This window comes from Mesorhizobium sp. (genome assembly GCF_004963255.1).
Taxonomy (GTDB): Bacteria; Pseudomonadota; Alphaproteobacteria; order Rhizobiales; family Rhizobiaceae; genus Mesorhizobium.
In genome coordinates, this window is sequence record NZ_SUGA01000042.1 from 1 (window position 1) to 47,810 (window position 47,810).

Genomic DNA, 47,810 nt, shown 5'->3' on the forward strand with positions numbered 1-47,810 from the left:
GACTAGGGGACTAGGGGACTAGGGGACTAGGGGACTAGGGCACGCCCCTCGTTCGCCCTACTGCCCTATTCCCTTACTCCCCTACTCCCTTCTTTTGGTGCAATGCACAAAACGCATTGCGGCCATGCAAAAGCGTCCGTTCATTTCTTGGGCAGGCATGCCTATTTACGCGGCATCGAACGATTTCATCAAACGACTGGAGAAACTGAAATGAACCCGATCCGTGCTTTCCGTAAGTGGCGCATGTACAACGAAACCGTGCGCGAATTGAACAAGCTCAATGCCCGCCAGCTCAGCGACCTCGGCATCAACCGCGCCGACATCGAGCGCATTGCCCGTCAGGCGGTGTAATCAAAAACCAGCCCGGCCACAGGGCCAGGCTGGACAGGCAAGCCAGAGCCGTCGAGACGCTTGCTTCGTTTCCGGTTCCAAGCCCGCTGGACCTCGTCCAGCGGGTTTTGTCTTTTCAGGGCCTGTGAATCAGCCCTTTTCCAAAAACATTGCGAAAATTCGAGGGAGCGTTTATACAGGCCGCGAATTTCCCATTTTGGTGGCTCTAAAACCACCGCCCGCGCGGGAACGCGGGCGAACGAGAAGGATTTTTGACATGGCCAATACGCTGCTGATGCCCAAGGCGACCGCCGTCTGGCTGGTCGACAACACCGCGCTCTCCTTCGAGCAGATCGCGCAGTTCTGCGGGCTGCATCCGCTGGAGGTCAAGGCGATCGCGGACGGCGAGTCGGCGCAGGGCATCAAGGGCATGGACCCGATCATCACCGGCCAGCTGACGCGAGACGAGATCGCGCGCGGCGAGAAGGACACCAACTACCGGCTGAAGCTGTCGGAGCCGAAGGTTCGGGTGCCGGAATCGAAGCGGAAGGGCCCGCGCTACACGCCGCTGTCGAAGCGCCAGGACCGGCCGAACGCCATCCTCTGGCTGGTGCGCAACCACCCCGAGCTCAAGGATGCGCAGATTGCCCGTCTCGTAGGCACCACCAAGTCGACCATCGAGCAGATCCGCGAACGCAAGCACTGGAACTCCGCCAACCTGCAGCCGATGGACCCGGTGACGCTCGGCCTCACCTCGCAGATCGACCTCGACCTCGAGGTCAACCGCGCCTCGCGCGGCCGCGAGCAGCCGCAGCCCGTCGGCGACACGCTGTTGCCCGCCGCCCTCACCGAACGGCTGGTGCCGGCGCCGGAGAAGCCGAAGGACGAGGACCAGGAGCTCGACGCCAACGCCGTGTTCGCCAAGCTCTCGGCGCTGAAGTCGAAGGACAAGGACGAAGGCGACGATCAGGAGTAAGCCTTTCAGGGCACTCAACAAAAAAGCCCGCTTCGAGCGGGCTTTTTTGTTGGACAATGGCTTGGGAGGAAGTCACGTCCGCGCGGCGCGGTCGGGCGCCATGCCGTAATCCTCCGAGCGCTCGACGGCGCGGTAGAAATCGGCGAGCTGCTTGCCGCGCTCAGGCTTGAAGACACGCCCTGCGATGACGACCGAGGCGATGCGATCGATGCGGAAGGCGCGGAAATCGTCGCGCATCTCGCACCAGGCAACCAGGGTCCAGACCTTGCCCCAGAACCACAGGCCGAGCGGCCTGATGTCGCGCGCGGTGCCGCGCCCGGCCTCGTCGGAATAGTCGATGGTCAGCACCTGGCGTTTCTCGACGGCGCGCTCGATCAGGTCGATCGCCTCGCGCGCGGCATCGCTCACCACCCACATCGGCGTGTGGATCTCGGTGCGAGCGATGCGGTCCTTCTCGGTATCGGGAAGCACCGCGCCGATCTTGACCAGCGCCTCGTCGGCGGCCCTTGCCATCGCGGCGCCGCCGAAGGCGCGCACCATGCGGGCGCCGGCAACCAGCGCCACGATCTCGTCACGTGTGAACATCAGCGGCGGAAGGTCGAAGCCTTCCCTCATCATGTAGCCGACGCCCGCTTCGCCGTCGATCGGCACGCCGGTCGACTGCAGGTCGGCTATGTCGCGGTAAATGGTGCGCTCGGAAACCTCGAGCCACGAGCCGAGCTTCTGCGCGGTGACCAGCCGGCCACCCCGCAAATGCTGCACGATCTGGAAAAGCCTGTCGGCGCGGCGCATCGGTTTCTCCCCCGGGGTTTATGGCTTCAGCCCTTCGCGCTTGCACGCGGTCGTCACCAGCATCGATTGGCCTTCGACGACGTCGCCGACCGCGCGCGGCGACGGCTCGATGCCGTTGATGCCTGGCGTGTTCAGCCTGTCGTTCCAGCTTTTCACCATACGCGGATTACTCCGGATCGTCGGATCATGTTCGTTGTTGTCAGGATCGAAGCCGCTCCAAATACCGCATTCCTCCTGACAACATACTGTCAGGAGGGTGCAGCAAGCTACCGGCAAACAAAGGCTTCTTCCCTGAACTCAACATCACTGGCCGCCAATACATCTGGGCGCGGTGTCGCCACAATCCAAGTCGCGGCGGCAAGATTTCAGTTTTCGCGCACGCGGCCGGTGTAAAGGTCCGGCCAACCAATGTCCTTGCGGATATCCGCCGGCAGGGTGTTCAGGAAGCGCTGGGTGCGGATCTCGTTGCGCACGGTGCGGATACGGCCGACATAGTGCTGCACGCTGCGCAGGATGGTAAAACCGTTCATGACCTCACTCCTCTCTTTTCGATGAGAAGAGTATCTCACACCCCTCCTGACAGCAGTCTGTCAGGAGGTTGGCAGGGTGCAGAAGAAGGCGGCACGGTGCACCTTGCAGGGTCCGGATGAAGCCTATTCCTGTCAGGAGGTGCTCGGCCCGGTGGGTCTCAAGAACAGCTTTGACAGCCGCCATCGTTGCTGGTCAAAGGCGGCATGACGAAACTGCTCGCCCTAGTCATCTGCGGCATCATGCTGATCCAGGTCATCAAGCCGCTGGGCTGGCCGGGGCTGAAGCGGCGCGGCGATTTCTGGAAGCTGGCGCTGCTTGCGATGGCCGCGATATCGCTGGCGGCGGTGCTGGGGCACTGGGCTTAAATTCGGCCGACCCGGTTAGGCCGCCTCGTCGCCCAGCACGAAATCCAGCAGATGCTCGGCCCAGGCGCGGTAACCTGCCTCGGAGGCGTGGAAGCCGTCGGACGCGAAGCCGGCCTCGGGATTGGTGATCGGCAGGCGCGAGGCGGGCACGGCGCCGCGTTCGTTGCAGAGGCGCACGCCCATGCGGTTCATTTCGGTGGCGCGGATCTCGAGAATCCTGCCCAGCAGCGGCGGCATTGCCGGCGCGCGGGTGAATTCCAGCACCGGCGACCAGACCACGCGCGCTTCCGGCCATTTGGCGCGCAGCGCGTAGAGCAGCCCGCCGAACTCCCTCTTGAAGCGCGGCACGGAATGGAAGTTCTTGGTGTCGTTGGTGCCGATGGCGAGCACGATATGCGTCCATGGGTCGGCCGACAAATTGGGCAGGACATGGTCGCGGATCTGGCCGGATGTCGCCGAATTGAAGCCGGCGGCGCGCCAGCGCACGGCGCGGCCGCTTCGCTCGGCGATCAGGCCGGCAAGCTGCGCGGCAAGCCCGTGTTCGGATTGCTCGATGCCGACCGATGCTGCCGAGGAATCACCCAGGACCAGCAACGCCACGGGCAGCGCCTTGCCCGGTATTTCGTGCAGGACCGGACCCCGCGCGGGCAGCATGCGCGAGGTGCGGCGGCGCACGCCGAGGCCCTGCCAGACATAGACCGGGAAAGCGAGCCAGGTGAGGAGGGCAAGCAGCCGCTGCATGGCAAATCCGTTGAAAACAGCGGGAGCCTTAGCGCATCTTCAGGCCCAGGTGAACTAGACGATCACGCGCAGCAGTCCGGCCGGTCCTCGTCCTGGTATTCGTCGTGGAGGCGCACCCAATCCATCAGGTTGTGATAGGGGCCGGTCTCGCCGCGGCCTTTCGGCGTCATGTCGAGATAGTGATAGGCGCCGATCAGCGCGTCGCCGCCGCGGGCGCGCGACAGGAAGGTGAGGAAGATGTCGCCATTGCCATCGCGGTAGAAGACGCTGGTGCCGGGCAGGTCTTTCGACCGCAATGGTCGCTTCTCGAAATTGTAGGTGGTGTCGCCGGCCGCGATCTGCTTGTCGGTGAAGGAGACCTGCAGGTCGAAGTTGAAGTCCGACGCATAGGACGACACCCAGTCGAACTTCCAGCCCATGCGCTGCTTGTAAGGCAGGATCTCGGCCAGCGGCGCACGCGAGACGACGACCAGGGATAGGTCGTGGTGCTTGAGGTGCTGGTTGGCGCCGTCGATATGGTCGGCGAGGAACGAGCAGCCTTGGCAACGGTGATCACAACCTGGCGTCATCATGAAATGATAGACAATGAGCTGGCTCTTGCCGGAAAAGAGATCGCCAAGACGCTTCGGTCCCGCTTCGCTCTCGAAGACATATTCCTTGCGCAGCTTGAACCAGGGCAGCTGCCGCCGCTCGGCGGCAATAAGATCGCGGAACTTTGTCAGCTCCTTCTCGCGCTCGAGGTGCCTTCGATGCGCTTCGAACCAGTCCTCACGCGAAACCACGGCATTGCGTTGCATGACCATCTCCTGTCCTCTCCTGCCAAGGACGTTCGACATCGGCTCAACCCGACATAGTCGCCGTTGTTTCGCTGCTCAGGTAGGAATGCGGCCCGCAAAAAACAAAACCCGGGCCGTGGGCCCGGGTTGTCGATGAACGAGATGGATAAACGTCAGGCGGCTTTTTCAAGCGCCGGCTGCCATTTCCCGAGCGCCGCCAGATGGTTCATATGGGCCCGGTGGGTGAAGGCGGCCTGGCCGGCGGCGACGTTCGAGGCCTTGCCGCTCCATGCCTTCTGTGGCGCGGCCTGCAGCGCGCGCCCATAGGAGAAGGTCAGCTTCCACGGATGCGGGCCGATGGCGTTGATGGCGTTGAGGTTGGCGGTCGCCTCCTCGTCCTCCTGGCCGCCGGACAGGAAGGCGATGCCCGGCACCGCCGCCGGCACCACTTCGCGGAACAGTTTTATCGTCTTTTCGGCGATTTCCTCGGGGCTGTCGGTCCTGCCCGACTTCTTGCCGGAGATGACCATGTTGGGCTTCAGGATCGAGCCTTCCAGCACGACACGCGCCGCATAGAGCTCGTCATAGAGCTTGACCAGTGTCGCCTTGGTGACGTCGTAGCAGGTGTCGATCGAATGCGCGCCGTCCATCAGCACTTCCGGCTCGACGATCGGCACGATGCCCGCTTCCTGGCAGAGCGCGGCGTAGCGGGCCAGCGCATGGGTGTTCGAGGCGATCGAGTTGGCCGAGGGAACGCCCTTGCCGGTGTCGATATCGATCACCGCGCGCCATTTGGCGAAACGGGCGCCGAGCTTGTAGTAGTCGGCAAGCCGCTCGCGCAGGCCGTCGAGGCCCTCGGTGATGGTATCGCCTGGAAAGCCGGCGAGAGGCTTGGCGCCGAGGTCGACCTTGATGCCCGGAATGGAACCGGCCGCCTTGATGATGTCGACCAGCGGCGTGCCGTCGGCGGCCTTCTGGCGGATGGTCTCATCATAGAGGATGACGCCGGAGATGTATTTGGACATTGCTTCCTTGGCGCGGAACATCATCTCGCGATAGTCGCGCCGGTTGTCGGCGGTCGACTCGACGCCGATGACGTCGAAACGTTTCTTGATGGTGCCGGAGCTCTCATCGGCGGCCAAAAGGCCTCTGCCGCCGCTCACCATCGCGGTGGCGATATCTTCGAGACGTTCGCTCATGGGTGCTCTCCTACGCTGCGTTTGTTCCGCGCTAGCAGAACATTATCGCCAAAGGAATGACCCCGGAAAGCGCGAATCGATTGAAAGCCGCGCCGGCTTTGCCTTGTCTCGGACTGTTTACCGCTTCAGCACTTCGACGCCGGGCAGCGGCTTGCCTTCCATCCATTCGAGGAAGGCGCCGCCGGCGGTCGAGACATAGGTGAAGTCGTCGGCGACACCGGCATGGTTGAGGGCGGCCACCGTGTCGCCGCCGCCGGCGACCGAGACCAGCTTGCCTGCCTTGGTGCGGGCGGCCGCGTGCTTTGCCGCCGCCACCGTGGCGCGATCGAAGGGCTCTATTTCGAAGGCGCCGAGCGGGCCATTCCACACCAAGGTCGCGGCGCGGTCGATCCAGTCGGTAACGCTCTGCACGGTCTTCGCGCCGACATCGAGGATCATGCCGTCGGCCGGCACGGCCTCGATGGCAACGGTCTGGCTCGCGGCACCCGCCTTGAATTCCTTGGCCACCACGCCGTCGGTGGGCAGGATGATGGCGCAGCCGGCTTCCGCAGCCTCGATCATGATCTGCTTGGCGGTGCCGGCAAGATCGTGCTCGCAAAGCGACTTGCCGACGTCGGTGCCACGCGCGGCAAGGAAGGTGTTGGCCATGCCGCCGCCGATCACCAGCGCGTCGACCTTCTTCACCAGGTTCATCAAAAGGTCGATCTTGGTCGAGACCTTGGCGCCGCCGACAATGGCGACCACCGGCCGTACCGGATTGCCGAGGCCCTTTTCCAGCGCGTCGAGCTCGGCCTGCATGGTGCGGCCGGCATAGGCCGGCAGCCGGTGCGCCAGGCCTTCGGTCGACGCATGCGCGCGATGCGCGGCGGAGAAGGCGTCGTTGACATAGATGTCGCCATTGGCGGCGAGCTTTTCCGTGAAGGCCGGGTCATTCTTCTCCTCGGCCTTGTGGAAGCGGGTATTTTCGAGCAGCAGCACGTCGCCGTCCTTCATGGCGGCAACGCCTTCGGCGGCTTTGTCGCCGATACAGTCGGCGGCGAAGCCGACGGGGCGGCCGAGAACCTCGGCCGCGGCCCTGGCGATCGGCTCCAGCGAGAACTCGGCCGACGGACCCTCCTTGGGGCGGCCGAAATGCGCAAGCAGGATGACCTTTGCGCCTTTCTTCGAGAGCTCGGCGATGGTCGGCGCGATGCGCTCAATGCGGGTGGCGTCAGTCACCTTGCCGTCGGCGACGGGAACGTTGAGGTCGACGCGCACCAGGACGCGCTTGCCGCTGACAGCGCCGATGTCATCGAGTGTCTTGAAGCCGGCCATGATCCGTTCCTTCCTGGTGCGTTGAGGCAATTCCGGACGGAAAACCGCCCACATCTTTCATGGAATTGCTCTAGCGAAAACGCGGGGACCTTACCCGGCAGCGGCGGCGATGCAAGAGCCGCGTTAAAGCGCGCGCGCAAAAATAATGTCGCGATGAGACATCAGCCTTCGCCGGTTGCCTTTTGCTCGCCCGGTGCCGGCGCCACGGGATCGATCGGCACGTCCTCGACCGGCCGCTTTTCCACCGGCCTGCGCCAGTTGCGGATCAGCGCCGTTATGCGGTCGCCGATCTCGCCGGCGCTCATGAACACCGGCACGCGCGCCACCGGCGCGGTCGGCTCGAAGGACAGGCCGAGCCCGGTGATCCGTCCTTTCTCATCGACGTCGCGCACGATCAGCTCGATCGGCCCGATCATCACGCGATCAGCATATTCGGCATGGCCGCCGAGCCGCTCGGTAACGAGCGCCGCGACGGTGAGCTTCTGTTCGGCCTCGGTAAGGCCGGGCCCATAGGCCGCTTCCAGCTCCGCGGCGGAGCGGGCCGGATCGACGGCGAAGGCGCCGAAGAAGTCGGCGTCCTCGGGGTCGACCACGGCGCGGCTGGCGAAAAGCTTGTCGAGCAGGCGCGGATAGCGATCCGGCACGAAGATATAGACCTGGTCGCCGGCGGTGAGACGGCCCATGTCCTGGAAGCGCATCGAGCGGCCATCGCGCAGCACCAGCGAGGGCCTTGCCCAGCGCGGGATGCGCTCGCCGCGCGCCACCGGGCTGCCGGGTGCTACGCGATAGGCAAGCAGTTCGTGATGGGCTGAGCCCGGCAGTTCGAGCTCGACCTTGTCCAGGGGCCCGAGACGGGCCGGCACGATCAGGCCGAGGCGGCGCGCCAGCGGCCCGACCGTCCAGCCTTGCACCACCAGCGACACAAGCACGATGATGAAGGCGGCGTTGAAGATCAGGCGACCATGCTCGAGGCCGCCGAGCAGCGGCGTGATGGCAAGCAGGATCGAAACCGCGCCGCGCAGGCCGACCCAGGACACGAAGGCGACCTCGGGGCGCGGCAGGCGGAACGGGATCAGGCAGAGCCAGACGGCCAAAGGCCGCGCGACGAAGATCAGGAAAAGGCCGAGCAGCACCGCCGGCACCAGGATCGCCGGGAACTGCGAGGGTGTGGCGAACAGGCCGAGGATCAGGAACATGATGATCTGCGCCAGCCACGACATGCCGTCCTGGAAACGCCTCAGGATGGTGACGGCGCGGATGTCGGAATTGCCGGCGATCAGCCCGGCAAGGTAGACGGCGAGGAAGCCTGAGCCGCCGACCGCGCCGGCGGCGGCAAACACCATCAGCGACAGCGTCAGCACGAAGATCGGCAGCAGGCCGTGATCCAGGTTGAGCCGCTCGACCAGACGCACGATGCCGAAGCCGCCGAGGACGCCGATCACGGCGCCGAGCCCCATATTGGCAAGGAAGCCAAGAAAGAGATTGGCAGCCAGCACGTTGGCCTCGGGGTTTGCATGCGCGGCGATGATCTCGACCAGGGTGATGGTGAGGAAGATGGCGATCGGGTCATTGGTGCCGGATTCCACTTCGAGCGTCGATCGCACGCGCTCGCGCAGATGGATCTCGCCGGCGCGGAGCAGGAAGAACACGGCGGCCGCGTCGGTCGAGGCGACGGCGGCGCCGAGCAGCGAGGATTCCAGCCAACTGAGCTTGAGAAAATAGGAAGCGGCGACGGCAAAGATGCCGGTGGTCAGGATGACGCCTATCGTGGCCAGCGACAGTGCCGGCCCGGCCGCTTGCTTCAGCGCGTTGAGCGGGGTGCCGAAACCGGAGTCGAACAGGATGATGGCCAAAGCCAGTGAGCCGGCAAAATAAGCCAGCCGCGCATTGTCGAATTCGATGCCGAGGCCGTCGACGCCGGTGGCAAGCCCAATGCAGAGGAAGAGGAGCAGCAAAGGAGCGCCGAAGCGGAAGGCGATCAAGCTCGAAAACGCGGCGGCAACAATGAGCGCGGTGCCGACCAGCGTCACAAGATAGATCGCATGCTCCATCCGCCAGTGCCCCTCAAGTCCCTCTCATTTGTCGATTTAAGGGAGAGTGGGGCGAAGACATGACCAGTGCAAGGCAACAGCGTGGTTTTTGGCTCGGCCGGCCAATAAAAAACGCCCGGCCGAGCCGGGCGTTTCAAAACTCTGAAGCGAGCCTGGATCAGGCGATGGTCTTGCCGAAGGCGACGGCGGTGTCGCCCATGCGGTTCGAGAAGCCCCATTCATTGTCGTACCAGGACAGGACCGAGACGAAGTTGCCGTCCATGACCTTGGTCTGGTCGAGGGCCACGATCGAGGAGTGCGGATCGTGGTTGAAGTCGATCGAGACGTTCGGGTGATGCGTGACCGAGAGCACGCCCTTCAGCTTGCCCTTGGAGGCGGCGATCAGCGCTTCGTTGATCTCCTGCGGCGTGGTCGAACGCTTGGCGATGAACTTCAAGTCGACGACCGAGACGTTCGGGGTCGGCACGCGGATCGAGATGCCGTCGAGCTTGCCCTTGAGTTCGGGCAGGACCAGGCCGATCGCCTTGGCGGCGCCCGTCGAGGTCGGGATCTGCGACAGCGCCGCGGCGCGGGCGCGGTAGAGATCCTTGTGCATGGTGTCCAGCGTCGGCTGGTCGCCGGTATAGGAGTGGATCGTCGTCATCATGCCCTTCTCGACGCCGACCGTCTCGTGCAGCACGGCCGCCAGCGGAGCCAGGCAGTTGGTGGTGCAGGACGCGTTCGAGATGACGATGTGGTCCTTGGTCAGCTTGTCGTGGTTGATGCCGTAGACCACGGTGAGGTCGGCGCCGTCGGACGGGGCCGAGACGATGACGCGCTTGGCGCCGGCGGCGAGGTGCGCGGCGGCCTTGTCGCGGGCGGTGAAGATGCCCGTGCATTCGAGCGCGATGTCGACGCCGAGCTCCTTCCACGGCAGCTGGGTCGGATCCTTGATCGCGGTGACCTTGAACTTCTCCTTGCCGACCGAGATCTGGTCGCCGTCGACGGTCACCTCATGCGGGAAGCGGCCATGCACGCTGTCGTAGCGAAGCAAATGCGCGTTGGTCTCGACCGGGCCGAGGTCGTTAACGGCGACCACGTCGATATCCTTGCGGCCGGATTCATGGATGGCGCGCAGGATGTTGCGGCCGATACGGCCAAATCCGTTGATGGCAACTCTGACGGTCATTGTTTTCTCCCTAGGGACTGGGGGCGATTGGGTCCGCTGCTTCATAGCGGCCATGAGCCAAAGAATCCAGCCGCAGAAGGTCGAACTTAAATCGATTAGGTTAGTCCAGCATGGCGGAGCCGCGTATTTGCGGCCCCGCGAATTGACGCAGCCGGTCAGCCGTGCAGACGAGTCTCGACCGCTTTCGCCGCGGCCTCGGCGGTGATGCCGAAATGCGGATAGAGCTGCTCGATCGAGCCAGAGGCGCCAAAACCGTGCATGCCGATGAAGATGCCGTCGGTGCCGATCAGGTGATCCCAGCCCTGGCGGATGCCGGCCTCGATCGCGACCTTCACCTTGGCGTTGCCGATGGTCTTCTTGCGGTAGTCATCGCTCTGCAGGTCGAACAGCTCGAAGCAGGGCACCGAGACGACGCGGGTCGGATGGCCGTGGTTTTCGAGCAGGTCGCGCGCGCCGAGCGCGATCTCGACCTCGGAACCGGTGGCGAAGATCGTCACCACCGCCTCGCCGTTTGCCGCGGCGAGCTCATAGGCGCCCTGGCTGGAGAGGTTCTTCGCCGAATGTTCGGTGCGCACGGTCGGCAGGTTCTGACGGGTCAGCGCCAGGGTCGACGGCGTCTTTTCGGATTCGAGCGCGATCTGCCAGCATTCGGCGGTTTCCACCGCGTCGGCCGGGCGGAAGACGTTGTGGTTCGGGATGGCGCGCAATGCCGCCAGATGCTCGACCGGCTGGTGGGTCGGGCCGTCCTCGCCAAGCCCGATCGAGTCATGCGTCATGACGAAGATCGAACGGATGCCCATCAGCGAGGCAAGGCGCATCGACGGACGGGCGTAATCGGAGAAGCACATGAACGTGCCGCCATAGGCGATCAGGCCGCCATGCAGCGTCAGGCCGTTGATTGCCGCCGCCATGCCGTGCTCGCGGATGCCGTAATGGACATAGCGCTGACCGTAATCGTCGGACGTGATGTTCTTGGTCTGGCTGGTCTTGGTGTTGTTGGAGCCGGTCAAGTCGGCCGAGCCGCCGATGGTCTCCGGCACCCCGCCGTTGATGACTTCCAGCGCCATTTCGGAAGATTTGCGGGTGGCGACCTTCGGCTTGTCGGCCGAGAGCTTCTTCTTGTAGTCGGCGATGACAGCGTCGAAGTTGGAGGGCAGCTTGCCGGCAATGCGGCGTTCGAACTCGGCTTTCAGCGCCGGCTCGGCCTTGGCGAGGCGGCCTTCCCAGTCGGCGCGCGCCTTGGCGCCGCCGGCGCCGACGGCGCGCCAGGCGTCGAGGATGTCGGCTGGAATCTCGAAGGGCGGCGACTCCCAGTTGAAGAATTTGCGCGCGCCGGCGATTTCCTCGGCCCCAAGCGGCGAACCGTGCGCCTTGTTGGTGCCGGCCTTGGTCGGGGCGCCGAAGCCGATGGTGGTCTTGCAGGCAATCATCGTCGGCTTATCGGAATGGCGCGCCGCCTCGATGGCATAGGCGATCGCTTCCGGATCGGTGCCGTCGATATGGCTGGCGTTCCAGCCGGAGGCCTGGAAGCGGGCCACCTGGTCGGTGTTGTCGGCCAGCGAGACCGGGCCGTCGATCGAGATGTTGTTGTTGTCCCAGAAGACGATCAGCTTGTTGAGCTTCAGATGCCCCGCCAGCGCGATGGCTTCCTGGGAGACGCCTTCCATCAGGCAGCCATCGCCGGCCAGCACATAGGTGTAGTGGTTGACGAGGTCGTTGCCGAAGGCGGCGTTCATGATGCGCTCGCCGAGCGCGAAGCCGACCGAATTGGCAAGGCCCTGGCCGAGCGGACCGGTGGTGGTCTCGATGCCGGCGGCATGGCCGTATTCGGGATGGCCGGCGGTCTTGGAGCCGAGCTGGCGGAAGTTCTTGATCTGATCGATCGTCATGTCCTCATAGCCGGTGAGGTAGAGGAGCGAATAGAGCAGCATCGAGCCGTGGCCGGCCGACAGGATGAAGCGGTCGCGGTCGGCCCAATGCGGGGCCTTGGCGTCGAATTTCAGGAAACGGCTGAACAGAACCGTGGCGATGTCGGCGCAGCCCATCGGCAGGCCGGGGTGACCGGAATTCGCCTTCTCGACGGCGTCCATGGAAAGGAAACGGATCGCGTTGGCCATCCGATCATGTTGTTCACGCGAGGTCATGCTTCCTCCGGAAGTGGGGTTGGAGCCTGGGGAGAACCCTTGGAAAAGGATGCCGCGACACATAGCAGGCGCGGCCTTTTAGTCAACAAATCGGGATGGATTTTGCCGGGCTTGTGATGGCATCGAGCGCCTTACATTAGCGATAGCGGGGGACAGTCGCGAGAGCTTTGTTGACGCGCCCTTCACCCGGCGCCTAATCTTTCCGAGGTAACGCGTTCTGAATACGCGCGATTCGGTGATGGGCAGGGCATAGGACGAAGGCCATGACCGGGGAAACGACCCTCAAGGAAGTCATCGCCAGGCTGGGCAAGGCCATGGAAGGGCTGGAAAACGCCGTGGCGGCGAAGCTCGAGCACGAGCGTGATTATTCGGAAGCCGAGGCAGAGGTGCAGCGCATGAACGCCGATCGGTCGCGCCTGGCGCAGGAGCTCGACAATTCCGAAGCTCGCGCCGAGCGTCTTGAAGACGCCAACAAGGAAGTGTCGCGGCGGCTTGTGACCGCCATGGAAACCATCCGCGCGGTTCTGGACAGGTAGGGCAATGGCACAGGTCACGGTTTCCATCGACGGCAAGCAGTATCGCATGGCTTGCGACGAGGGCCAGGAAGAGCATCTGATCGACCTTGCCGAGCGCTTCGACCGCTATGTCTCGCATCTGAAGGATTCCTTCGGCGAGATCGGCGACCAGCGGCTTACCGTCATGGCCGGCATCATGGTGATGGACGAACTCTCGGAGCTTACCAAGCGCGTCAAGGGCATGGAGAGCGAAGTGCTGACCTTGCGCAAGACGCGCGACGAGGCGCTGACCAAGGCCGACAAGAGCGACAGCGTGCTGACAACCGCGCTCGGCGCGCTTGCGCAGCGCATGGAAGATCTCGCGGTGACGCTCGCGGTGAAGAAGGCCTGAGCGGCTCCGACACCCGTTCCGACGGAAAATCCTACCGCGAATTGCCGGCGGTCACGCAGAAAATTCGCCTCGCGCAGGCCATGACCATCATCGCGAGCGTTTAATCAGCGTCGTGATGGTGCTACGCTTTTGGAGCCGGCAACGGCCAGCCGCAGGCCGGCTACGGTTTTCAAAAAGGGTAGGGATAGGTCATGAGTCTTCGTATCAACGATGTCGCGCCGGATTTCACGGCCGAGACCACGCAGGGCACCATCAAGTTCCATGACTGGATCGGCGATGGCTGGGCGGTGCTGTTCAGCCATCCGAAGAACTTCACGCCGGTCTGCACGACCGAGCTCGGCACCATGGCCGGTCTCGAGGGCGAGTTCAAAAAGCGCAACGTCAAGATCATCGGCATCTCGGTCGATCCGGTGTCGAGCCACGAGAAGTGGCAGGCCGACATCAAGACCGCCACCGGCCATACGGTGCACTATCCGCTGATCGGCGACAAAGACCTTCACGTCGCCAAGCTCTATGAAATGCTGCCGGCGGGCGCCGGGGAGAGCTCGGAAGGCCGCACGCCGGCGGACAATGCCACGGTGCGGTCGGTCTATGTCATCGGCCCGGACAAGAAGATCAAGCTGGTGCTGACCTATCCGATGACCACGGGGCGCAACTTCGACGAGATCCTGCGCGTCATCGATTCCATCCAACTGACCGCCAAGCACCAGGTAGCGACGCCGGCCAACTGGAAGCAGGGCGACGACGTGATCATCACCGCCGCGGTCTCCAACGAGGATGCGATCAAGCGCTTTGGGGCGTATGAGACGGTGCTGCCTTATCTGAGGAAGACCAAGCAGCCGACGGCCTAGGCGAGCCGATATTCAGGTGATCCCGGCCTGCAAGTGGCGACTTCCTGCGCTTCCGGTGCTCACGTACTTCAAGTACGTTCCGCTCCGGTTCTCGGAAGCCACCATTTTCGGCTCGGGCTGACCTGAATCTCAACCAGCCGAGCCGTCCAAAACAAAAAAGGCAGCGCCGCAGCGCCGCCTTTTTCATTTCGTGCCTTGAGCTTTACGCCGCCGGCTGCGCTTCGATGGTGCGCAGCGCCTGCATCTGGCGCTTGGCGGCGGCCTTGACCGCGTCCTGCACCTTCTCGAAGGCGCGCACCTCGATCTGGCGCACGCGCTCGCGGCTAATGTCGAACTCGGCCGAGAGCTCTTCCAGCGTCAGCGGCTCTTCGGCAAGGCGGCGCGCCTCGAAGATGCGCCGCTCGCGGTCGTTGAGCACCGACAGAGCGCCCGACAGCATGGCGCGCCGGCTTTCCAGCTCGTCCTGCTCGATCAGCATCTCTTCCTGGCTTTCGTGGTCGTCGACAAGCCAGTCCTGCCATTCGCCGGACTCGCCCTCGCTTGCCCGGATCGGGGCGTTGAGCGAGGCGTCGCCCGACAGGCGGCGGTTCATCGACACCACTTCGGCCTCGGAAACGTTGAGACGGGTGGCGATCTCGGCGATCTGGTCGGGCTTCAGGTCGCCATCATCGAGCGCCTGGATCTTGCCCTTCACCTTGCGCAGATTGAAGAACAGACGCTTCTGGTTGGCGGTGGTGCCCATCTTGACCAGGCTCCACGAGCGCAGGATGTATTCCTGGATCGAGGCCTTGATCCACCACATGGCATAGGTGGCGAGCCGGAAACCACGCTCCGGTTCGAATTTCTTCACGGCCTGCATGAGGCCGACATTGCCTTCCGAGATCACCTCGCCGATCGGCAGGCCGTAGCCGCGATAGCCCATGGCAATCTTGGCAACGAGCCGCAAATGGCTGGTGACGAGCTTATGCGCAGCCGTGGTGTCCTGATGCTCGGCGTACCGTTTCGCGAGCATGTACTCTTCCTGCGGCTGAAGCATCGGAAAGCGGCGGATTTCTTCCAGGTAACGGGCGAGACCGCCTTCACCGGAAACAATACTGGGTAATGATTGGGCCATGATAGCGCCCCCTCTCTCTTTGGAGTGGATGCCCCCGAAACGCGGCGGGCACACGCCACGGATGCCAAAGGCTCATCCGCGACAACCTCTATATATAGGAACAAAACCAGAAAAGACAGGCATTTGTTCAACGCTAAACAGTCTGTCACGCTGAAGTGAACAACGCCGGTCAGGTTTTTTGATGGCTGGTTTGGTGGCGGGTCGGTTCAAAGTTTTCGGAAGTCGCCGACGAGTTCCTCCATGTCTCCCGGTATCGGCGCTTCGAACCTCATCGTTAGATGGGTGGTCGGATGCTCGAATTCAAGGAGCCAGGCGTGCAGGGCCTGCCGTGGAAAGGCTTTGACCTTGGTCTTCAAGGGTTCCGGCAGCCGGTTGGCCTTGGTGCGGAAGGCTTGGCCGTAATCCGGATCGCCGACAACCGGATGGCCGATATGGGCCATGTGCACGCGGATCTGGTGGGTGCGGCCGGTCTCCAGCCGGCATTCGACGAGGCTCGCGGTGGCGAAAGCCTGCTGATCCTCGCCGAAGCGCTCGACGACGCTGAAATGGGTGACGGCATGGCGGGCATCGTCGCGGCCCTCGGGAACGACCGCGCGGCGCACGCGGTCGGCGGCTCGGCCGAGATGGGCGTCGATCGTGCCGGTCGGCCGCTGCGGAATGCCCCAGACCAGCGCCAGATAGGCGCGCTCGAGATCGCCGGTGCGGCCGTGATCGGCAAAGGCTTCCGACAGGGCTTTATGCGCGCGGTCGGTCTTGGCCACGACCATGACGCCGCTGGTCTCCTTGTCCAACCGGTGGACGATACCAGGCCGTTTGACGCCGCCGATGCCGGACAGGGTCTCGCCGCAATGATGGATCAGCGCATTGACCAGCGTGCCGGTCCAGTTGCCGGCGCCAGGATGCACGACCAGCCCCGCCGGCTTGTTGATGACGATCAGCTCGTCGTCCTCGTAGAGGATGTCGAGGGGAATATCCTCGCCTTGCGGTTCGGCCGGCTCGGGCGCGGGCACCAGAATCTCGATCCGTTCACCGGCGATCAGCTTGCGTTTGGTTTCCAGCACCGGCTTCCCGGCGATGGAGACCGCGCCCTGTTTGATCAGCGCCTGCACGCGGCTGCGCGAGAGATCCGGCCCGAGCCGGGCGGCCAGCCACTGATCGAGGCGCTGGCCGGCGGCGTCCGCATCGGCTTCGAGCGCGACAGCTTCGCCGGATTCCTCGTCCGCCAATTCGTCCTCTATCAATATCGGGGTCTCTTCGTTATGAGCGCTCATCGAAACCCGTTGCGGATTGTTTAGCCATGGCCCGGCCTACCGCCGAAGAAGACGAGGAAAAGCCGCTCGACCCCGCGGCCGAGAATGTGCGCCGCAAGCTCGTCCGCTTCATGATCGTCAATCTCGGCCTTCTGTTCCTTGCCCTTATGGTGGTGATCGGCGCGCTTGTCTACAAAGCCCGCAACGCACCAGTGGCCGGATCAGCGCCTGCCGGCGATGTCCAGCTTCCGGCCGGCGCGCTGCTGTCGGGCGACATCGTGCTGCCTGTCGGCGCCAAGGTGATCAGCCACTCGCTCTCCGGCAACCGCCTGTCGATCGACGCCGAGCTTGCCGACGGCAGCCGGTCGATCTTCGTCTACGACATCGCCGAGCGCCGCATCATCGGCCAGTTCGCGATTCGCAACAAATGAGCGGCTTTGCCGAACGCCGCAGCGTCGCGACCGTCGCGCTGGTCGTCGGCAATTACGACGAGGCGGTTCGCTGGTATGTCGAGCGGCTGGGCTTCGTGCTCATCGAGGATGTCGACCTTGGCGGCGGCAAGCGCTGGGTCACCGTCGCGCCGGCCAAGGGCCAGGGCGCGCGGCTGCTGCTGGCGGAAGCTTCCGGCGAGGAGCAGGCCAGCCGCACCGGCAACCAGACGGGCGGCCGGGTCTTTCTCTTTCTCGAAACCGACGATTTTTCCCGCGACCAACAGGCGATGCTGGCGAAGGGCGTCGAGTTCCGCGAGGCGCCGCGCCACGAAGCCTATGGCACGGTGGCTGTATTTTCCGATCTCTACGGCAATCTCTGGGACCTGATCGAGCCGAAACGGCAGTCCTGACACAGCCAATCCGTAAAGTGGTTCGGGTGCCAGAAACCCCAGTTGCTTTTTCGCGGCCGCCAGCCTATGTAGCCGGTTCTTGAGCGCGCCCATCGTCTAGCGGTCAGGACACCGCCCTCTCACGGCGGGAACAGGGGTTCGATTCCCCTTGGGCGTACCAAGCTTCTGAAACCCGACTTTCGAAAAGACTCCAGCAGGCGGATCACTCCGCAGCAAGCGCGACGGCGGCAGCGAAACCGGCTTCGGTTCTTTCGCGTGATGCCTGCTGCAACAACCTCGACAAGTGCTGGAGGTGCATCGATTGTGCATCTTCAAGCAATTGCAGAAAGTTGGATGCCTTGCCCCGCGGCAACCGGCGGCGCTTCAGCGCGTTGATGCGCGCCCGCTGACACTTGATGTGCCGCTCCGCTTGCAGAACGTGCCGTTCCGCCATTTGGATGTCGTCAGCCAGTGCCATCGGCCATAAACGGTCAGGCAAGCAGTGGGTTCCGTGAGGGAAGCCGCTATTCTAAGACTTATCCCTGCATCAAGGCGGCACCGACTCCACTTGTCGCCGGTTCTGGCGCAACGTCCCGGATTGAATTAGCATCTCCTCATCAGCGCTGCGGCCGCGACCGACAAGACGTGGGAGCGGAGCGCAGAACAACCGGGCGGCGGTCGCGTGCCAAGCGTCAAGCCAAAAGGCGACTTGGTATCCGTGAACTCGTCGGCCGGCAGGCGAGCGCTGGCGGGGAGGAACCAATGCGAAAGCTGCAGTCGCAAGGCGTTCATCACATCACGCTGGTCGGCGCCGGACGCCAGACCTCGATCGACTTCTGGGAAGGGGTGCTCGGCATGCCCTTCATCTTCGAGCAACCCAATCTCGACAAGGCGAGCGAGAGTCATCTCTATTTCGATCCCGGCGACGGGCGCCTGATCACGATCTTTACCGACGAGAGCCGGATCCCGGTCAAGCGGCGCACGCCGACCGATATCGGTTGCGTTCATCACATCGCCTTCTCGGTGTCGCGGGTCACCTTCCTGCAGGCGGTCGGGCGGCTCGACGAGCGCGGCATCAAGCACAGCGGCGTCAAGGACCGCGGCTTCATGGACTCCATCTATTTTGAGGATCCGCTGGGATTGCTGATCGAACTCGCGTCCTACCGATTCGAGCCGCCGGCCGGCTTCACCCATGCCGAGGTGCTGATGGAGGCGCACAAGATCCGCGTGGCGCGCGGCGACTACAATATCGCCGAACTCCATCTGGCCGATGCCATCCAGGCGCTGGTCGAGCGGTCGCGCGACACCCTGTCGGAAAACAGGGCACCGAAAAATCCGTACTAACCAGGTCAGAGGGAGGACCGACATGGCGAAGAGCGCAAAGAAACCCGCGGCCAAGGCCGCGGCGAAAGCAGCGGCGAAGACGGCTGCGAAGGTGACGGCAAAAGCCGCACCCAAAGTGACGGTAAAGGCAAAAGCAAAGCCGGCTAAGAAGCCGGCCGTGAAACTCAGCATGCTGAGGCCGAGCGTCAACAACATGACGGTCAGGGTGTTCGCGCGCGCGGCCGGGCTCGATCCCGCGGAGACCGACGCCTGGGGCCATACGCGCTCGCCTGAGTTCCTGGCGCGCAATCCGGCGCATCTGACACCGATGATCGAGGACAAGGGCCTGCCGCGCGGCGTGCTGTGGGAAAGCTGCGCCATCATGCAGTATCTCGCCAACAAGCACGGGCTGGAGAAGTTCTATCCCAAGGCGCCGGCCAAGCGGGCGATGATCGACAGCGCCATGTTCTATCTGGTCGGCACGCTTTATCCCTATGTCGCGCGCGCGACCTATCCGGCGCTCGGCTTTCCGCAATATGCCGGCGAGGTCGGCCACAGCGACGCCCATCCCGACAAGAAATCGGAAGCGCAGAAGGCGGCGATGGCCGCGATCGCCGAGCCGCTCGAGGTGTTTCACTCTTTCTTCCGCAACGGCAAACCGTTCATCGGCGGCAACAACCCGTCGATCGCCGACATAAGGCTCGGGGCAACGCTCGAATTCCTGGCGGTCGTCGACTATGCGCTGCCCAAATGGGCGAAAGAGTACATGGCGGCGCTGGAGAAGAAGCTCGGCAAGGCTTATGCCGAGCCGGCCGGCGACGTGCGCGGCTACATCGCGCATGTGAAATCGCAGCCCAGGGCGTAGCGGTGCCCGGCGTTAAGGTTTCGTTTACCTAAGACCTGTCTACTGGGTTTAGACCTCGCCGCGACCACGGATGTACTGGCGCCATGGCGAGGCAAGGGAAAGGTCGGCTCCGTGCCGGCCTTTTGCTTTTTCGCGGCCATCGCGCCGCAATCACGACAGTATGATTGCGGCACCGATGGGTGGACTGAAAGCCTATTGTCATCCTCGTCACGGATCGTACGATACCGTCCGGGGCAGAGCGACGGCGACGAGGACCTGTGATGAGCACGGCAAGATTTCTGATGATGGCGGGCGTGCTGTCGGTTGTGCCCTTTCCGTCGGCCGCGACCGCATCGCTCAACGGCATGAACGAGGTCGGCGCCGCCCTGCTCGCCTGCTGGACGCCGCCGGCCAATTCCGACAATTCCTCGGTCACGCTCAGCTTCAGCTTCAAGCGCGACGGCACGCTGATCGGGCCGCCTAAAACAACCGCCATTCATGTCGCCGGCGACGACAAGGCGCGCAAAGCCTATGTCGATGCGGCGATAAAGGCGCTGAATGACTGCCTGCCGCTCAGCCTTTCGCCGACGCTGGCGCAAGGCATTCCCGGCAACGTCTTCACGCTGCAGTTCAGCTCACCGAAGAAATAGGCGGGCAGACTCGTCGTTTCAGGTCAGGCCGCGCACGCCTGACGTGGCACGCCTGACCTGGGCGTGTTTTTCCAACTCCGGCATCTCGAAGACATAGTCGCTCCAAGCTGAGTCCGGGATCTGCCCGGCCAGATAACAATCCAGCAGAAGGTTCTGTTCCGGGGTAAGGGGCCTCGGCGCCTGCTGATGATCCAACCCAAGCGAATGGATCAGGTTCCTGGTCAGGCCAGAGACAGCGAAGTGAATGGACATCTTCAGTCTCCTGGGTGCAGCGCGGATCACATCAGTGCCTGGAAACGTCCACCACCGGTCAAAGGTTTCATCAGCAATCCGTGATCGCGAGCGCGGCTCGGTTTCCCACGCCGGCGGTTGTTCGGCGCCTGTCCGGCCGGCACTGAGTTAACGGATTGAAGGAACGTTACTCGCAGACGACGCGATAGCGCTTGCCGCCCTCGCCGACATTCCTGCAGGTGAGGGGGCTCTGCTCGGCGGAAGCCGGGTCGGGCAGATCCTGGCCGAAGGGTGGTTTCTTCGAAGCGGGCCTGGAATGGCGCCGGACAGTGGGGCTCGCAGGAAGGCTTGCCGGCGCGCTTGGTGGCGGAGGAAACACATCCGACACGATCTGCCGCGAGGGGGTCGTTCCCGGCGGCGCCTTGTCCCAAACACGCCTGACATCCATCCGGCTGGGAACGATCACCGTGCCGTCGTCGCTTCGCGTGCAGGCGCCCGCTGCAAGCAGCGCGGGGCACAGGACGAAAGCGGCGATTCGATTGAACATTAGCAACACCTCAGGTGCTTTATAGTGTGTCGTCGCCTCAATCGCCAACAGGCGGATTACCGCAACCGATGCCATGATGCTGGTTTTCTCAACGGCATCGAACGGCAGGTGGTTGCGATCATTATGGTTAGCGGATCGTTAATGCTTGTCGGGCACATTTCCGCGACGAACCGCGAAGGGGGGTTCGGTTGGGGTGGCAACAGCATGGCGGACGTGGACAAGACGAGTGGGACTGGCGGCATGCGCGACCCCCTCGACGCAACGGTTGGGCATGACGGCGACACGCCCGCCGACGAGGGCGGCGAGCAGCATCTTGCCGATCTCGAACGCACGATGGACGCCATGCGAATGGGCGTCGTGCTTCTGGACGCCCGGCTCGACACGCTGATCATCAACAAAGCCTACCGGGAGTTTTCCAGGATCCCCGACGGGGTGGTGACCGTCGGCGCGCCATTCAGCCGCCTGATGGATCTCAATCGCCGCAACGGCATCTATGGCGAGATCGACGAACAGGAGTGGCAGCGCTACCTTGCCAGCCGAATCGCGGAAATTCGTGCCGGTTCCGTCGCGCCGCGCGAGTTCGTCCATGCCGACGGCCGCACGATGATATTCTCGGTGACGGCGTTGTCCGGCGGCAAGCGCCTGTTGACCTACTATGACGTCACCGAGGTCAAGCGCCGAGACGCCGAGATCGAAAGAGCCAATGCCAGGACGGCCGAGACGTTCAGCAACCTCAGCCTGATGGTTGATTCGATGCCGATCGGCGTCATCGTTGTCGATGCCGAATTGCGCGTCGAGGTGATCAACCGGGCCTTCTACGACTTCTGGAAGGTCGATCCGCTGCGCGCTCCAGCCGGCATCTCTTTTCGCGACCTAATGGAAGCCACTCGTGCCGCCGATCCGTTCGGCGGCGAGGAGCGGAACTGGCAAAGCCATGTGGCCGAGCGGGAATCCGAAATCCGGGCCGGCGCCGCAGGCTCCAGGCATTTGCCGCGCAGCGACGGTCGTACGCTGATCGCCTCGCTGGCGCCGCTTCCGGGCGGCAAGCGGCTGATCTCCTATGTCGACATCACCGACATGAAGCAGCGCGAGACCGAGGCCGAGGACGCGCGCAGGAATCTCGCCACCGTCCTGGAGTCGCTGCCGGCGGGCGTCATCATCTACGACCGCGACGACCGCTTCGTCTTCGCCAACCGCAAGCTGCAGGACACGCTGCCGGCGCTGAAGCCGGCCTGGCAGCCGGGCCGCACATTCCGCGAGGCATTGTCTCTCGGCCATTCGGTCGGCTATTTCCGCTCGAGCGGCGACACTGAAATCGACGGTCTGTACGGCGTCGACACCGAGCGCTGGCTCGACGCCATGCTCAGGCGGTACCGTTTGCCAAATTCCGCCTACGAGCGCCTCAACGCCGACGGGCGCTGGTACCAGGTCTATGACATGCGCACCGATGACGGGACGTTCATCGGCGTGCGTGTCGATATCACCGACATCAAGGTTCGCGAAAAGGCGCTGCGCGACTCCATGCGCCAGATCGACCTCTACCGGCACGTGATGGATGAGCTGCCGGTGGCGGCCTTCATCAAGGCCGACGATCTCAGCATGGAATTCGTCAACAAGGCCTGGTCCGCGCTGACCGGATTCGCCAAGGACGAGGTGCTCGGCAAGACGGATCGGGAGCTTTTCGCGTCGGAAGAGGCGGACGGTTTCAGCAATGACGATACCGAAGTCGTGGCAACCGGCGCGGGGCGCGAGGTCGAGGAGGCTGTCACCCATCGCGACGGCACCGTGCGGCAGCTGATGACGCGCAAGAGCCGGCTGGTGGCCATTGACGGCTCGGTGCATCTGGTCGGCTCCAGCACCGACATCACCGACGTCAAGGCGCGCGAGCAGGCGCTTCGGCAGAGCATGAGCGAGAACGAGGTGTTCCGCAGCCTGATCGACAATGTGCCGGTTTCGATCTACGCCAAGCGCTCGGACCTCAGGCAGTTCTATGTCAACAAAGGCTGGTGCGACCTCACCGGCTTCAGCAAGGAAGAGGCGATCGGCAAGACCGACGTCGAGATATTCGGCGCCGACGGCGAAGCCTTCGTCGCCGGCGACCTTGCCGTGCTGCGCACCGGAGAGACGCAGGAGATCGAAGAGACGGTGGTGCTGCCGGACGGCAGCGTCAGGCACCAGTTCGCGCGCAAGGGCGCGATGATCGCCTCCGACGGCTCGCTCTATCTCATCGGCTCCACCACCGACATCACCGAGCTCAAGCAGCGCGAGGCCGAGCTCAGCGAAGCGCGGCAACGTGCCGTGCTCGCCGACCGGGCCAAGTCGGAATTCCTCGCCAATATGAGCCACGAGATCCGCACGCCGATGAACGGGGTCCTTGGAATGGCAGAGCTTTTGGCAAAGTCGGACCTCGATCCGAAGCAGAAGACGTTCACCGACATCATCGTCAAATCCGGCAATGCGCTGCTGACCATCATCAACGACATCCTCGATTTCTCCAAGATCGACGCCGGCCAGCTGGTGCTCGACCCGGCGCCATTCAATCTTGCCGAGGCGATCGAGGATGTGGCGACGCTGGTCTCGACGCGCGCCAAGGAGAAGGACCTCGAGCTCATCGTGCGCGTCCAGCCGGGCCTAGACGGCCAGTTCGTCGGCGATGTCGGGCGTATCCGGCAGATCGTCACCAACCTGCTCGGCAACGCGGTGAAGTTCACCGACGAGGGCCATGTGCTGGTCGACGTGACAGGTGAGCGGGTTCCCGCGGGAACGAAGCTCACCATTTCCGTGACGGATACCGGCATCGGCATTCCAGAAGAGAAGCTGAAGCTGGTGTTCGAGAAGTTCAGCCAGGTCGATACCTCCTCGACCAGGCGGCACGAAGGCACCGGGCTTGGCCTTGCCATCACCTCGCGGCTGGTCGAGATGATGGGCGGCGAGATCGGCGTCGACAGCGCGGAGGGCAAGGGTTCGACCTTCTGGTTTACCGTCACGCTGCCGCGGGCCGAGCAGGGCGGGCAGCGCATCACACCGGTCGACGTCACCGGCGCGCGCGTGCTCATCGTCGACGACAACCCCGTCAACCGCTCGATCCTGAGCGAGCAGATGGCGTCGTGGACGTTCGATGCCTGCGCGGCCGAAAGCGGTGCCGAAGGGCTTAAGGTGCTGATTGCCGCCGCCGCTTATGGCGTGCCGGTCGATTGCGTCGTGCTCGACTACCAGATGCCCGGCATGACCGGCGCCGAGATGGCGCGCATAGTGCGCAACACGGCGGGCTTGGCGCATACGCCGATCATCATGCTGACCTCGGTCGACCAGTCGCTTGCCAACACGACCTATCGCGACCTCGGCATCGATGCGCAGCTGATCAAGCCGGCGCGCTCCTCCATTCTCCTGGAAACGCTGGTCGCGACCATCCAGCGCCATCGCCACAGCAGCGCCGCGGCGCAACCCGCCGTTGGCGGCAGCCTATCGCAAGCCGCGCCGGCGCAGACGGCGACGTCGGACCGCGCCATGCTGCAGCCGCCGCCCGTGCGTGCGCGCCAACGACCGGCCGAAGCCGAGCGCGGGCTCGACATCCTCGTTGCCGAGGACAATGAGGTGAACCAGATGGTGTTCACCCAGATCCTTGGCGAGACCGGCTACCGCTTCGAGATCGTCGGCAACGGCCGCAAGGCGCTCGATGCTTTCGGCAAGCTCAATCCGCGCATGATCCTGATGGACGTGTCGATGCCGGAAATGAACGGACTGGAGGCGACAGGCGCCATTCGCAAGCTCGAGGAGGACATGGGCACACATGTGCCGATCGTAGGCGTCACGGCGCATGCGCTGAAGGGCGATCGCGAACGCTGCCTCGAGGCCGGCATGGATGACTACCTGCCGAAGCCGATCAGCCCGCGGGCGCTGCTCGAAAAGCTCGAGCGCTGGCTGGGTTCGGACATCGAGACCCGGCGCAGCGCGGGTTAGAGCGAATTTAGCCGGCAGGCGGGCGCAAGGCGTTGACGTATGCGTATGGTGCGATCGCACCATATCAAAGCAAACGCCAAGCTCTGACAATCGGGGCATTGATTCCGCTCTTCGGTTACGGGCGGGAGCAGCGACCGCCAACAAGAAACAGCGTCGACTCTACCCCAACGGACCTGTTTTCGGCGACGGCCACGCCATGATCCGCTCTGGCATGCAGGCAACGCGCTCTCGTCCGGATTTTATTTCCCGGCGGCCGCGATCCGGCCGCCGGGATAATTTTTGATTCAAAAGTCAGACAAGTTGCTGATTCCCGCGGCAAACTCCGGCCGGGCCCGCAGAGACCGCCGGAAGCCCTTCCGAGCATCCCCGTTCAGGCGTTACCGGGCTGACACGAAACTGTCATGCGACTGTAATAATCGAAGTCTATTGCGCTCACCGGGCGCCGATAGAACGGGTGCCGAAAGACCATCTTCCGAACAGGAGCAGGCCACATGAGACATTTCATCCGCTCTGCGGCCGTTGCGATTGCAATGGCTGCGGCATCAACCCTTAGCATCTCCGCCGCGATGGCAGCCGATATCTCCGGCGCCGGCGCCACTTTCCCCTACCCGATCTATGCGAAGTGGGCCGACGCCTACAAGAAGGAGACCGGCATCGGTCTCAACTACCAGTCGATCGGCTCCGGCGGCGGCATCAAGCAGATCAAGGCCAAGACCGTGACCTTCGGCGCTTCCGACGCGCCGCTGAAGGGCGAGGATCTCAACTCCACCGGGCTCGCGCAGTTCCCGATGGTGATGGGCGGCATCGTTCCGGTCGTCAACCTCGAAGGCGTCAAGCCGGGCGAGCTGGTGCTCGACGGCCCGACGCTGGCCGACATCTTCTCCGGCAAGATCACCAACTGGAACGACGAAGCGATCAAGAAGCTCAACCCGGACGTCAAGCTGCCCGACCAGGCGATCGCGGTCGTGCACCGTTCGGACGGCTCGGGCACCACCTTCAACTTCAGCTATTATCTGGCCGACGTCAGCGCCGACTGGAAGTCGAAGGTCGGCGTCAACACAGCGCTCGAGTGGCCGGTGGGCATCGGCGCCAAGGGCAATGAGGGCGTCGCCAACAACGTCTCGCAGACCGGCGGCGCGATCGGCTATGTCGAATATGCCTATGCCAAGCAGAACAAGCTGACCTACACCGACCTGATCAACAAGGACGGCAAGAAGGTCGAGCCGACCGCCGCCGCCTTCTCGGCCGCCGCGGCCAATGCCGACTGGAACTCGCAGCCGGGCTACGGCGTCATCCTGGCCAACCAGGCCGGCGCTGAAACCTGGCCGATGACGTCGGCCACCTGGATCCTCGTCTACAAGAAGCCCGACGATGCCGCCGCCACCGGCGAGGCGCTCAAGTTCTTCGCCTGGTCCTACGCCAAGGGCGACGAGCTGGCCGCCAGCCTGGACTATGTTCCGATGCCCGACGCGGTCGTGAAGAGCGTCGAGGAAATGTGGAGCAAGGACATCGTCGACGCGAACGGAAAGCCGCTCTATTCCGGCATGTAATTCTGACGAACAAGGGAGGGCGCTTCCGGCGCCCTCCTGTCTCTTTCGAAATGCGAGGGGCTAGATGAGTGCCGTTTCCGAAGCCGCGACATCGTCCGCCATGCGGACCAGGGAAGCGACAGTGCGCCGCTTTGCCTTCACCGACATGGTCTTCCGGGCGGCCACGCGCGCTTCCGCCATCCTCGTGCTGGTTCTGCTCGGCGGGGTCGCCATCTCGCTGATCGCCGGATCGTGGGAAGCGCTGTCGAAATTCGGCATATCCTTCCTTTCGACCGAATCCTGGAACCCGGTCACCGAGAATTTCGGCGCGCTGGCGCCCATCTACGGCACCATCGTCACCTCGGCCATCGCCATCATCATCGCCGTGCCGATCGGCATCGGCATCGCCGTCTTCCTGACCGAGCTCTGCCCGCGTCCGCTGCGGCGCCCTATCGGCATCGCCGTCGAGCTTCTGGCCGGCATTCCCTCGATCATCTACGGCATCTGGGGCCTGTTCGTCTTCGCGCCGTTCCTGCAGACGACGATCCAGCCCTTCATCATCTGGCTCTTCAAGGGTGTCCCCGGCCTCAACAGCCTGTTTGCCGGCCCGCCCTACGGCATCGGCCTGCTGACCTCCTCGCTGATCCTGGCCATCATGGTGCTGCCCTTCATCACCTCGATCACCAAGGACGTGTTCGACACGGTGCCGGCGGTGCTGAAGGAATCGGCCTACGGCATCGGCTGCACGACCTGGGAGGTGACGCGGCGCGTGACCATCCCCTACACCCGCGTCGGCATCATGGGCGGCGTCATGCTCGGCCTCGGCCGCGCGCTCGGCGAGACGATGGCCGTCACCTTCGTCATCGGCAACGCCCATCGCATCAGCGCCTCGCTGTTCGCGCCGGGCACGACGATCTCGGCTACGATAGCCAACGAGTTCACCGAGGCCGATGGCGCGATCTACACCTCCTCGCTGGTGGCTCTCGGCCTGATCCTGTTCATCATAACCTTCATCATCCTGGCGCTCGCACGCTACATGCTGCTGCGCATCGATAGCCGCACGGGAGCCTGACCGATGGCGACTGCCCAATCGCTTCACCAGAGCCGCAAGCGCAAGAATGCCGTGATGATGGCGCTGTGCGTCATCGCCGCCGGCATCGGGCTGGCCTGGCTGGCGCTGATCCTTGGCGCTCTGCTCTACAAGGGCCTTTCGGGGGTGAACCTTGCCGTGTTCACGGAAATGACGCCGCCGCCCGGCGATGCCGGCGGCCTGCTCAACGCCATCTACGGCAGCATCGTGATGACCATCATCGGCATCGTCGTCGGCACGCCGATCGGCGTGCTGGCCGGCACCTACATGGCCGAGTACGGCCGCTTCTCGAAGCTCACCACGGTGGTGCGCTTCATCAACGACATCCTGTTGTCGGCCCCTTCGATCATCGTCGGCCTGTTCGTCTATGAGCTGATGGTACGGCCGATGGGGCACTTCTCGGCCATCGCCGGCGCCGTCGCGCTGTCCATCCTGGTGATCCCCGTCGTGGTGCGCACCACCGAGGACATGCTCAACCTCGTGCCCAACGCGCTGCGCGAGGCGGGCACCGCCATCGGCGCGCCGCGCTGGGTGGTGATCCGCTCCGTCGCCTACCGCGCGGCACTGTCCGGCATCGTGACCGGCATCCTTTTGGCAATCGCCCGCATCTCGGGCGAGACGGCGCCGCTGCTCTTCACCGCGCTCAACAACCAGTTCTGGTCGAGCAATCTCAATGCCCCGATGGCCAGCCTGCCGGTGACCATCTTCCAGTTCGCTCTCAGCCCTTACGAGGAATGGCAGCAGCTGGCCTGGACGGGCGCACTCATAATCACCCTGACGGTTCTCGGGCTGAGCATCATCGCCCGCAGCCTAACCGGACGTAGAGAGGACAGATGAAACCGATGTTGTCCACCGACCTGAACGTAGCCGACACGATCGTCGAGAAGGCCAAGATCGAGGTCAAGAACCTCAACTTCTACTATGGCCAGTCGAAGGCGCTGAAGGACATCAACCTGTCGCTGCCCGAGCGCAGCGTGACCGCCTTCATCGGCCCGTCGGGCTGCGGGAAGTCGACGCTGCTGCGCGTCTTGAACCGCATCTACGAGCTTTATCCGAAGCAGAGCGCCGAGGGCCAGGTGCTGCTCGACGGCAAGAACATCCTCGACCGCTCGCAGGACCTCAACCTGCTCAGGACCAAGATCGGCATGGTGTTCCAGAAGCCGACGCCGTTCCCGATGTCGATCTACGAGAACATCGCCTTCGGCGTCAGGCTCTATGAGAAGATCAGCAAGGCCGAGATGGACAGCCGCGTCGAGTCGGCGCTGAAGCGCGCCGCACTCTGGAATGAGGTCAAGGACAAGCTCAACGCCAGCGGCCAGAGCCTCTCGGGCGGCCAGCAGCAGCGCCTCTGCATCGCCCGCACCGTCGCGGTGAAGCCGGAGGTCATCCTGCTCGACGAACCGGCCTCGGCGCTCGATCCGCTCTCGACCGCAAAGATCGAGGAGCTGATCGACGAATTGCAGGCCGACTACACGATCGTCATCGTCACCCACAACATGCAGCAGGCGGCGCGCGTGTCGCGGCAGACGGCGTTCATGTATCTGGGCGAGCTGGTGGAATTCGACCGGACCGAGAAGATATTCACCTCGCCCCGCGAGAAGCGCACCCAGGACTACATCACCGGCCGCTTCGGCTGAGTTCATACGAGGACAACATCATGGCCGAACATACCGTCGCCTCCTTCGACGAGGATCTGAGGCAGATCAGCCGGCTCATCAACGACATGGGCGATCTCGCCGGCTCCATGGTCGGCGGCTCGACCAGGGCCCTGCTCGAAAGCGACAATGCGCTGGCGCAGCGCGTCGTCTCCGACGATGCCATCATGGACGCGCGTCAGCGCGAGCTTGACGATCGTGCCATCACGCTGATCGCCAAGCGGCAGCCGATGGCGGACGATCTTCGCCACGTGGTCGGCTCGATCCGCATGGCGGGCGACCTCGAACGCATCGGCGATCTCGCCAAGAACATCGCCAAGCGCGTCGGCTCGGTCGGCGTCAGCACCGCCCCGCGCGACCTCACGCACTCGATCGATTCCATGGCGCAGCTGGTGCTGATCCAGGTCCAGGGCGTGATCCAGGAATATACGGTGGGCGATGCCACGGCGCTGGCCAAGCTGCGCAACGACGACGAACGCATCGACGTCAAATACACCTCCGTCTTCCGCGAGCTGTTGACCTACATGATGGAGGATCCGCGCAACATCACCGCTTGCACGCATCTTCTGTTCTGCGCCAAGAATCTCGAGCGCATCGGCGACCACGTGACCAACATCGCCGAGAACGCCTATTATGTGCTGACCGGCACGCAATTGCCCGCCAACCGTCCCAAGCAAGACGAGACGGCAATGTCGGCGCCGGCCGCCTGACGGAAAAGGTTACCCCGATGATCGCGCCACGCATCATGGTGGTGGAGGACGAGGAGCCGCTGGGGGTGCTGCTCCGCTACAACCTCGAATCCGAGGGTTACCAGGTCGAAGTGGTGACCCGCGGCGACGAGGCCGAAATCCGCCTTCAGGAAAATGTTCCCGACCTGCTCGTGCTCGACTGGATGGTGCCGGCGGTCTCCGGCATCGAGCTCTGCCGGCGTCTCAGGATGCGGCCCGAGACCGAGCGGCTGCCGATCATCATGCTGACCGCGCGCGGAGAAGAAAGCGATCGGGTTCGAGGTTTGTCCACCGGCGCCGACGACTATCTGGTCAAGCCGTTCTCGACGCCGGAGTTCATGGCGCGCGTCAAGGCGCTGCTGCGCCGGGCCAAGCCGGAGGTTCTGTCCAGCGTGCTCAAGGTCGGCGACATCGTGCTCGACCGCGAATCGCACCGCGTCTACCGCAAGAAGAGCGAGATCAGGCTGGGCCCGACCGAGTTCCGCCTGCTCGAGTTCATGATGCGGCATCCGGGCCGCGTGTTCTCGCGCAGCCAGCTGCTCGACAATGTCTGGGGCGAGACGATCTATATCGACGAGCGCACGGTGGACGTGCATGTCGGCCGCCTGCGCAAGGCCGTCAACAACGGCCGCATGCCGGACGTCATCCGCACCATCCGCGGGGCCGGTTACGCCATTCGCGAGGACTGAGGACAAGAGCCGGCTCGATCCCGGTCGGGGCCTTGCCCAAAGACTTGCGCTCAATCAGCAGGCGACCGTCAACGGCCGCGGAGGGGCACACGCTCCTGTGGTGTTCACACCCGCCCTACCCACGATCTCGATTGAAGATTTTAATCTCGGCGCCAATGCAATACCGTTTCGTCAATGCCAGGGATCCGTCGCTACCGCCTTTGATCCTGCTGCACGGTTCAGGCGGCAACGAAACAGATATGTTACCTGTCGCGGCCGCCGTTGCGCCCGAGTACGCTGCATTTTCTTTACGAGGCGCGATCGTCTGGGAGCAAGGCTATGCTTTTTTCAGGCGGTTTCCAGATCGAGGCATCGACGAAGACAGCATTCGCGAAGAAGCACCGGCTCTAGCAGCCTTCATAACCGACATCGTCGCTCAGCATCATTGCAAGAGCCAACCGGTTTTGATCGGCTTCTCCAACGGTGCGATCATGGCGGCCGCGTTGATGCTGCTCTTCCCGAATTTGGCGCGAGGAGCAGCATTGTTGCGCCCCCTGTCGCCCTTTGCGACGCGGATTGAAACAAGATTGCCCGCTACACCGGTGCTCGTCATCGATGCGGTCAACGATCCTCGCAGGCGGGCAGGAGACGGCGCCAAGATGGCCTCGCAGCTTAGGCAAGCGGGAGCCGCGGTCGAGCATCATAGCCTGCCTGTCGGACACGACCTCACAGACCATGATCAAGCACTGTTGCGCGGCTGGCTAGACAGGGTCGATCTCGGCCGTCCCCAATGATTGGGTTCTGATCCCAGTCCTCAGGCCACATTCTTCCCTGTCGCGCCGACCTTCGCCTGCACACCCGGCGCGAAGATTTCCTGGTCGACGAAGGTCAGCGCGCGCATTGCGCAGCCTTCGCGGATGAGCGGCAGCTCGTTCGGCTCGGTGTCGAAGGAGATCGAGTTCGAGTGCTGGCCGCCGGCGGTCTGGGCGATCGCCTCCCTCAGGGCCGGTTCGATCAGGTCGAAGGCGGCCGCGCTGACGCCGACCATGGCGACCGGCGCTGGGTCGATGAGGGCAAACAGGCTGCCAAGACCGAAGCCCAGCGCTTCGCCGGCCCGACGATAGGCTTCCCGTTCGGGGCCGTCCTCCTGTCGGGCCTTTGTGGCCAGTGCGCGCATGTCGGCGTCGCCGACGTCGGTCGGCGCGGCGTCCTCGCTTATCCCCATGGCGCTGCGCCAGATCGCGTAGTTGCCGGCATAGGCCTCGACGCAGCCGCGGCGGCCGCAGCGGCAAAGCGCGCCGCCCGGACGATGGATCATGTGGCCGAACTCGCCGCCGGAGGAATGCGTGCCAGTGAACAATTCGCCCTTCAGCACCAGCCCCATGCCGATGCCGTGCGAGAGCAGGATGGCGATGAAATTGTCGCGATAGCGCTCGGGATCGCGCCATCGCAGCGCCACCGCCATCATGTTGCAGTCGTTCTCCATGGTGGCGGGGATGCCGAATTCCCTCTCCAGGATGTCGGCGAACGGAATGTCGGTCAGCGGCGTGATCGGCGACCATAGCATGGCGCGCGCGTGGGAATCGGTAATGCCTTGAATCCCCATGGCAATGCGGGCGACGCTGCCCACGTCGAGATCGGGATCCTGCAGCCGGCGCCGGACGATCGCCAGGCACTCGCCGATCAGCTCGTCGCGCGGCATGACGAGCGTGTCCAGGCGCCGCTGTTCCTCGGCGATCACCTGGCCGGCATAGTCGATGACGGCAACCGACAGGAAGTTCAGCGACAGCACCACCGTCAGCACCGCGGCGGCTTCGGGGTTCAGCGCCAGGCCGATCTGCGGCCGGCCGCGTTTCAACGCCGTCGGCTCGCTGGCCTTGCTCTCGGTGAGGATGCCCTCCTGGATCAGATCGGCGGAGATCGCCGAAATGGTCGAGTGGCTGAGGCCGGTGGTGGCGGCAATTTCCGTCCGCGATGGCTGGCCGGCGCGGCGCACGGCCGAAATCACCATGGCGCGGTTGCGCCGGCGCAAATCGTCGTGACGGATTCCGACCGACATCGTTCTCGCACGTCCTCCCCGGTCATCGCGGCCTTGTGATGATGCCATGGCCTGTCGCTGACACGCTAAGGATAGTGGCAGAAGCCGAAGCCGATGTCATTATTTATTGCGGACTCCGAAAAAAATGCCTCGACCCATCAAATGCCATCAGAATCTCGGTTGACAGCTTCATTTCGCTGGACCAGTATTTTTTTGAGGCTCGAAAAAAAGCCTCTTATGCCGGCCTTCGGGCCAGTCTGGGTCGCGCCGCACAAGGCGCAGGGAGGATATCATGAAAAAATTCGCAGCCGCCATTCTGGCGGGCGTAGCCATGTCGCTGACGCTGGCTTCGGTCGCCGAGGCGAAGGACAAGGTGATCGGCGTCTCGTGGTCGAACTTCCAGGAAGAGCGCTGGAAGACCGACGAAGCGGCGATGAAGGCCGCTATCGAGGCCGCCGGTGACAAGTATATTTCGGCCGACGCGCAGTCCAATCCGGGCAAGCAGCTGACCGACGTCGAAAGCCTGATCTCGCAGGGCGCCAATTCGCTGATCATCCTGGCGCAGGATGCCTCGGCAATCGGCCCGGCGGTGCAGAAGGCGCTCGATGAGGGCATTCCGGTCGTCGGCTACGACCGCCTGATCGAGAACAAGGACGTTTTCTACCTGACCTTCGACAACAAGGAAGTCGGCCGCATGCAGGCCCGTGAGGTGTTCAAGGCCAAGCCCGAAGGCAACTACGTCTTCATCAAGGGCTCGGGTTCCGATCCGAACGCCGACTTCCTGTTCTCGGGCTCCATGGAAGTGCTTAAAGAGGCGATTGACAGCGGCAAGATCAAGAATGTCGGCGAGGCCTATACCGACGGCTGGCTGCCCGCCAACGCGCAGAAGAACATGGAGCAGTTCCTGACCGCCAACGACAACAAGGTCGACGCGGTCGTGGCTGCCAATGACGGCACCGCCGGCGGCGTCGTCGCGGCGCTGACGGCGCAAGGGTTGGCCGGCACCGTTCCGGTCTCGGGCCAGGACGGCGATCACGCGGCGCTCAACCGCATCGCGCTCGGCACGCAGACCGTGTCGGTGTGGAAGGACGCGCGTGAGCTCGGCAAGAACGCCGCCGAGATTGCCTCGCAGCTCGCCGACGGCAAGAAGATGGGCGACATCGCCGGCGCCAAGGACTTCACGACGCCTGGCGGCAACACCGTCAAGTCGCTGTTCCTGACCCCGATCGCGATCACCAAGGACAATCTCAACCTCGTCATCGACGCCGGCTGGATCAAGAAGGACGAAGTCTGCGCTGGCGTTGCCGCCGGCAGCGTCAAGGTCTGCAACTAAGCTCGCCGACACTAGACCAAAAACCTTGCGCCGCGGCCTGAAAGCCGCGGCGTTTTCTCAAAGATTACCGTTCCGCCTCGAGCGGATAGCTTCTAGGCTTGCTCCGGCATCCGCGCCAGACGGGCAGGCCGGCAGGAGGAATTCATGACCGACACGACGTCCACCCAACCGGCAGACACCGCGCGTGCCTCGGAGCTGGGCACCGTCGCCCGGTTCCTGAAGGCAACCGAGCTGGACACCCGCATGCTCGGCATGATCGGCGCGCTGCTCCTGATCTGGGTCGGGCTGCATGTGATCTCCAGCCTGCGGCTTGGCGTCAATCCGCTCGACTTCGACAGCCGCACCTTCCTCACGCCGCGCAATCTCTGGAACCTGTCGGTGCAGACTTCGGCCGTGGCGACCATGGCCTCAGGCATGGTGCTGGTCATCGTCATGCGCAACATCGACCTCTCGGTCGGATCGGCCGAAGGGGTGATCGGCATGGTCATGGGTTTTGCCCAGGTGCATTTCCTGGTTCGCTTCGTCGGGCTCGAGCTCGGCAACCCGTGGATCTGGGTCCTGGCGCTGCTGATCGGCCTGGCGCTCGGCCTCCTCATCGGTGCCTTCCAGGGCTTCGTCATCGCCTATCTCGAGGTGCCGGCCTTCATCGTCACGCTGGGCGGATTGCTCGTCTGGCGTGGCGCTGCCTGGTGGGTCACCAGCGGCCAGACCGTCGCGCCGCTTGACGCCACCTTCCAGCTGATGGGCGGCGGCCCGGCGGGCTCGATCGGCGCCAAATGGAGCTGGGTCGTCGGCATCGTCGCCTGCCTGGCGGTCATTTTCATGCATTATAACGGTCGCGTGCAGCGCAAGCGCTTCCGCTTCCCGCTGCGTCCGGTCTGGGCCGAGACGCTGCTCGCCACGGTCACCTGCGCTATCATCCTGGGCGCTGTGTGGCTTGCCAATTCCTATCCGTGGCCGGTCGGCATCGTGAACCGCTATGCCGCCGCCAACAACATCACCGTTCCCGAAGGTGGACTGTTCATCGCGCATGGCATCGCCATTCCGGTGCTGATGGCGGTCGCCGTCGGCCTGATCATGACCTTCGTCACCAAGCGCACGCGCTTCGGCCGCTATGTCTTCGCCATCGGCGGCAATCCGGAAGCGGCCAACCTCGCCGGCATCAACACGCGCTGGATCACCATGAAGGTGTTCATGATCATGGGCGTGCTGGCGACGATCGCGGCGGCGATCTCGTCGGCCAGACAGAATTCATCCACCAATGCGCTCGGAACGCTGGACGAGCTGCTGGTCATCGCCGCGGCCGTCATCGGTGGCACGTCGCTCGCCGGCGGTTCCGGAACCGTGCTCGGCGCCATGCTTGGCGCGCTGCTGATGCAGTCGCTGCAGTCCGGCATGGTGCTGCTCGGCGTCGATTCGCCGCTGCAAAGCATCGTCGTGGGTGCCGTGCTGGTCGTGGCGGTGTGGCTCGACACCCTCTATCGCAAGCGGGCCTGATCAGGGAGGAGAAACAACATGGCTGACAAATCCGCTCCCGCCGGCGTTCCGCTGGTCGATATGCGCAACATCTCGATCGCCTTCGGCGGCATCCGCGCCGTCGACGACGCGTCCGTCGATCTTTTCCCCGGCGAAGTGATGGCGCTGCTCGGCCACAACGGTGCCGGCAAGTCGACGCTGATCAAGATCCTGTCCGGCGCCTACAAGCGCGACAGCGGACAGATCTTCATCAATGGCGAGGAGGCTTCGATCTCCAATCCGCGCGACGCCAAGAAATACGGCGTCGAGACGATCTACCAGACGCTGGCGCTGGCCGACAATGTCGATGCCGCGGCCAATCTCTTCCTCGGGCGCGAGCTGATGACCGCCTGGGGCACGCTGGACGACGTCGCCATGGAAGCCGAGGCGCGCAAGGTGATGGGCCGGCTCAATCCACGCTTCCAGCGCTTCAAGGAGCCGGTCGTCAAGCTGTCGGGCGGACAGCGGCAGTCGGTGGCGATCGCGCGTGCGATCCTGTTCAACGCCCGCATCCTAATCATGGACGAGCCGACGGCGGCGCTCGGGCCACAGGAGACGGCGCAGGTCGGGGAGTTGGTCAAGCAGCTCAAGGCCGACGGCATCGGCATCTTTCTGATCAGCCACGACATCCATGACGTTTTCGAGCTCGCTGACCGTGTCTGCGTGATGAAGAACGGCCAGGTGGTCGGCACCGCGCGCACCACCGATGTCACCCAGGACGAAGTGCTCGGCATGATCATCTTGGGCAAATGTCCGCCCGGCGCCATTCCAGGCCCTGGCGCGCTGAAGATCGCGGCGTAAACTCAGGCATATAGCCGGCTAATTAAGGCTGCGTGATGGACCAGCCGCGGTGATGATTTGACCGCGCCATTGTGTTGACGCGGGGACTTGCCCATAAAGATGGTCGACCGTCCACGGGCCACATCTTTGATTTGAAGAAGCTCTTTCCGATCGTTGCCTTTGTCGCCGTCGCGCTGATCAGCCTGACGATGGCCGGGTTCGCCTATTTCGCGACGCAGGAGGCGGCGCGGATCAAGTTCGAGGGCACCGCCGACGACGCGCTGAGCCGCATCGAGAGCCGCATCGACCTGCATCTGTCGCTGCTGCGTTCGACGCAGGCGCTGTTCGATGCCCGCAACGGCGAGATCACGCGCGGCGAATTCAACGCCTTCTTCAGCGCGCTGAACATCGATGACAACTTCGCGGGCCTGCGCGGCATAGGCTTCCTCAGGCTCGCCAAAGCGGGCGATGAGGCCGCGGTCGAACGCGACATCCTGCGGGACCATGGGGCGGTCCACCCGGTCTACCCCGCGACGACCCAGCAATGGCGCACGCCGATCGTGCTGTTCGAGCCGCTCGACACGTCCAACCAGTCGATCATCGGATTCGACATGTTCAGCGAGCCGGTGCGTCGCGAGGCGATCGAAAAGGCGATGGCCGACGACCAGCAGCATGCGAGCGGCCTAGTCCAGCTCGGCCAGGGCGCCGGCGTGGCGCAGACGTTCACGGGTTTCCTGGTTTTCGTGCGGCTGAACGTCGAAACCGCCCCGGACGTGATCAATGCAAGCCGCTCCTCGACGGCCGGCTTTCTCTACGCGGCCTTCCGCGCGCAGGACCTGTTCCAGGTCGCGCTCAGCCGCGCGCCGCTGCTGCCCGTCAATGTCGAGGTCTATGACGGCAAGCCCGAGGCCGGCAGTCTTTTGTTTCGGTCGGAAGCGCCGCCGGCGGAGCGCATCGGGGCGAAGCTTCTGGCGCGCCGCGATATCGTTGTTGCCGGTCGGCCCTGGACATTGCTGTTCAGGCCGACAAGCGCCTTCGAGTTGCCGTCCTCGCGCGCCATTCCGGTGATGCTCGGGCTGTTCGGCCTGCTGCTTGCAGGGGCCATCGCCCTGGTGGCGCGCTATCAGGAGCGTGCCTATGACGCCAAATCGGCGCTGCACGAGGCGACGGAAAAGAGCCTGCTGGAGAAGGACCTGATCCTGCAGGAGATGAAGCACCGCATCAAGAATTCGATCACCCGCGTGCTGGCGATCGCGCGGCAGACGGCCTCGCAAGCCACCGACGTCAAGGAGTTCTCGGCATCGTTCTCGGCGCGCCTCCAGGCCATGGCTGCGTCGCAGGATATGCTCACCCGCTCGCGCTGGCAGAAGGCTGATCTCGGCGATCTGCTGCGTATCGAGCTCGGGCAGGTGTTCGGCAAAGATCTCCCGGAAGGTGTGCTGTCCGGGCCGCAAGTGCTGCTCGACGAGACGACGACTCAGGCGCTCGGCCTGACCTTCCACGAACTCGCCACCAATGCGTTGAAGTATGGCGAGGCTGGAAACTCGGTGGGCGCCCTCAAGGTCGACTGGAATGTGAAGGGGCGCGGACGCGAGCGGACGCTCACCCTGAACTGGCGCGAAGCGGGTCAGAAGAAACTGGAGGCGCCGGCAAAGACCGGCTTCGGCACCAAACTGATCGATCTCAACGTCACACGCGAATTGCGCGGCACGATCGCGCGCGACTATCGTGGCGACGGATTGAAGGTGGAAATCAGGATACCGCTGGCCGAGTGAGCGGCCAAAATGGCTCGCGAGGGCGAACGAAATCAGCAGGTGGAAACCGGAGGCCGGCCAGCAGCCTCCGGTCCCTTTCCGACGTCAGTTGCAGCGAGCCGTGTAGATCCGGCCGCGATGATCGCGGTACTGGCAATAGCCGTTGCGCAGGTTACGAACCAGGAGGCCCGACCCGGCACCGACGGCCGCGCCGATCAGCGCACCCTTGCCGCCGCCGACCAGGCCACCCACGCCGGCGCCAATCAGGCCACCGCCCACGACATCCTGCTCGGTCGTGGTGCAGCCGCTGACAGCGACAACGGCAACCATGGCAATAATCATCTTCCGCATTGAAATGCTCCTCACTTTTGTCCTCACTTTTCGGCAGTGCCAGCCGCCATTTAGCATGAAAAAACGGGATTTGCCTGCTCGATCTTACTGTTGTTTAAGATAGTCTTTTTCGGGGCGCACGCTGTTCGACGCGACAAGCATGCCGGAAACCTCCAAAGACGCGACCAGCGTGCCGTCGGGCCGCACGTTCCAGGCGATTCGATCGTAATCATCTTCCAGGGCCGGATCGACGGCGAGGCACTTGCCGACGATGTGCGGGGCCTGGCCCTGCAGGTCGCCGAGGGCGAAGGGCCGTTCGGCCGTACAGGCCCGCTCGGTCTCGAAGACGCTGACCGGCACCTGGAGCTCGCGACAATCTGTCATCGTGCTCGAGCAACCGACGACGAATAGCAGTGCGGCGATGTGTTCCATGGCTCCAAAACCTCTCGCCGCAAACAACGATTCTCGCCGAGCGAAAGTTCCGGGGGCCGGGTACAAAGCGTAGCGTCGCATGGATTCAGGCGAAGCGCATTAAGTCCTGTTCCTGATGCATGCCGTTTACCCAAAGCCGCCGCGCAACTTTGATCGACATGCTCGCGGTCCAAGCCGCATGCAGGGATCAGAACAATTGCCAGGCGGCAGTCAGGGCCACGGCGGCGAGAAGCGCGACCGCACCAAGGCGAAGTGGAAGATGGAATGACCGCGGCGTCGGCTGGGGCTCGGCATCCTGGAAGCCGCTCATCGAGACACGGGCAGCCTGCTCCAGCTTGTTCGTATCGGCAACCATCATTTCGTTCTCCCAGGTCGCGCACGGGAGGCACGGCGGGTTTCCGGCGCATCAACAGCCGGCAATGCAGGATCGGGCTTTATGGTGAACAGGGGGTTAAAGGCCTTGGCCGCGAAAGCCTGACGCGTAGGGGCGCAATCAATCCGTCTCGAAATTTCCATGCGGGACGGTGAGGCGGTATTCCATACGGTCCTGGCCGATTTCGAGCGTCGCGGATCCGTTCAGCGACATCGGCACGACGCGCTCCAGCGCCACGCTTCCGAAACGCTTCTCATTGCGCGGCGCGTCGCCGACCGCTTCCGTCCAGGTCAGCAAAAGGCTGGGCGACGTTCCGCTTTCGGGTTCAAGCCTTGCGCTCACTTCGACATGGCCGTCCGCTCGCGACAGCGCGCCGTAGCTCACCGAGTTCACAGCCAATTCGTGCATCGCCAAGCCGATATGCAGGGCGGCATTGGGATTGAGATAGGGATTGTCGCCCGCGAACCGCAGGCTTCGCGCCAGATCGGCGCTGTAGCGGCCGACCTGGCCGGATACGAGTTCCTGCAGCGCCGCTCCCCGCCAGTTGGAGGATGTGACCAGATCCTGCGAGGACGCGAGCGATTGCAGCCGGCCGCGAAACCGCGCCAGGAACTCACCGAGCGTCTCCGTGTAGCGTCCTGTCTGTGTGGCGATGCTCTGGATGATGGCCAGGAGGTTCTTCGATCGGTGACTGACTTCGCGCAGCAATGCCTTCAGCGTCTGCTCGCGACGTTTCTGCTCCGTCGTTTCCACCATGGTGGTGACGACGCCGAGGACTTCGCCGGCGTCGCCGCGGTCGGCATCGATCCAAAGCTGGAACCAACGGACGCCCTGGCTTCCTGGAATGCTGAGCTCGAGCTGGTCCGCGTTGCCGGACTCGATCACCTTGAGCTTGACGGCGCTTATGCGTTCGGCCTGCGCCGGGGAAAGCAGATCCTTGCCGTCGGCGGTTTCGGCCGCCCAGGGCGCGCTCATGTTGCGCGCCCAGACCGTTTTCATCTGCCGATCCTGATAGAGAACCGAGATACCGGCGTTGTGCAGGGCATGAAGCAAGGCTCGTCCCACCTGCATCCCGCTTTCGGCGGGATGCATCGCGATCACCTCGCCGTCACGCCTTTCAGTCCTGTCCTTGGTGGGATCCTCGGGAGGCATCGGAACATCCCCGCACTCGGTCCTTGAACGGTTCAATCCGCAACTGGTTCCGACGCCGCAGGCTGTCAAAACGGTCCGCCGGACGGCGCTCTTTCGAGACGCCGCCCGGCGGTGGCTGGAAACCGTTTGAGGGGTGCGGCTTCCAGTGTCGCGTCAGGCTCTCCTGAAGAGGCCCGCGATGAGCGAAATCACCAGGAAGGCGAGAAAGATGAAGAACAGGATCTGCGCGATGCCCGCCGACGTGCCGGCGATGCCGCCGAACCCAAGCGCGCCGGCGATGATCGCAACTACGAGAAATACGAGCGCCCAGTACAGCATGATGCGTCTCCTTGTTATGTCGGGAAAAGAACGTGGGTCGGTGCCGTTTGTTCCACCATTTGCTGAAAAAGACGATCCCCTTTGAAGACACTTTTCAGATCGCAAACTGATGAGCGTCATGGGAGGCGCGAAGGCCTCGCATGACGCTCAAAACGGTCCAGAATTCGGAGCGGATCAGGCGGCGGCCTTGGCCTGCCGGTCGAAGAACAGGGCCTGGCTGATCAGAGCCTTGACCATGTCGGGATTGAAAGGCTTGGTGACCAGGAAGGCCGGCTCGGGGCGTTCGCCGGTCAGCAGGCGTTCCGGGAAGGCGGTGATGAAGATCACCGGCACCGGTGTCGACGACAAGATCTCGTTGACGGCCTCGATACCAGAGCTGCCGTCGGCGAGCTGTATGTCGGCCAGCACCATTTTGGGCCGCGTCTTGCCGAACATGGCCACTGCCTCGGCATGTGTACGTGCCGTGCCGACGACGCGGTGGCCGAGGCTTTCGACCATCTCCTCGATGTCCATGGCAATCAGCGGCTCGTCCTCGATGATCAGCACATCGGTCGCGACCTGTCGCGAAATCTCGCTGCTTGCCTGCGCAAGCAACTCCGAGAACTCGTCCTCGTCGACGTCGAGAATCTCCGCGGCCTCGTCCTCGCTGAAACCCTCCACGGCGACAAGAAGGAAAGCCTGCCTCGGCAAGGGCGCGATCGCGTTCAGATTGGCCGCCGCCCGCTGCTCCCAGGCTGTCTGGGCCTGCTCCTGCGGCACGCGGATGGCAACTGAGGTGAAGAGCCTGGCAAAGACCTTATATATAGCAATACGGTCGCTGGAGGCTTGGGGGAAGATATTGGTGTCGGCGATGATGGCTTCCAGCATCGCGGCGACCAGCGCGTCACCGCTTTCCTGCGACCCGGACACTGCGCGCGAGAAGCGGCGCAGGAACGGAAGATGCGGAGCGATGGTTGCGGACAAACTCATTATTTACGTCTCCCTCAGATGACGTTGCACGTTCAAGGCCATGCTGTTGCCAGCCCCTGGAAAACCAACGCCGGCTTGCGGAAAAAGTTCCGCCGGCCATGGAACTAAATTAGCAGGCCGGCGTTTCGGGGTCTCGGGTTGGGCAACCAGACGAGGGTTCCGCTTGCGTTGTGGTTTGAAGTCGAAGAGCGGTTCCGGTGCTGGAAACTAGGGCTAACATGAAAGAAATGTCAAAAAAACAGATGGCTGATGCCAAGAGCAGGCATCGGAACGGGGATGGCAACCCGCTTGGAGCAAACTCCGAAATTGCCCGCAAGCTCAAGCAATATTACGACGAGCTGGTCTCGGATCATGTGCCGGACCGTTTCGCTCAGTTGCTCAGCCAGCTGGAACAGACCGAACCTGCCCAGAAAAAGGACTGAGGCATGGCGGTGGTATCCCAGAGCTTCAAGACCGAGCTGCTCGGTGCGATCCCGAGCCTGCGTGCTTTTGCCGTGTCGCTGACGCAGAACGCCGACCGGGCCGACGACCTCGTCCAGGAAACGCTGGTCAAGGCGTGGGACAAGCATGAGAGTTTCCAGCCGGGCACCAATCTCAAGGCCTGGCTGTTCACCATCCTGCGCAACGAATTCTATTCGCAGATGCGCAAGCGCGGCCGCGAAGTGCAGGACAGCGACGGCATCATGACCGCCAGGCTTGCCGTCCATCCGGCCCAGCACGGTCAGCTCGACCTCAAGGATTTCCGCGGCGCGCTCGAGCAGCTGCCCGAGGACCAGCGCGAAGCCATCATCCTGATCGGCGCTTCCGGCTTTTCCTACGAGGAAGCCGCCGAGATCTGCGGCTGCGCGGTCGGCACGATCAAGAGCCGGGTCAGCCGGGCGCGCACCAGGCTGCAGGAGATCCTCAAGATTTCCGGCGAGGACGAGTTCGGACCCGACGCGATCTCGGCGCAAGTGACAGGCTCGAACGCGGCGTAAGCCGATCGCCTACAGTTCCGATCGCGCGGGTGGCCTCAGGCCGAGGCGACCCGGCCGCAGGCCATGGCAAGGGCTTCGATCAGATCCTCGCCCGAGTAAGGCTTGGTCACCAGTCGGATGTCGGGGAACGAACCCTTAACCTCGTCCGGATCCGAATAGCCGGAGGCGAATACGAACGGCACGCCCTCGCTGCGCAGCCGGGCGGCGAAATCCAGGGTCGAGACGCCGCCGAGCATAAGGTCGACAACCGCCGCGTCGAATCGCGCGGACAGCGTTTGCCCGTCGATCTCGACGATCTCCCGAGCGATCGTCACCTCCGCCGCGCCATGGTCGCGGCAAAGCTGCTCGACATCCATCGCGATCAGGAACTCGTCTTCCAGGACGAGGATACGCAGTCCGTCAAGCAGTGCTGGCACTTATCGGTTTCTCCTGGCAGGACCGCACTGATGCGCGGAATTTGTTGGCATGTCATTTAAAAAAGACATGGCTAAAAGCCCAGGTGTGGAAGCCTGCGGAACCCCTGCCGGTCTCAGGCGTTTTTCTGCGCCCACAAGGGCAGGGATTTCGAAGAGGGGTCGAAATGTCCAGCCAAAGCGCACGTCCGGTCGCCAGCCGTCAATATAGTTGCGAAAAGTGCCCATTGCGGCCTCTGCCTGCATTCCGCGAGTTCGACAAGCAGGAACTCTCATTCATCAGCACCTTCAAGCGCGGTGAGCTTGCCGTCGACAAGGGGGCGACGGTCCTGGTCGAAGGCAGCCACAGCGCCCATCTCTACACGGTGCTGTCGGGTTGGGCGTTCCGCTACAAGTTGTTGCCCGACGGGCGGCGGCAGATTCTCAATTTTTCCATGCCCGGCGACCTCATCGGCCTGCAGGGCAGCCTGATGGGCGAGATGCAGCATTCCGTCGAAGCGCTGTCGCCGATGCTGCTTTGCGTCTTCGAACGCGAGCAGTTGCAGGAACTCTACCGCAACCATCCCGGCCTTGCCTACGACATAACCTGGATCGCTTCGCGCGAGGAGCGCATGCTGGATGAGAATCTGCTCAGCATCGGCCGTCGCACCGCGCTCGAGCGCGCCGCCTATCTTATCGCTTTCATCGCCAGCCGGGCTCGCGGCGCCGGCCTCAACGGCAAGACGCCGGTGCAGATCCCGATCACGCAACAGCACGTCGCCGACACGCTTGGCCTCTCGCTTGTCCACACCAACAAGACGATCCGCAAGCTGATGGACCGCAAATTGGTCCTGTGGCGGGATGGTGGCTGTGAAGTGATCGACTATGATGGGCTGAAGAAGCTGGCCCGCTGGGAAGGGCTAGGGGAGGACCGCAGGCCGCTGATCTAGGGCTGTGTCGATATTCAGGTGTGAGAGACCGGGCCCGGAACCATGGTGCGGAACGGGCGTTGAAACCAACGCAAACGCAAGGAGTTAGAGAATGGCAACCGCCGCAGGCAAATCCGCAACGGACCAAGCAACCACCGCCGATCTCGAAGCCGATATCGAGCAGTTGAAGGCGGATATCCAGAAACTCACCGAGCAACTCGCCAGGACAGGCCAGCACGGCTACGGCGCCGCGCGGCGCGCCGCCGCGGACGGCGTCGAACAGCTGCGCGCGCAAGGCGAAGCCGCGTTCGAGAGCATGCGAGGAAGTGCCGAGGACATTGAGGCACAACTGATCGCCAAAGTCCGTGAGAAGCCGGTGACGTCGCTGGCGATCGCCGCAGGCGTCGGTTTCCTCTTCGCCCTTCTTTCCCGCCGCTAGCCTCAGATGGGGACGCTTGTCTCGCTGATCTCAGCCCTTGCCTCGGGCGAGGCCATGGCTGCTTTGCAAAGGGCGCGGATAACGGCCATCCTTTATGGGCTTGCCGCCATCTTCGCCCTCTGCGGCGTCGGCTTCCTCATCGGCGCCGCCTATATCTGGCTGGCGGCGCGCTACGGGGCGTTGGCGACCAGCCTGGGCTTCGGCATCGGGTTCCTGGTGCTTGCCGGGCTGATCATCGTCATCCACAAGCTGACCGCCAGCGCGCGCGGCAAACGCCGCGCGCGACGGCGACAGGCCGACATGACGGCGGTGGGTGTTACCGCGGCGCTTGCCCTGCTTCCGGCACTTGCCAGGAGCAAGGGCGGGCTGGCGGCCATTGCCGCGCCCGCCCTTGCGGTCGTCGCCTACGCCATCTATCGGGAGAACACTAGGCCGCCGCCGCCAAGGCAAGGTCCGGACGATCTGCATTAGGCTGTCGAGGTCTCCAGCGTGGCGGCTGCTTGGGCATGACTATCGCGGCTGGCTTGCTGGCGAGCTTCGAATGCCTGCCGCAGGGCTCATTCGTTCAATGATCTCCCGCTCGGAACCTTCACGGCAAGGGCTCGTTACCCGATCGTGCCGTGCCCGAAACGCTTGGCCAGACACGCAACATGGAGGCCAATCATGACCAAGATCGTTCCTGAAGACAAAGCCCGCCAGGGACGCTGGGGTTGGCACGCTTTAAGGATTCTCGTAGCCGGCCTGTTACTGGCCTTCATTGCGTGGGGTGCGGTGGAGATTTACGGGGAATTGATAAAGTCGCCGGCTTCCGGCGAGCAGCATGTGCCGCAGCCGCCTGGCACCGAGCAGGCGCCGCACCAGGCCAATCGACCGCAAAACCCTGAAGCAGCGCCGTCTTCAAGCTGCCTTTGCGCTGACGCCGCTCGACGGAACAAGCACGTTCAACGCGCCGGGGTGGATCTCGATCGTGGTTTCGCGCTCGAGCCTGGTCAATTCGCCGTCCAGGACGGCGCTGAATTTCCTGGCGGGCGAGAGGACCTTGAGGACAACCTTACCGGCCTGATGAACTTCGACATGGGCGCTCCGGCGCAGCCGGCCGCGCAGCATGTCCAGCAACAGCTTTGCCAAATGGTGACGCCGGCGCGCGACGCTGACATAGATACCGAGCACGCCGCCGGCCGGGTTGTCGGCATAGGGCAGGTGGCCCTCGCCGAACAGATTGTTGGAAATGCCGATGCCCGTCGTGCGCGTCACGATCTCCGCCTTGCCGATGCTCAGGCTCACTTTCAGCGCCGGTGGATTCTTGATCGCCGCCCAGGCGGCCCGGACGGAGGCCTGCATCTTTCCAAGGCGCGAGCCGAAATCCATTTTCTCGCGCAGCTGGACCATCTTGGCATGCATGCCAATCGAGAACTGATGCACGAAAGGCTGGCCATTGGCGCTCGCCATGTCGACGGCGATCACCTCGCCATCGGCAAAGGACCGCAGCGCTGCCTCCAGTGTCTGCGGAATGCCCAGGCCACGCGCGAAGAGGTTCATCGTCCCTGCAGGTAAAATGGCCAGCGCCTTCTTCTTGTTCATGAGAAGGGACGCCGCGGTCGAGATTGTGCCGTCGCCGCCACCGGCAAGGATCACGTCGATGTTGCGCCTGGCGATGGCCTTCTCCAGCGCGGCAGCGACATCCCGGCCGGCAACGATGTCGATCTCGACCGAATGTCCCGCCGTTTCAAGCGTCTGACGCAACTGTCCGGAAAAAGCTTCCATGTCGATGGTGCGGAGCGTGCCGCCGTCCCGATTAAGCACCGCAGCAAACCGCATACCCGCTCCGTATTCCCTTCAGGCTGCTTGAGCCGCCAGACGCTCAGCCGCAGGCTGGAACGAGGATGCGGCCGCAAAGGTTCCACCGCAGGCTCGGCCAGCCAGATGCTGATGGACGGGTCGTGTTTGGAACAACACCCCGGTCACGACGTTGTGAACCTGTCGACACTGCCGCTCCCGACCCGCCGTCCAGAGGCTGGCCGGGTGAGCAGCATGCACAAATCAGGCACGAGGAGAGACCATCATGATCCGCACTCTTTTTGCGACCACCGCGATCGCTACACTGCTCGCAACCGGCGCTTTTGCGCAGACGACGCCCGCTCCGGCGCAACAGGCTCCAGCGGCCGAAACCACGGCTCCGGTGCCGCGCGCCGATGGCGCGCTTATGACCAACATCATCGGCGAGTCTGTCTACAATGGCACCGGCGACGACGCCCAGAACATCGGCAAGGTCGATGATGTCGTCTTCGATTCCAGCGGCAAGGCCAAATCCGCCATCATCGGCGTTGGCGGCTTCCTCGGCGTCGGCAAGAAGGATGTCGCCTTCGACTATGGCAAGCTGGAATGGGCCGAGAAGAACGGCGACCGCTGGCTGGTCGCCAAGTCGACCAAGGATGAGCTGAACGCGCTGCCGGCATTCGACCGCAAGCCTTATGATCCGGCGCCGGCGCAGTCGACCGATGCCACGCAGCCCGCCAACAACACGACAGCACAGGCTCCGGCGGCCGCGCCGGCCGAGCCGGTGAAGAAGGCCGAGGGCAACCTCGCCTCCAACATCATGGGCGAGTCGGTCTATAACGGCACCGCGGACGACGCCCAGAAGATCGGCGACGTGAAGGACATCGTGCTTGCCAAGGACGGCAAGGCCGAATCGCTGGTGATCGGCGTCGGCGGCTTCCTCGGCATCGGCACGAAGAATGTCACCTATGACTTCGCCAAGGCAAAATGGGCCGAGAAGAATGGCGACCGCTGGCTGGTGGCCGAGACCACCAAGGAGGAACTGCAGGCGCAGCCCGACTTCAACCGCAAGGCCTATGATCCGGCGCCGGGCAACACCACGGCCGCGAATAACGCTCCCGCGGCGACCACGCCTGCGGTGGTGTCTTCGGACACGACCTCCGATAAGGGGGCCAAGCCGGCAGAGCCCGCCAAGTCGACGGCCGAGACCAAGCCTGCGACGCCGCCGGCCCAGAGCACGGCCGAGAACAAGCCCGCCGACAACGGCACCGCCGCAACCGACCAGACCAAGACCTCGTCCATTGACAAGTCGACGCTGACGGAAATGCCCATGGGCAATATCAGGGTCGACGATCTGAAGGGCACCACGGTCTATGGCGCCAACGATGCCGAGATCGGTTCCATCGGCGACGTCGTGCTGACGCCCGAAAACAAGCCGGACGCGGTCATCGTCGATGTCGGCGGCTTCCTCGGCATCGGCGCCAAGGAGGTGGCGGTCGGCATGGACAAGCTCAAATTCATGACCGACAAGAACGGCAAGAAATATCTCTACACCAACTTCACCAAGGAGCAGCTGCAGGCGCAGACGGCCTATGACAAGAGCAGCTATGCCGCCAACCGCGACCAGCAGCGGATGATGCTGAAGTAGCGGAATAGGGGAATAGGGGAGTAAGGGAATAGGGGAGTAGGAAAAGGAAGCTGGCGGATAACAACCGTTGTGTTTTCCCCTACTCCCCTACTCCCCTACTCC

Annotated in this window: 53 protein-coding genes and 1 tRNA gene; 30 read left to right on the forward strand and 24 right to left on the reverse strand. The window is 63.6% G+C overall.

Annotated elements, in window-relative coordinates:
* Positions 1-210: 210 nt before the first annotated feature.
* Positions 211-351: a DUF1127 domain-containing protein gene (locus E5X34_RS28325; RefSeq protein ID WP_071074868.1), complete on the forward strand. Its 141-nt coding sequence runs from the start codon at positions 211-213 to the stop codon at positions 349-351.
* 256 nt (positions 352-607) lie between these two features.
* Positions 608-1,306: a DUF1013 domain-containing protein gene (locus tag E5X34_RS28330; RefSeq protein WP_292571808.1), complete on the forward strand. Its 699-nt coding sequence runs from the start codon at positions 608-610 to the stop codon at positions 1,304-1,306.
* Between the two features lie 72 nt (positions 1,307-1,378).
* Here E5X34_RS28330 and E5X34_RS28335 read toward each other — a convergent pair whose 3' ends face one another.
* The 3 genes from E5X34_RS28335 to E5X34_RS28345 all read right to left on the reverse strand — a co-directional run bounded on the left by E5X34_RS28335 (position 1,379) and on the right by E5X34_RS28345 (position 2,628).
* The gene (locus tag E5X34_RS28335; RefSeq protein ID WP_292571811.1) at positions 1,379-2,098 is read right to left on the reverse strand and encodes a YafY family protein; all 720 of its coding nucleotides are present in this window, start codon (positions 2,096-2,098) and stop codon (positions 1,379-1,381) included.
* A gap of 18 nt (positions 2,099-2,116) precedes the next feature.
* Positions 2,117-2,257, reverse strand: coding sequence for a hypothetical protein (locus E5X34_RS28340; protein ID WP_292571814.1), 141 nt, complete (start codon positions 2,255-2,257; stop codon positions 2,117-2,119).
* Positions 2,258-2,463: 206 nt separating this feature from the next.
* Positions 2,464-2,628, reverse strand: coding sequence for a hypothetical protein (locus tag E5X34_RS28345; RefSeq protein WP_116397974.1), 165 nt, complete (start codon positions 2,626-2,628; stop codon positions 2,464-2,466).
* Between the two features lie 204 nt (positions 2,629-2,832).
* Here E5X34_RS28345 and E5X34_RS28350 point away from each other — a divergent pair, with 204 nt between their 5' ends.
* Positions 2,833-2,994 carry a hypothetical protein gene (locus tag E5X34_RS28350; protein WP_108702902.1) on the forward strand — a complete coding sequence of 54 codons (162 nt, stop codon included), beginning with the start codon at positions 2,833-2,835 and terminating at the stop codon, positions 2,992-2,994.
* A gap of 15 nt (positions 2,995-3,009) precedes the next feature.
* On the opposite strand, the gene E5X34_RS28355 is transcribed toward E5X34_RS28350, so the two are convergent.
* The 7 genes from E5X34_RS28355 to tkt form a co-directional block, all read right to left on the reverse strand.
* Positions 3,010-3,735, reverse strand: coding sequence for an SGNH/GDSL hydrolase family protein (locus E5X34_RS28355; RefSeq protein ID WP_292571818.1), 726 nt, complete (start codon positions 3,733-3,735; stop codon positions 3,010-3,012).
* A gap of 62 nt (positions 3,736-3,797) precedes the next feature.
* Positions 3,798-4,532, reverse strand: coding sequence for a thioredoxin family protein (locus tag E5X34_RS28360; RefSeq protein WP_292571821.1), 735 nt, complete (start codon positions 4,530-4,532; stop codon positions 3,798-3,800).
* A gap of 152 nt (positions 4,533-4,684) precedes the next feature.
* A complete protein-coding gene (locus tag E5X34_RS28365) occupies positions 4,685-5,710 on the reverse strand; it encodes a class I fructose-bisphosphate aldolase (protein WP_292571823.1) in 1,026 nt (341 codons plus the stop codon).
* 117 nt (positions 5,711-5,827) lie between these two features.
* A complete protein-coding gene (locus E5X34_RS28370; protein ID WP_292571826.1) occupies positions 5,828-7,024 on the reverse strand; it encodes a phosphoglycerate kinase in 1,197 nt (398 codons plus the stop codon).
* A gap of 161 nt (positions 7,025-7,185) precedes the next feature.
* Positions 7,186-9,075 carry a potassium/proton antiporter gene (locus tag E5X34_RS28375; protein ID WP_292571829.1) on the reverse strand — a complete coding sequence of 630 codons (1,890 nt, stop codon included), beginning with the start codon at positions 9,073-9,075 and terminating at the stop codon, positions 7,186-7,188.
* 157 nt (positions 9,076-9,232) lie between these two features.
* Positions 9,233-10,243 carry a type I glyceraldehyde-3-phosphate dehydrogenase gene (gene gap, locus E5X34_RS28380; RefSeq protein ID WP_292571833.1) on the reverse strand — a complete coding sequence of 337 codons (1,011 nt, stop codon included), beginning with the start codon at positions 10,241-10,243 and terminating at the stop codon, positions 9,233-9,235.
* Between the two features lie 155 nt (positions 10,244-10,398).
* Positions 10,399-12,387, reverse strand: coding sequence for a transketolase (tkt, locus tag E5X34_RS28385; protein WP_292571836.1), 1,989 nt, complete (start codon positions 12,385-12,387; stop codon positions 10,399-10,401).
* Positions 12,388-12,650: 263 nt separating this feature from the next.
* Between tkt and E5X34_RS28390 the strand changes: the two genes are divergently transcribed.
* The 3 genes from E5X34_RS28390 (at position 12,651) to E5X34_RS28400 (ending at position 14,144) form a co-directional block, all read left to right on the forward strand.
* Complete coding sequence (locus E5X34_RS28390; RefSeq protein ID WP_023763725.1) at positions 12,651-12,923, forward strand: DUF4164 domain-containing protein; 273 nt, start codon at positions 12,651-12,653, stop codon at positions 12,921-12,923.
* A gap of 4 nt (positions 12,924-12,927) precedes the next feature.
* On the forward strand, positions 12,928-13,293 hold the full coding sequence (locus E5X34_RS28395; RefSeq protein WP_042641578.1) for a cell division protein ZapA: 366 nt from the start codon (positions 12,928-12,930) through the stop codon (positions 13,291-13,293).
* A 191-nt stretch (positions 13,294-13,484) separates the two neighbouring features.
* Positions 13,485-14,144, forward strand: a complete 660-nt coding sequence (locus tag E5X34_RS28400; protein WP_292110106.1) for a peroxiredoxin — start codon at positions 13,485-13,487, stop codon at positions 14,142-14,144.
* Positions 14,145-14,346: 202 nt separating this feature from the next.
* On the opposite strand, the gene rpoH is transcribed toward E5X34_RS28400, so the two are convergent.
* Both rpoH and E5X34_RS28410 read right to left on the reverse strand, forming a co-directional pair.
* Positions 14,347-15,258, reverse strand: a complete 912-nt coding sequence (gene rpoH, locus E5X34_RS28405; RefSeq protein ID WP_126064089.1) for an RNA polymerase sigma factor RpoH — start codon at positions 15,256-15,258, stop codon at positions 14,347-14,349.
* 206 nt (positions 15,259-15,464) lie between these two features.
* Complete coding sequence (locus tag E5X34_RS28410; protein ID WP_292571840.1) at positions 15,465-16,529, reverse strand: RluA family pseudouridine synthase; 1,065 nt, start codon at positions 16,527-16,529, stop codon at positions 15,465-15,467.
* Between the two features lie 26 nt (positions 16,530-16,555).
* On the opposite strand from E5X34_RS28410, the gene E5X34_RS28415 reads away from it, so the two are divergent.
* The 3 genes from E5X34_RS28415 (at position 16,556) to E5X34_RS28425 (ending at position 17,509) form a co-directional block, all read left to right on the forward strand.
* Positions 16,556-16,939 (forward strand): fimbrial protein, encoded by a 384-nt coding sequence (locus E5X34_RS28415; protein WP_292571842.1) that lies wholly within the window; start codon positions 16,556-16,558, stop codon positions 16,937-16,939.
* Positions 16,936-17,349, forward strand: a complete 414-nt coding sequence (locus E5X34_RS28420; protein ID WP_292571845.1) for a VOC family protein — start codon at positions 16,936-16,938, stop codon at positions 17,347-17,349. The genes E5X34_RS28415 and E5X34_RS28420 overlap by 4 nt, the downstream gene beginning before the upstream one ends.
* 85 nt (positions 17,350-17,434) lie before the next feature.
* Positions 17,435-17,509 (forward strand) — tRNA-Glu (locus E5X34_RS28425).
* A gap of 42 nt (positions 17,510-17,551) precedes the next feature.
* On the opposite strand, the gene E5X34_RS28430 is transcribed toward E5X34_RS28425, so the two are convergent.
* Positions 17,552-17,806, reverse strand: a complete 255-nt coding sequence (locus E5X34_RS28430; protein ID WP_292571848.1) for a hypothetical protein — start codon at positions 17,804-17,806, stop codon at positions 17,552-17,554.
* A gap of 284 nt (positions 17,807-18,090) precedes the next feature.
* Between E5X34_RS28430 and E5X34_RS28435 the strand changes: the two genes are divergently transcribed.
* The 3 genes from E5X34_RS28435 to E5X34_RS28445 all read left to right on the forward strand — a co-directional run bounded on the left by E5X34_RS28435 (position 18,091) and on the right by E5X34_RS28445 (position 20,145).
* On the forward strand, positions 18,091-18,672 hold the full coding sequence (locus tag E5X34_RS28435; RefSeq protein WP_292571851.1) for a VOC family protein: 582 nt from the start codon (positions 18,091-18,093) through the stop codon (positions 18,670-18,672).
* A 22-nt stretch (positions 18,673-18,694) separates the two neighbouring features.
* Entirely contained in the window at positions 18,695-19,516 is an 822-nt protein-coding gene (locus E5X34_RS28440) for a glutathione S-transferase family protein (RefSeq protein WP_292571854.1), read from the forward strand.
* A gap of 260 nt (positions 19,517-19,776) precedes the next feature.
* Positions 19,777-20,145, forward strand: coding sequence for a hypothetical protein (locus E5X34_RS28445; RefSeq protein WP_292571856.1), 369 nt, complete (start codon positions 19,777-19,779; stop codon positions 20,143-20,145).
* 18 nt (positions 20,146-20,163) lie between these two features.
* Here E5X34_RS28445 and E5X34_RS28450 read toward each other — a convergent pair whose 3' ends face one another.
* Together E5X34_RS28450 and E5X34_RS28455 are read right to left on the reverse strand one after the other, a co-directional pair.
* Complete coding sequence (locus E5X34_RS28450) at positions 20,164-20,397, reverse strand: hypothetical protein (protein ID WP_292571859.1); 234 nt, start codon at positions 20,395-20,397, stop codon at positions 20,164-20,166.
* A 166-nt stretch (positions 20,398-20,563) separates the two neighbouring features.
* On the reverse strand, positions 20,564-20,998 hold the full coding sequence (locus tag E5X34_RS28455; protein ID WP_292571862.1) for a hypothetical protein: 435 nt from the start codon (positions 20,996-20,998) through the stop codon (positions 20,564-20,566).
* A gap of 129 nt (positions 20,999-21,127) precedes the next feature.
* On the opposite strand from E5X34_RS28455, the gene E5X34_RS28460 reads away from it, so the two are divergent.
* From E5X34_RS28460 to E5X34_RS28495, 8 genes are all read left to right on the forward strand, one after another.
* Positions 21,128-24,883 (forward strand): PAS-domain containing protein, encoded by a 3,756-nt coding sequence (locus E5X34_RS28460; protein WP_292571865.1) that lies wholly within the window; start codon positions 21,128-21,130, stop codon positions 24,881-24,883.
* Between the two features lie 491 nt (positions 24,884-25,374).
* The gene (gene pstS, locus E5X34_RS28465) at positions 25,375-26,433 is read left to right on the forward strand and encodes a phosphate ABC transporter substrate-binding protein PstS (protein ID WP_292571868.1); all 1,059 of its coding nucleotides are present in this window, start codon (positions 25,375-25,377) and stop codon (positions 26,431-26,433) included.
* A 64-nt stretch (positions 26,434-26,497) separates the two neighbouring features.
* Entirely contained in the window at positions 26,498-27,484 is a 987-nt protein-coding gene (gene pstC / locus E5X34_RS28470) for a phosphate ABC transporter permease subunit PstC (protein WP_127304020.1), read from the forward strand.
* Between the two features lie 3 nt (positions 27,485-27,487).
* Positions 27,488-28,339: a phosphate ABC transporter permease PstA gene (gene pstA / locus E5X34_RS28475; RefSeq protein ID WP_127386020.1), complete on the forward strand. Its 852-nt coding sequence runs from the start codon at positions 27,488-27,490 to the stop codon at positions 28,337-28,339.
* Positions 28,336-29,139 carry a phosphate ABC transporter ATP-binding protein PstB gene (pstB, locus tag E5X34_RS28480; protein WP_292571873.1) on the forward strand — a complete coding sequence of 268 codons (804 nt, stop codon included), beginning with the start codon at positions 28,336-28,338 and terminating at the stop codon, positions 29,137-29,139. The genes pstA and pstB overlap by 4 nt, the downstream gene beginning before the upstream one ends.
* A gap of 20 nt (positions 29,140-29,159) precedes the next feature.
* Positions 29,160-29,867, forward strand: a complete 708-nt coding sequence (phoU, locus tag E5X34_RS28485) for a phosphate signaling complex protein PhoU (RefSeq protein WP_042641610.1) — start codon at positions 29,160-29,162, stop codon at positions 29,865-29,867.
* 17 nt (positions 29,868-29,884) lie between these two features.
* A complete protein-coding gene (gene phoB, locus E5X34_RS28490) occupies positions 29,885-30,574 on the forward strand; it encodes a phosphate regulon transcriptional regulator PhoB (RefSeq protein WP_010911896.1) in 690 nt (229 codons plus the stop codon).
* A gap of 131 nt (positions 30,575-30,705) precedes the next feature.
* The gene (locus E5X34_RS28495) at positions 30,706-31,347 is read left to right on the forward strand and encodes an esterase (RefSeq protein ID WP_292571876.1); all 642 of its coding nucleotides are present in this window, start codon (positions 30,706-30,708) and stop codon (positions 31,345-31,347) included.
* 20 nt (positions 31,348-31,367) lie between these two features.
* Here E5X34_RS28495 and E5X34_RS28500 read toward each other — a convergent pair whose 3' ends face one another.
* Complete coding sequence (locus E5X34_RS28500; protein ID WP_292571879.1) at positions 31,368-32,612, reverse strand: ROK family protein; 1,245 nt, start codon at positions 32,610-32,612, stop codon at positions 31,368-31,370.
* 271 nt (positions 32,613-32,883) lie between these two features.
* On the opposite strand from E5X34_RS28500, the gene xylF reads away from it, so the two are divergent.
* From xylF to E5X34_RS28520, 4 genes are all read left to right on the forward strand, one after another.
* A complete protein-coding gene (gene xylF / locus E5X34_RS28505) occupies positions 32,884-33,924 on the forward strand; it encodes a D-xylose ABC transporter substrate-binding protein (RefSeq protein WP_126080873.1) in 1,041 nt (346 codons plus the stop codon).
* Positions 33,925-34,068: 144 nt separating this feature from the next.
* Positions 34,069-35,421 carry a sugar ABC transporter permease gene (locus E5X34_RS28510; protein ID WP_292571882.1) on the forward strand — a complete coding sequence of 451 codons (1,353 nt, stop codon included), beginning with the start codon at positions 34,069-34,071 and terminating at the stop codon, positions 35,419-35,421.
* Between the two features lie 18 nt (positions 35,422-35,439).
* On the forward strand, positions 35,440-36,240 hold the full coding sequence (locus E5X34_RS28515) for an ATP-binding cassette domain-containing protein (RefSeq protein WP_292079270.1): 801 nt from the start codon (positions 35,440-35,442) through the stop codon (positions 36,238-36,240).
* Positions 36,241-36,371: 131 nt separating this feature from the next.
* On the forward strand, positions 36,372-37,994 hold the full coding sequence (locus E5X34_RS28520) for a CHASE domain-containing protein (RefSeq protein ID WP_292571885.1): 1,623 nt from the start codon (positions 36,372-36,374) through the stop codon (positions 37,992-37,994).
* Positions 37,995-38,078: 84 nt separating this feature from the next.
* Here the strand turns inward: E5X34_RS28520 and E5X34_RS28525 are convergent, their stop codons facing one another.
* The 6 genes from E5X34_RS28525 to E5X34_RS28550 form a co-directional block, all read right to left on the reverse strand.
* A complete protein-coding gene (locus E5X34_RS28525) occupies positions 38,079-38,324 on the reverse strand; it encodes a YMGG-like glycine zipper-containing protein (protein WP_027166589.1) in 246 nt (81 codons plus the stop codon).
* Positions 38,325-38,408: 84 nt separating this feature from the next.
* Positions 38,409-38,735, reverse strand: a complete 327-nt coding sequence (locus E5X34_RS28530) for a hypothetical protein (RefSeq protein WP_292571888.1) — start codon at positions 38,733-38,735, stop codon at positions 38,409-38,411.
* Between the two features lie 187 nt (positions 38,736-38,922).
* Positions 38,923-39,093, reverse strand: coding sequence for a hypothetical protein (locus E5X34_RS28535; protein WP_292571891.1), 171 nt, complete (start codon positions 39,091-39,093; stop codon positions 38,923-38,925).
* A 135-nt stretch (positions 39,094-39,228) separates the two neighbouring features.
* The gene (locus E5X34_RS28540) at positions 39,229-40,260 is read right to left on the reverse strand and encodes a sensor histidine kinase (RefSeq protein ID WP_292571894.1); all 1,032 of its coding nucleotides are present in this window, start codon (positions 40,258-40,260) and stop codon (positions 39,229-39,231) included.
* A 153-nt stretch (positions 40,261-40,413) separates the two neighbouring features.
* A complete protein-coding gene (locus E5X34_RS28545; protein ID WP_018429836.1) occupies positions 40,414-40,578 on the reverse strand; it encodes a DUF1328 domain-containing protein in 165 nt (54 codons plus the stop codon).
* 174 nt (positions 40,579-40,752) lie between these two features.
* Positions 40,753-41,547, reverse strand: coding sequence for a response regulator (locus E5X34_RS28550; protein ID WP_292571897.1), 795 nt, complete (start codon positions 41,545-41,547; stop codon positions 40,753-40,755).
* 218 nt (positions 41,548-41,765) lie between these two features.
* Between E5X34_RS28550 and E5X34_RS28555 the strand changes: the two genes are divergently transcribed.
* Together E5X34_RS28555 and E5X34_RS28560 are read left to right on the forward strand one after the other, a co-directional pair.
* Positions 41,766-41,969 carry a NepR family anti-sigma factor gene (locus tag E5X34_RS28555; RefSeq protein ID WP_042641626.1) on the forward strand — a complete coding sequence of 68 codons (204 nt, stop codon included), beginning with the start codon at positions 41,766-41,768 and terminating at the stop codon, positions 41,967-41,969.
* Positions 41,970-41,972: 3 nt separating this feature from the next.
* Positions 41,973-42,524, forward strand: coding sequence for an RNA polymerase sigma factor (locus E5X34_RS28560; protein WP_292571900.1), 552 nt, complete (start codon positions 41,973-41,975; stop codon positions 42,522-42,524).
* Between the two features lie 35 nt (positions 42,525-42,559).
* Here E5X34_RS28560 and E5X34_RS28565 read toward each other — a convergent pair whose 3' ends face one another.
* A complete protein-coding gene (locus E5X34_RS28565; protein WP_292571903.1) occupies positions 42,560-42,940 on the reverse strand; it encodes a response regulator in 381 nt (126 codons plus the stop codon).
* Positions 42,941-43,104: 164 nt separating this feature from the next.
* On the opposite strand from E5X34_RS28565, the gene E5X34_RS28570 reads away from it, so the two are divergent.
* From E5X34_RS28570 to E5X34_RS28580, 3 genes are all read left to right on the forward strand, one after another.
* A complete protein-coding gene (locus E5X34_RS28570; RefSeq protein WP_292079281.1) occupies positions 43,105-43,866 on the forward strand; it encodes a Crp/Fnr family transcriptional regulator in 762 nt (253 codons plus the stop codon).
* Between the two features lie 91 nt (positions 43,867-43,957).
* Positions 43,958-44,284: a YqjD family protein gene (locus tag E5X34_RS28575; protein ID WP_042643003.1), complete on the forward strand. Its 327-nt coding sequence runs from the start codon at positions 43,958-43,960 to the stop codon at positions 44,282-44,284.
* 6 nt (positions 44,285-44,290) lie between these two features.
* The gene (locus tag E5X34_RS28580; protein WP_292571906.1) at positions 44,291-44,755 is read left to right on the forward strand and encodes a phage holin family protein; all 465 of its coding nucleotides are present in this window, start codon (positions 44,291-44,293) and stop codon (positions 44,753-44,755) included.
* A 426-nt stretch (positions 44,756-45,181) separates the two neighbouring features.
* Here E5X34_RS28580 and E5X34_RS28585 read toward each other — a convergent pair whose 3' ends face one another.
* Complete coding sequence (locus tag E5X34_RS28585; protein WP_292571909.1) at positions 45,182-46,102, reverse strand: diacylglycerol kinase family protein; 921 nt, start codon at positions 46,100-46,102, stop codon at positions 45,182-45,184.
* A gap of 244 nt (positions 46,103-46,346) precedes the next feature.
* Between E5X34_RS28585 and E5X34_RS28590 the strand changes: the two genes are divergently transcribed.
* Positions 46,347-47,708, forward strand: coding sequence for a PRC-barrel domain-containing protein (locus tag E5X34_RS28590; protein WP_292571912.1), 1,362 nt, complete (start codon positions 46,347-46,349; stop codon positions 47,706-47,708).
* The last annotated feature ends 102 nt before the right edge of the window (positions 47,709-47,810 follow it).

Coding starts and splice junctions, on each gene's coding strand:
- E5X34_RS28435 (WP_292571851.1), top strand. CDS start 18,091: ATGCGAAAGCTGCAGTCGCAAGGCGTTCATCACATCACGCTGGTCGGC.
- E5X34_RS28325 (WP_071074868.1), top strand. CDS start 211: ATGAACCCGATCCGTGCTTTCCGTAAGTGGCGCATGTACAACGAAACC.
- E5X34_RS28355 (WP_292571818.1), bottom strand. CDS start 3,735: ATGCAGCGGCTGCTTGCCCTCCTCACCTGGCTCGCTTTCCCGGTCTAT.
- E5X34_RS28510 (WP_292571882.1), top strand. CDS start 34,069: ATGACCGACACGACGTCCACCCAACCGGCAGACACCGCGCGTGCCTCG.
- rpoH (WP_126064089.1), bottom strand. CDS start 15,258: ATGGCCCAATCATTACCCAGTATTGTTTCCGGTGAAGGCGGTCTCGCC.
- E5X34_RS28430 (WP_292571848.1), bottom strand. CDS start 17,806: ATGGCACTGGCTGACGACATCCAAATGGCGGAACGGCACGTTCTGCAA.
- E5X34_RS28550 (WP_292571897.1), bottom strand. CDS start 41,547: ATGAGTTTGTCCGCAACCATCGCTCCGCATCTTCCGTTCCTGCGCCGC.
- E5X34_RS28570 (WP_292079281.1), top strand. CDS start 43,105: ATGTCCAGCCAAAGCGCACGTCCGGTCGCCAGCCGTCAATATAGTTGC.
- E5X34_RS28345 (WP_116397974.1), bottom strand. CDS start 2,628: ATGAACGGTTTTACCATCCTGCGCAGCGTGCAGCACTATGTCGGCCGT.
- E5X34_RS28400 (WP_292110106.1), top strand. CDS start 13,485: ATGAGTCTTCGTATCAACGATGTCGCGCCGGATTTCACGGCCGAGACC.
- E5X34_RS28540 (WP_292571894.1), bottom strand. CDS start 40,260: ATGCCTCCCGAGGATCCCACCAAGGACAGGACTGAAAGGCGTGACGGC.
- E5X34_RS28555 (WP_042641626.1), top strand. CDS start 41,766: ATGAAAGAAATGTCAAAAAAACAGATGGCTGATGCCAAGAGCAGGCAT.
- gap (WP_292571833.1), bottom strand. CDS start 10,243: ATGACCGTCAGAGTTGCCATCAACGGATTTGGCCGTATCGGCCGCAAC.
- E5X34_RS28585 (WP_292571909.1), bottom strand. CDS start 46,102: ATGCGGTTTGCTGCGGTGCTTAATCGGGACGGCGGCACGCTCCGCACC.
- E5X34_RS28390 (WP_023763725.1), top strand. CDS start 12,651: ATGACCGGGGAAACGACCCTCAAGGAAGTCATCGCCAGGCTGGGCAAG.
- phoB (WP_010911896.1), top strand. CDS start 29,885: ATGATCGCGCCACGCATCATGGTGGTGGAGGACGAGGAGCCGCTGGGG.
- E5X34_RS28395 (WP_042641578.1), top strand. CDS start 12,928: ATGGCACAGGTCACGGTTTCCATCGACGGCAAGCAGTATCGCATGGCT.
- E5X34_RS28365 (WP_292571823.1), bottom strand. CDS start 5,710: ATGAGCGAACGTCTCGAAGATATCGCCACCGCGATGGTGAGCGGCGGC.
- E5X34_RS28410 (WP_292571840.1), bottom strand. CDS start 16,529: ATGAGCGCTCATAACGAAGAGACCCCGATATTGATAGAGGACGAATTG.
- E5X34_RS28330 (WP_292571808.1), top strand. CDS start 608: ATGGCCAATACGCTGCTGATGCCCAAGGCGACCGCCGTCTGGCTGGTC.
- E5X34_RS28560 (WP_292571900.1), top strand. CDS start 41,973: ATGGCGGTGGTATCCCAGAGCTTCAAGACCGAGCTGCTCGGTGCGATC.
- E5X34_RS28590 (WP_292571912.1), top strand. CDS start 46,347: ATGATCCGCACTCTTTTTGCGACCACCGCGATCGCTACACTGCTCGCA.
- E5X34_RS28415 (WP_292571842.1), top strand. CDS start 16,556: ATGGCCCGGCCTACCGCCGAAGAAGACGAGGAAAAGCCGCTCGACCCC.
- E5X34_RS28500 (WP_292571879.1), bottom strand. CDS start 32,612: ATGTCGGTCGGAATCCGTCACGACGATTTGCGCCGGCGCAACCGCGCC.
- E5X34_RS28535 (WP_292571891.1), bottom strand. CDS start 39,093: ATGATGGTTGCCGATACGAACAAGCTGGAGCAGGCTGCCCGTGTCTCG.
- E5X34_RS28530 (WP_292571888.1), bottom strand. CDS start 38,735: ATGGAACACATCGCCGCACTGCTATTCGTCGTCGGTTGCTCGAGCACG.
- phoU (WP_042641610.1), top strand. CDS start 29,160: ATGGCCGAACATACCGTCGCCTCCTTCGACGAGGATCTGAGGCAGATC.
- pstC (WP_127304020.1), top strand. CDS start 26,498: ATGAGTGCCGTTTCCGAAGCCGCGACATCGTCCGCCATGCGGACCAGG.
- E5X34_RS28460 (WP_292571865.1), top strand. CDS start 21,128: ATGGCGGACGTGGACAAGACGAGTGGGACTGGCGGCATGCGCGACCCC.
- E5X34_RS28575 (WP_042643003.1), top strand. CDS start 43,958: ATGGCAACCGCCGCAGGCAAATCCGCAACGGACCAAGCAACCACCGCC.
- E5X34_RS28420 (WP_292571845.1), top strand. CDS start 16,936: ATGAGCGGCTTTGCCGAACGCCGCAGCGTCGCGACCGTCGCGCTGGTC.
- E5X34_RS28455 (WP_292571862.1), bottom strand. CDS start 20,998: ATGGCATCGGTTGCGGTAATCCGCCTGTTGGCGATTGAGGCGACGACA.
- E5X34_RS28375 (WP_292571829.1), bottom strand. CDS start 9,075: ATGGAGCATGCGATCTATCTTGTGACGCTGGTCGGCACCGCGCTCATT.
- pstB (WP_292571873.1), top strand. CDS start 28,336: ATGAAACCGATGTTGTCCACCGACCTGAACGTAGCCGACACGATCGTC.
- tkt (WP_292571836.1), bottom strand. CDS start 12,387: ATGACCTCGCGTGAACAACATGATCGGATGGCCAACGCGATCCGTTTC.
- E5X34_RS28335 (WP_292571811.1), bottom strand. CDS start 2,098: ATGCGCCGCGCCGACAGGCTTTTCCAGATCGTGCAGCATTTGCGGGGT.
- E5X34_RS28580 (WP_292571906.1), top strand. CDS start 44,291: ATGGGGACGCTTGTCTCGCTGATCTCAGCCCTTGCCTCGGGCGAGGCC.
- E5X34_RS28350 (WP_108702902.1), top strand. CDS start 2,833: ATGACGAAACTGCTCGCCCTAGTCATCTGCGGCATCATGCTGATCCAG.
- pstS (WP_292571868.1), top strand. CDS start 25,375: ATGAGACATTTCATCCGCTCTGCGGCCGTTGCGATTGCAATGGCTGCG.
- E5X34_RS28525 (WP_027166589.1), bottom strand. CDS start 38,324: ATGCGGAAGATGATTATTGCCATGGTTGCCGTTGTCGCTGTCAGCGGC.
- E5X34_RS28445 (WP_292571856.1), top strand. CDS start 19,777: ATGAGCACGGCAAGATTTCTGATGATGGCGGGCGTGCTGTCGGTTGTG.
- xylF (WP_126080873.1), top strand. CDS start 32,884: ATGAAAAAATTCGCAGCCGCCATTCTGGCGGGCGTAGCCATGTCGCTG.
- E5X34_RS28545 (WP_018429836.1), bottom strand. CDS start 40,578: ATGCTGTACTGGGCGCTCGTATTTCTCGTAGTTGCGATCATCGCCGGC.
- E5X34_RS28360 (WP_292571821.1), bottom strand. CDS start 4,532: ATGCAACGCAATGCCGTGGTTTCGCGTGAGGACTGGTTCGAAGCGCAT.
- pstA (WP_127386020.1), top strand. CDS start 27,488: ATGGCGACTGCCCAATCGCTTCACCAGAGCCGCAAGCGCAAGAATGCC.
- E5X34_RS28515 (WP_292079270.1), top strand. CDS start 35,440: ATGGCTGACAAATCCGCTCCCGCCGGCGTTCCGCTGGTCGATATGCGC.
- E5X34_RS28370 (WP_292571826.1), bottom strand. CDS start 7,024: ATGGCCGGCTTCAAGACACTCGATGACATCGGCGCTGTCAGCGGCAAG.
- E5X34_RS28340 (WP_292571814.1), bottom strand. CDS start 2,257: ATGGTGAAAAGCTGGAACGACAGGCTGAACACGCCAGGCATCAACGGC.
- E5X34_RS28450 (WP_292571859.1), bottom strand. CDS start 20,397: ATGTCCATTCACTTCGCTGTCTCTGGCCTGACCAGGAACCTGATCCAT.
- E5X34_RS28440 (WP_292571854.1), top strand. CDS start 18,695: ATGGCGAAGAGCGCAAAGAAACCCGCGGCCAAGGCCGCGGCGAAAGCA.